General features: G+C 70.6%; 35 protein-coding genes and 1 pseudogene. 23 read left to right on the forward strand and 13 right to left on the reverse strand.

Features of this window, described 5'->3' with window-relative positions; genetic code table 11:
* Nucleotides 1-164, forward strand: a pseudogene (locus G3I60_RS46045) (MerR family transcriptional regulator); the annotation flags it as partial.
* Nucleotides 165-452: 288 nt separating this feature from the next.
* Here G3I60_RS46045 and G3I60_RS38280 read toward each other — a convergent pair.
* Nucleotides 453-1982, reverse strand: coding sequence for a UDP-N-acetylglucosamine 1-carboxyvinyltransferase (locus G3I60_RS38280; protein WP_164297972.1), 1530 nt, complete (start codon nt 1980-1982; stop codon nt 453-455).
* Between the two features lie 440 nt (nt 1983-2422).
* Between G3I60_RS38280 and acnA the strand changes: the two genes are divergently transcribed.
* From acnA to G3I60_RS38305, 5 genes are all read left to right on the forward strand, one after another.
* Nucleotides 2423-5134 (forward strand): aconitate hydratase AcnA, encoded by a 2712-nt coding sequence (gene acnA / locus G3I60_RS38285; protein ID WP_138354262.1) that lies wholly within the window; start codon nt 2423-2425, stop codon nt 5132-5134.
* A gap of 453 nt (nt 5135-5587) precedes the next feature.
* Complete coding sequence (gene ngcE / locus G3I60_RS38290; protein WP_164297968.1) at nt 5588-7006, forward strand: N-acetylglucosamine/diacetylchitobiose ABC transporter substrate-binding protein; 1419 nt, start codon at nt 5588-5590, stop codon at nt 7004-7006.
* A gap of 43 nt (nt 7007-7049) precedes the next feature.
* Nucleotides 7050-7979, forward strand: coding sequence for a carbohydrate ABC transporter permease (locus G3I60_RS38295; RefSeq protein WP_138354264.1), 930 nt, complete (start codon nt 7050-7052; stop codon nt 7977-7979).
* Between the two features lie 10 nt (nt 7980-7989).
* A complete protein-coding gene (locus tag G3I60_RS38300; protein WP_138354265.1) occupies nt 7990-8904 on the forward strand; it encodes a carbohydrate ABC transporter permease in 915 nt (304 codons plus the stop codon).
* Nucleotides 8905-8940: 36 nt separating this feature from the next.
* Nucleotides 8941-9765 (forward strand): aldo/keto reductase, encoded by an 825-nt coding sequence (locus G3I60_RS38305; RefSeq protein ID WP_164297966.1) that lies wholly within the window; start codon nt 8941-8943, stop codon nt 9763-9765.
* Between the two features lie 5 nt (nt 9766-9770).
* Here G3I60_RS38305 and G3I60_RS38310 read toward each other — a convergent pair whose 3' ends face one another.
* Genes G3I60_RS38310 through G3I60_RS38330 form a run of 5 tightly spaced genes read right to left on the reverse strand, consistent with a single transcriptional unit; the run spans nt 9771 to nt 14318 of the window.
* Nucleotides 9771-10769, reverse strand: coding sequence for a Gfo/Idh/MocA family protein (locus G3I60_RS38310; RefSeq protein ID WP_164297964.1), 999 nt, complete (start codon nt 10767-10769; stop codon nt 9771-9773).
* 40 nt (nt 10770-10809) lie between these two features.
* A complete protein-coding gene (locus G3I60_RS38315; RefSeq protein WP_164297962.1) occupies nt 10810-12096 on the reverse strand; it encodes an NDP-hexose 2,3-dehydratase family protein in 1287 nt (428 codons plus the stop codon).
* On the reverse strand, nt 12093-12629 hold the full coding sequence (locus G3I60_RS38320; RefSeq protein ID WP_164297960.1) for a hypothetical protein: 537 nt from the start codon (nt 12627-12629) through the stop codon (nt 12093-12095). The genes G3I60_RS38315 and G3I60_RS38320 overlap by 4 nt, the downstream gene beginning before the upstream one ends.
* A gap of 2 nt (nt 12630-12631) precedes the next feature.
* A complete protein-coding gene (locus G3I60_RS38325) occupies nt 12632-14035 on the reverse strand; it encodes a fatty acid--CoA ligase family protein (RefSeq protein ID WP_164297958.1) in 1404 nt (467 codons plus the stop codon).
* A gap of 31 nt (nt 14036-14066) precedes the next feature.
* Entirely contained in the window at nt 14067-14318 is a 252-nt protein-coding gene (locus G3I60_RS38330) for an acyl carrier protein (RefSeq protein WP_138354271.1), read from the reverse strand.
* 302 nt (nt 14319-14620) lie between these two features.
* On the opposite strand from G3I60_RS38330, the gene G3I60_RS38335 reads away from it, so the two are divergent.
* From G3I60_RS38335 to G3I60_RS38400, 14 genes are all read left to right on the forward strand, one after another.
* On the forward strand, nt 14621-15820 hold the full coding sequence (locus G3I60_RS38335; RefSeq protein ID WP_164297956.1) for a nicotinate-nucleotide--dimethylbenzimidazole phosphoribosyltransferase: 1200 nt from the start codon (nt 14621-14623) through the stop codon (nt 15818-15820).
* The gene (locus G3I60_RS38340) at nt 15817-16452 is read left to right on the forward strand and encodes an HAD family hydrolase (protein ID WP_164297954.1); all 636 of its coding nucleotides are present in this window, start codon (nt 15817-15819) and stop codon (nt 16450-16452) included. Before G3I60_RS38335 ends, G3I60_RS38340 begins: the two co-directional genes overlap by 4 nt.
* Entirely contained in the window at nt 16449-18152 is a 1704-nt protein-coding gene (locus tag G3I60_RS38345) for a condensation domain-containing protein (RefSeq protein ID WP_164297952.1), read from the forward strand. Before G3I60_RS38340 ends, G3I60_RS38345 begins: the two co-directional genes overlap by 4 nt.
* Nucleotides 18091-19194 (forward strand): glycosyltransferase family A protein, encoded by a 1104-nt coding sequence (locus tag G3I60_RS38350; protein WP_275405998.1) that lies wholly within the window; start codon nt 18091-18093, stop codon nt 19192-19194. Before G3I60_RS38345 ends, G3I60_RS38350 begins: the two co-directional genes overlap by 62 nt.
* Nucleotides 19195-19378: 184 nt before the next feature.
* Nucleotides 19379-20593, forward strand: a complete 1215-nt coding sequence (locus G3I60_RS38355; RefSeq protein WP_343241819.1) for an ROK family transcriptional regulator — start codon at nt 19379-19381, stop codon at nt 20591-20593.
* Between the two features lie 150 nt (nt 20594-20743).
* The gene (locus tag G3I60_RS38360; RefSeq protein ID WP_164297976.1) at nt 20744-21814 is read left to right on the forward strand and encodes a sugar ABC transporter substrate-binding protein; all 1071 of its coding nucleotides are present in this window, start codon (nt 20744-20746) and stop codon (nt 21812-21814) included.
* Nucleotides 21815-22027: 213 nt separating this feature from the next.
* Nucleotides 22028-22816, forward strand: a complete 789-nt coding sequence (locus G3I60_RS38365; RefSeq protein WP_164297946.1) for an ATP-binding cassette domain-containing protein — start codon at nt 22028-22030, stop codon at nt 22814-22816.
* Nucleotides 22813-24105, forward strand: coding sequence for a sugar ABC transporter permease (locus G3I60_RS38370; RefSeq protein ID WP_138354278.1), 1293 nt, complete (start codon nt 22813-22815; stop codon nt 24103-24105). The genes G3I60_RS38365 and G3I60_RS38370 overlap by 4 nt, the downstream gene beginning before the upstream one ends.
* A gap of 217 nt (nt 24106-24322) precedes the next feature.
* Nucleotides 24323-26251, forward strand: a complete 1929-nt coding sequence (gene dxs, locus G3I60_RS38375; protein WP_138354279.1) for a 1-deoxy-D-xylulose-5-phosphate synthase — start codon at nt 24323-24325, stop codon at nt 26249-26251.
* Between the two features lie 252 nt (nt 26252-26503).
* Nucleotides 26504-27946 carry an amino acid permease gene (locus G3I60_RS38380; RefSeq protein ID WP_203674904.1) on the forward strand — a complete coding sequence of 481 codons (1443 nt, stop codon included), beginning with the start codon at nt 26504-26506 and terminating at the stop codon, nt 27944-27946.
* 156 nt (nt 27947-28102) lie between these two features.
* Nucleotides 28103-29503 (forward strand): glycosyltransferase family 39 protein, encoded by a 1401-nt coding sequence (locus G3I60_RS38385; protein WP_343241820.1) that lies wholly within the window; start codon nt 28103-28105, stop codon nt 29501-29503.
* Between the two features lie 103 nt (nt 29504-29606).
* On the forward strand, nt 29607-30413 hold the full coding sequence (locus G3I60_RS38390) for a thioredoxin domain-containing protein (RefSeq protein WP_164297942.1): 807 nt from the start codon (nt 29607-29609) through the stop codon (nt 30411-30413).
* A 150-nt stretch (nt 30414-30563) separates the two neighbouring features.
* Nucleotides 30564-31862, forward strand: a complete 1299-nt coding sequence (locus tag G3I60_RS38395; RefSeq protein ID WP_164297940.1) for a peptidoglycan-binding protein — start codon at nt 30564-30566, stop codon at nt 31860-31862.
* A complete protein-coding gene (locus G3I60_RS38400; RefSeq protein WP_164297938.1) occupies nt 31859-32857 on the forward strand; it encodes an SPFH domain-containing protein in 999 nt (332 codons plus the stop codon). Before G3I60_RS38395 ends, G3I60_RS38400 begins: the two co-directional genes overlap by 4 nt.
* Nucleotides 32858-32917: 60 nt before the next feature.
* Here the strand turns inward: G3I60_RS38400 and G3I60_RS38405 are convergent, their stop codons facing one another.
* The 5 genes from G3I60_RS38405 to G3I60_RS38425 all read right to left on the reverse strand — a co-directional run bounded on the left by G3I60_RS38405 (nt 32918) and on the right by G3I60_RS38425 (nt 39297).
* Complete coding sequence (locus G3I60_RS38405; protein ID WP_138354284.1) at nt 32918-35044, reverse strand: 3-hydroxyacyl-CoA dehydrogenase NAD-binding domain-containing protein; 2127 nt, start codon at nt 35042-35044, stop codon at nt 32918-32920.
* Nucleotides 35041-36261, reverse strand: a complete 1221-nt coding sequence (locus G3I60_RS38410) for an acetyl-CoA C-acyltransferase (RefSeq protein ID WP_138354285.1) — start codon at nt 36259-36261, stop codon at nt 35041-35043. Before G3I60_RS38410 ends, G3I60_RS38405 begins: the two co-directional genes overlap by 4 nt.
* Nucleotides 36262-36436: 175 nt before the next feature.
* Nucleotides 36437-37699, reverse strand: a complete 1263-nt coding sequence (locus tag G3I60_RS38415) for a ribonuclease D (protein ID WP_164297937.1) — start codon at nt 37697-37699, stop codon at nt 36437-36439.
* Between the two features lie 86 nt (nt 37700-37785).
* Nucleotides 37786-38451 (reverse strand): response regulator transcription factor, encoded by a 666-nt coding sequence (locus G3I60_RS38420; RefSeq protein ID WP_138354287.1) that lies wholly within the window; start codon nt 38449-38451, stop codon nt 37786-37788.
* Between the two features lie 219 nt (nt 38452-38670).
* A complete protein-coding gene (locus tag G3I60_RS38425; RefSeq protein WP_164297935.1) occupies nt 38671-39297 on the reverse strand; it encodes a DUF3000 domain-containing protein in 627 nt (208 codons plus the stop codon).
* 81 nt (nt 39298-39378) lie between these two features.
* Here G3I60_RS38425 and hemE point away from each other — a divergent pair, with 81 nt between their 5' ends.
* Nucleotides 39379-40431, forward strand: a complete 1053-nt coding sequence (hemE, locus tag G3I60_RS38430; RefSeq protein WP_138354348.1) for a uroporphyrinogen decarboxylase — start codon at nt 39379-39381, stop codon at nt 40429-40431.
* 9 nt (nt 40432-40440) lie between these two features.
* Here hemE and G3I60_RS38435 read toward each other — a convergent pair whose 3' ends face one another.
* Nucleotides 40441-41409: a DUF4349 domain-containing protein gene (locus tag G3I60_RS38435; protein ID WP_164297933.1), complete on the reverse strand. Its 969-nt coding sequence runs from the start codon at nt 41407-41409 to the stop codon at nt 40441-40443.
* Nucleotides 41410-41559: 150 nt separating this feature from the next.
* Here G3I60_RS38435 and hemG point away from each other — a divergent pair, with 150 nt between their 5' ends.
* Together hemG and hemQ are read left to right on the forward strand one after the other, a co-directional pair.
* Complete coding sequence (gene hemG / locus G3I60_RS38440; RefSeq protein ID WP_164608337.1) at nt 41560-43002, forward strand: protoporphyrinogen oxidase; 1443 nt, start codon at nt 41560-41562, stop codon at nt 43000-43002.
* Nucleotides 43003-43006: 4 nt separating this feature from the next.
* Entirely contained in the window at nt 43007-43741 is a 735-nt protein-coding gene (gene hemQ, locus G3I60_RS38445; RefSeq protein WP_164297929.1) for a hydrogen peroxide-dependent heme synthase, read from the forward strand.
* Between the two features lie 8 nt (nt 43742-43749).
* On the opposite strand, the gene G3I60_RS38450 is transcribed toward hemQ, so the two are convergent.
* Nucleotides 43750-45216 carry an alpha/beta hydrolase gene (locus G3I60_RS38450; protein ID WP_343242001.1) on the reverse strand — a complete coding sequence of 489 codons (1467 nt, stop codon included), beginning with the start codon at nt 45214-45216 and terminating at the stop codon, nt 43750-43752.
* Nucleotides 45217-45227 lie beyond the last annotated feature (11 nt).

Raw genomic sequence — 45227 nt, forward strand, 5'->3', positions numbered from 1 at the left:
GTTACTCCCGCTATCAGCTGCGGATCGCTGTCCGGGTGCGTGAGCTCGTCGACCAGGGCACCGCGATCGAGGACGCGTGCCGCATCGTCGCGCTGCAGGACCAGCTCGAAGAAGCCCTCGCACTCAACGAACAGCTCCGCACCCACACCCACTCCGCCGCCTGAGAACGGCCCCGCGTACGGCAGGACTTTGACCGGATGCCCTAGCCGCGGGGGAAGCAGTCTTGACCACGCTGTGCACTGTGAGCGCCGGTTGCAGCCGGCCGGCCGCAACATTCCCGGCCACGAACTCTGGGGCCTGGTCGAAGCGACCGGCAGAAGAACTGGGCCTGGCCAGCAGCCCGTAGGAGCCCGGCCCACGCCCAAAGTCCCGGAGAAGTCCCACGGGTGCCGCCGCACCCCTTGCTGATCTGTGTTCGCGCAGCTCAGAAGGGGTGCGGCGGCACCCGCCGGTCAGATGTCGCGGAACGTCTCGATCTGCGCGCCGATCGTGTTGAGCCGCTCGGCCAGGTCCTCGTAGCCGCGGTTGATGACATAGACGTTGCGCAGTACGGAGGTGCCCTCGGCGGCCATCATCGCGAGCAGGATGACGACGGCGGGGCGCAGCGCGGGCGGGCACATCATCTCGGCGGCGCGCCAGCGGGTCGGACCCTCGACGAGGACGCGGTGCGGGTCGAGCAGTTTGACGCCGGCGCCCAGCCGGGTGAGCTCGGTGAGGTAGATCGCGCGGTTGTCGTACACCCAGTCGTGGATGAGCGTGGAGCCCTGGGCGGTCGCGGCGATGGCGGCGAAGAAGGGGACGTTGTCGATATTGAGGCCGGGGAACGGCATCGGGTGGATCTTGTCGATGGGCGCGCGGAGCTTGGACGGGCGCACGGTGAGGTCGATGAGGCGGGTCCGGCCGTTGTCGGCCTTGTACTCCTCGGTGCGCTCGTGGTCCAGCCCCATCTCCTCCAGGACGGCCAGTTCGATCTCCAGGAACTCGATCGGCACCCGGCGGATCGTCAGCTCCGACTCGGTGACCACGGCGGCGGCCAGCAGGCTCATCGCCTCGACCGGGTCCTCGGAGGGCGCGTAGTCCACATCGCGGTCGATGTCGGTGACGCCGTGCACGGTCAGGGTGGTGGTGCCGACGCCGTCGACCCGTACCCCGAGCTGCTCCAGGAAGAAGCAGAGGTCCTGGACCATGTAGTTCGAGCTGGCGTTGCGGATCACGGTGATGCCGTTGTTACGGGCGGCGGCCAGCAGCGCGTTCTCGGTGACGGTGTCGCCGCGTTCGGTCAGCACGATGGGCCGGCTGGGGGAGATCGCCCGCTCGACGACCGCGTGATAGGTGCCGTCGGTGGCGGTCACGTCGAGGCCGAAGTGGCGCAGCGCGTTCATGTGCGGCTGCACCGTACGGGTGCCGAGGTCGCAGCCGCCGGCGTACGGGATCCGGAAACGGTCGGTGCGGTGCAGCAGCGGGCCGAGGAACATGATCACGCTGCGGGTGCGCCGGGCCGCCTCGGTGTCCATCGCGTCGAGGTCCAGCTCGGCCGGCGGCACGATCTCCAGATCATTGCCGTCGTTGATCCAGCGGGTGCGGACGCCGATGCTGTTCAGCACCTCCAGGATCCGGTAGACCTCCTCGATCCTGGCGACCCGGCGCAGCGTGGTGCGCCCGGAGTTCAGCAGGGAGGCGCACAGCAGCGCGACGCACGCGTTCTTGCTGGTCTTCACGTCGATCGCGCCGGACAGCCGCCGGCCGCCGACGACCCGCAGGTGCATGGGCCCCGCGTAGCCGAGCGACACGATCTCGCTGTCCAGCGCCTCGCCGATTCTGGCGATCATCTCCAGGCTGATGTTCTGGTTGCCGCGCTCGATGCGGTTGACCGCGCTCTGGCTGGTGCCCAGCGCCTCCGCGAGCTGGGACTGGGTCCAGCCACGGTGCTGGCGGGCGTCACGGATGAGCTTGCCGATACGGGCGAGGTAGTCATCGATCATGTGGCAAACGGTATCTCACACATGAGATGGGGGCCGTGTGGCGAAAGGCAGGTGCGGCGTGTGGATCGTCGCGAACGGGGTAGACGTGGCGCGGTGGCCCTCGATCCAGCAACGTTACACAAGGTCACTATCTCGGATATGAGATTAATGCGCCTGATCGTGTGAAGGATTGCTCCAGATGGAGGAGTAGGTTCCGGGTGATGGCGCCGGGCGCGGGACAGCGCCACAGGGGTGCCGGGGCATGACCCCGCACCGGTGATGTACTAGAGTTATCTCGACATCGAGATATCTGCCGAGGCGTACCACGCCGCAGTCACCGAGCCGCTAGGTAAGGCATACCTAACTTAGCGCTCACCTTAGCGGATCGGCATGGAGTCGTGTCGGTCGTGTCGGCAGGATTGCGGTGGTACGCGCGAATTACATGCATGAAGGAGACTGTCGTGTCGGCGAACAGCTTCGACGCCCGCAGCACGCTGCAGGTGGGCGACGAGTCGTACGAGATCTTCAAGCTGGACAAGGTCGAGGGCTCCGCCCGCCTTCCCTACAGCTTGAAGGTCCTGCTGGAGAACCTGCTCCGCACCGAGGACGGCGCGAACATCACCGCCGACCACATCCGGGCCATCGGCAACTGGGACTCGAGCGCCCAGCCCAGCCAGGAGATCCAGTTCACGCCGGCCCGCGTGATCATGCAGGACTTCACCGGCGTGCCCTGCGTGGTGGACCTCGCCACCATGCGTGAGGCCGTCAAGGAGCTCGGCGGCGACCCGTCCCGCATCAACCCGCTGGCCCCGGCCGAGCTGGTCATCGACCACTCCGTGATCGCCGACAAGTTCGGTACGCCGGAGGCGTTCGCGCAGAACGTGGAGCTGGAGTACGGCCGGAACCGGGAGCGCTACCAGTTCCTGCGCTGGGGCCAGACCGCGTTCGACGAGTTCAAGGTCGTCCCGCCGGGCACCGGCATCGTTCACCAGGTGAACATCGAGCACCTGGCCCGTACCGTCATGGTCCGCAACGGCCAGGCGTACCCCGATACCCTCGTCGGCACCGACTCGCACACCACCATGGTCAACGGTCTGGGTGTGCTGGGCTGGGGCGTCGGTGGCATCGAGGCCGAGGCCGCGATGCTCGGCCAGCCGGTGTCGATGCTCATCCCGCGCGTCGTCGGCTTCAAGCTGACCGGCGAGCTGCCGGCCGGCACCACTGCCACCGACCTGGTGCTGACGATCACCGAGATGCTGCGCAAGCACGGCGTCGTCGGCAAGTTCGTCGAGTTCTACGGTGAGGGCGTCGCCGCCACCTCGCTCGCCAACCGCGCCACCATCGGCAACATGTCGCCGGAGTTCGGCTCCACCGCCGCGATCTTCCCGATCGATGACGAGACCCTGAAGTACCTGCGGCTCACCGGCCGCGACGCTCAGCAGGTCGCGCTCGTCGAGGCCTACGCCAAGGCGCAGGGCCTGTGGCTGGACCCGGCCGCCGAGCCGGACTTCTCGGAGAAGCTGCAGCTCGACCTCTCCACGGTGGTCCCCTCCATCGCCGGCCCGAAGCGCCCGCAGGACCGCATCGTCCTCGCGAACGCCTCGCAGCAGTTCGCCCGGGACGTACGCAACTACGTCGAGGACGACGACGAGGCCGGCAAGGAGTCCTTCCCGGCCTCCGACTCCCCGGCCTCGACGAACGGCGTTCCGAGCCGTCCGACCCTGGTCACCCTCGCGGACGGTACGTCCTTCGAGATCGACCACGGCGCCGTCACCGTCGCCGCGATCACCTCCTGCACCAACACCTCGAACCCCTACGTCATGGTCGCCGCCGCGCTCGTGGCCAAGAAGGCGGTCGAGAAGGGCCTGACCCGCAAGCCGTGGGTCAAGACCACCCTCGCCCCGGGCTCGAAGGTCGTCACGGACTACTTCGACAAGGCCGGCCTCACCCCGTACCTCGACAAGATGGGCTTCAACCTCGTCGGGTACGGCTGCACCACCTGCATCGGGAACTCCGGTCCGCTGGACGAGGAGATCTCGAAGGCGATCAACGAGCACGACCTGGCCGTCACCTCGGTGCTCTCGGGCAACCGCAACTTCGAGGGCCGGATCAACCCCGACGTCAAGATGAACTACCTGGCGTCGCCGCCGCTGGTCGTCGCGTACGCCATCGCGGGCTCCATGAAGGTGGACATCACCAAGGACGCCATCGGCACCGACACCGAGGGCAAGCCGGTCTTCCTGCAGGACATCTGGCCGACCGAGGCCGAGGTCAACGACGTCGTGGCGAACGCCATCGGCGAGGACATGTTCAACAAGTCCTACCGGGACGTCTTCGCGGGTGACGCGCAGTGGCAGGCGCTGCCGATCCCGACCGGCAACACGTTCGAGTGGGACAGCGAGTCCACCTACGTCCGCAAGCCCCCGTACTTCGACGGCATGACGATGGAGACCACCCCGGTCACCGATGTCACCGGCGCCCGGGTGCTGGCCCGGCTGGGCGACTCGGTCACCACCGACCACATCTCCCCGGCCGGTGCGATCAAGGCCGACACCCCGGCCGGCAAGTACCTGACCGAGCACAAGGTCGAGCGCCGTGACTTCAACAGCTACGGCTCGCGCCGCGGCAACCACGAAGTCATGATCCGCGGCACCTTCGCCAACATCCGGCTGCGCAACCAGATCGCCCCGGGGACCGAGGGCGGCTTCACCCGCGACTTCACCGTCGAGGGCGGCCCGGTGTCGTTCATCTACGACGCCTCGCAGAACTACCAGGCCGCCGGCATCCCGCTGGTCATCCTGGCGGGCAAGGAGTACGGCTCGGGCTCGTCCCGCGACTGGGCCGCCAAGGGCACCGCGCTGCTCGGCGTCAAGGCCGTCATCGCCGAGTCCTACGAGCGCATCCACCGCTCGAACCTGATCGGCATGGGCGTCCTGCCGCTGCAGTACCCGGAGGGCGTCACGGCGGCCTCCCTGGGTCTCACCGGCGAGGAGACCTTCTCCTTCACCGGCGTGACCGCGCTGAACGACGGCGGGATCCCGGAGACGGTGAAGGTGACGGCCGGCGACGTGGAATTCGACGCCAAGCTGCGCATCGACACCCCCGGCGAGGCGGACTACTACCGCAACGGCGGCATCCTGCAGTACGTACTGCGCTCGCTGATCACCAAGTAGGCCCGGCCCGACACGGGCCAGGACGGCCCGCCACGGCCGTCCGGACGGACCGCATCCCTCACCCGGGGGTGCGGTCCGTCCGCATTTGTCCTTCAAGAACTGAACGCATGAGGGTGATCAATGGTAGATAAGTGAAGGCAAATGCCTACTGTTCGAGGTGGTTCCAGTAACGGAGTCTGCCCCTCCGCGTTTCGGCCAGGTCTCAACTCGGGAAAGCTTCACGGCCAAACGGGCTTTCGATCTTGCCCTCTCAACGAGAAGTGGACTATACCTGTCGCGTCCAGGGAAGCCCGCGAACGCGGGCCGGGCGGGGGGATCGACGGGCCGAAAACGCCCGCTCGTGGCAGGACCACCCCTCCGGTGGATGGCAGCATCACTGAAGCTTCATCTGTTCGCGGGCGCCGGCGGATTCCGCTGCACCGCATGAGTCCTGTAGAGGGCGAGGACTTGAGCATGGGATCCGAACTGAACCGCCGGGATCTGGTCAAGCGCGCGATGGCCGTTGGCCTGGTCGCCGTACCGTCGGCATCTTTCCTCACCGCGTGTGCCTCCGACAGCGGTGACAAGACCGACAAGCCCAAGGAAACGGGCACGGTGTCCGCCAAGAACCCGCTCGGTGTCAAGGAGGGCGCGCCTCTCGAGGCGTTCATCTTCAAGGGCGGCTTCGGCGACGACTACGTCAAGAACGCCGAGACGGCTTACAACACCACGTACAAGACGACGGTCAAGCACACGGGTACCCAGGCCCTGGGACCGAAGCTGCAGCCGCGCTTCGCCGGCGGCAGCCCGCCGGACGTCATGGACAACTCGGGTGCCGACAACCTGGACACGGCGGCGCTCGCCAAGCAGGGCAAGCTCGTCGACCTCACCCCGCTGCTCGACGCCGCGTCCTTCGACGACCCGGCCAAGAAGGTCCGCGACACCCTGATCGCCGGCACCATCGAGCAGGGCCAGTACGGCGGCAAGGAGGTGTACGCGCTCAACTACGCGTTCACCGTCTACGGCACCTGGTACTCCAACAAGCTCTTCCAGGCGAAGGGCTGGACGTACCCGCAGACCTTCACGGAGCAGCTGGCGCTCTGCGAGAAGATCAAGGCCGCGGGCATCGCGCCGTACACGTACCCGGGTAAGTACCCGTACTACGTGCACTTCGACATCTTCGCCCAGATCGCCAAGGCCGGCGGCGTCGAGGGCATCAACGCCATCGACAACCTGGAGCCGAAGGCGTTCCAGACCGACGCGGTCAAGGGTGTCATCGCGTACTACGAGGAGCTGGCCGCCAAGGGCTACATCCTCCAGGGTTCCGAGGGCAAGACCCACATCCAGGCGCAGACCGACTGGACGAAGGGCAAGGCCGCCTTCATCCCGAACGGTTCCTGGGTGGAGAACGAGGCAGCGCCCACCATGCCGAAGGACTTCGACCTGGCGGTCGGCGCGATCCAGGGCGGCGCCAGCGACAAGCTCCCGTTCGGTGCCATCCGCGCCGCGGCCGGCGAGCCCTTCATCGTCGCCAAGGACGGCAAGAACCCGGCCGGCGGCATGGAACTGCTCCGCATCATGCTGAGCAAGGCCCAGGCCAAGGCGTTCACCGAGTCCCTGAAGTCCCTGACCGCCGTCGCGGGCGCCGAGGAGGGCCTGACCCTCACCCCGGGTCTCGCCTCCGCGAGCAAGGGCCTCAAGGCCGCCGCCGCCAACGTGGTGAACCCGCGTCTCGGCGACTGGTACAAGAAGCTGAACGAAGAGACCATCGGAAACCTCACGCTCGACCTGCTCTCCGGCAAGATCAAGGCCGCGGAGTGGATCACCAAGGCGCAGGCGGCCTCGGACGCGACCGCGAAGGACTCCTCCGTCCCGAAGTTCAAGCACGCCTGACGCTGCTTCACTTGTACTGACTGAGACGAGAGCGACCGGCGACATGCGACATGGCAAGTACCGGTTCATCATCGGCTTTCTGGCAATCCCCTTGGCGTTGTACGGGGTCCTCGTGATCTCGCCCTTCGTCCAGGACTTCCAGATCTCGATGACGGACTGGAGCGGAATCTCATCCGACAAGAAATTCATCGGGCTCGACAACTACCAGAAGCTCATTCACAACGACCTCTTCTGGAAGTCGTTGTCGCACAACATCATCATGCTGCTGGTGGTGCCGCTGGTGACTCTGTCGCTCGGTCTGTTCTTCGCCTTCATGCTCAACGTCGGAGGCCGCCGCAGAGGAAGTGCTGCGGGGGTCTCCGGCGTGCGGGGATCGTCCATCTACAAGGTGGTCTTCTTCTTCCCGCAGGTGCTGTCCGTCACGATCATCGCTGTGCTCTGGCAGCAGATCTACAACCCGGACAACAAGGAAGGCCTGCTCAACGCCCTGCTGGGGAACCTGGGCCTGGCCTCCCTCCAGCACGCGTGGCTGGGCGACAAGTCCACCGCACTGGCCTGCATCATGGTCGTCATGATCTGGGCGAACGTCGGCTTCTACGTCGTGCTGTTCTCCGCCGGGATGGCCTCCATCCCGACCGAGATCTACGAGGCGGCGCGGCTGGACGGCGCCGAGCGCGGCACGACGTTCTTCCGGATCACCCTGCCGCTGCTGCGGGACACGGTTGCCACCGGCTGGGTGTACATGGGCATCATGGCCATGGACGGATTCGCGTTCGTGCAGCTGATGTCGGTGAACAACGGCGGGCCCGACGAATCGACCGACGTGCTGCCCCTGCTGCTGTACAAGACGGCTTTCCGGGACAACAGCCAGTTCGGTTACGCGGCCTCGATGGGTGTCGCGATGCTGATCGTGACGCTGATCTTCGCCGTTCTCAGCATGCGGCTGTCGCGCCGCGACCGTATCGAGTTCTAGGGGTGGCGCGATGACGACGAACGCAGTTTCTGTGGAGAATCAGAAGTCGGCGGCCCCGACCGCCAAAAAGACCACCAAACGCAACTGGCGGCGCAGTGAGGGAGGCGTGCTCAACGTCTTCTCCCACGGCTTCCTCCTGGTGTGGGCGCTCATGGTCGGGGTGCCGATGCTCTGGGTGCTCTGGAGTTCGCTCAAGACCTCGGGCGACATCGTGGGCAGCCCCTGGTCGCTCCCGACGCACCTGCACTTCGACAACTGGACCCGGGCCTGGAACAAGGCCAACATCGGCCAGTACTTCATCAACACGGCGATCGTGGTCGGCTTCTCGACCACCGGCACGATGATCCTGGGCTCGATGGCCGCCTACGTCCTGGCGCGCTTCGAGTTCTTCGGGAACCGGTTCATCTACTACCTCTTCGTCGGGGGCATGGCCTTCCCCGTCGTGATGGTGCTGGTCCCGCTCTTCTTCGTCACGAAGAACCTGGGCCTGTTGAACACGTTCCCCGGACTGATCCTGGTCTACATCGCGTACTCGCTGCCCTTCACCGTGTTCTTCATGACGTCGTTCTTCCGGACGCTGCCGACCTCGATCGCGGAGGCGGCACTGGTCGACGGGTCCTCGCACACGAGGACCTTCTTCCAGATCATGCTGCCGATGTCGAAGCCGGGCCTCATCAGCATCGGTGTCTTCAACATCCTGGGCCAGTGGAATCAGTACCTGCTGCCGATCGTCCTCAACCAGGGCGACTCCAAGAACTACCTGCTGACGCAGGGGCTGGCGGACCTGGCGACGCAGCAGGGGTACGCGGGCGACTGGGCGGCGCTCTTCGCCGGCCTCGCCATCGCGATGCTCCCGGTGCTCGCCGTCTACATCGTCTTCCAGAAGCAGATCCAGGCCGGCCTCACCGCCGGTGCGATCAAGTAGTCGGGCACGGGTAGCCGCGGTACGGACGGGGGCGGCGTGAGCGCTCTGCCGCGCGTCACCCTCAACACCGGCACTGCGATGCCACAGCTCGGTCTGGGCGTCGGTCATCTGACCGACGCCCAGGCCGCTGTCGCGGTGTCGACGGCACTGGAGTGCGGCTACCGCGGTATCGACACCGCCGCGGTGTACGCCAACGAGCGCGGCACCGGCCGGGCGCTCGCCGCCTCGGGGCTGCCCCGCGCGGACCTCTTCGTCACCACCAAGCTGTGGAACGCCGACCAGGGCCACGACCGGACGCTGCGCGCCTTCGACGCCTCACTGACCGCGCTCGGCCTGGAGTACGTCGACCTCTACCTGATCCACTGGCCCCAGCCGGACCGCGAGCTGTACCCGGAGAGCTGGCGGGCGCTGGAACGGATCCACGCCGAAGGGCGCGCCCGCGCCATCGGTGTCTCCAACTTCTGTATCCCGCACCTCGAACGGCTGGTGGCCGGATCCGGCATCGTCCCGGCCGTCAACCAGATCGAACTGCACCCCTGGTACCAGCGGCCCGCCCTGCGGGCCCACCACCGCGCGCGGGGCATCGCCACCGAGGCGTACAGCCCACTGGGCCAGGGCGACGTGCTCACGCTGCCGGTGCTCACCGGCATCGCGGGGCGGTACGGGGTGACCGCCGCCCAGGTCGTCCTGCGGTGGAATCTGCAGCTCGGCCACATCGCGATCCCCCGCTCGGCCGACCCGGCCAGGATCCGGCGGAACGCGGACCTGCTCGGCTTCGCCCTGGACGACGCGGACCTGGCGGCTATCGCCGGCCTGGACGCGGGGCGCCGCCTGGGTCCCGATCTGAACGGCGTCGGGTAACGGTTCTAGACCGTTGCGTGGTGCGCCCGGTCCCTGATCTGCTCCAGCAGCGCCGCCTGGCCCACCAGCGACTCCCCGTACGCGTCGAAGGGCGCGCCCGTCAGCACCCGGTGGGCGAACGCCCGGGCTCCGTTGGCGTACTGGTCGTCGGCCGGCAGAACCAGATCCTCCACCGAGTCCTGCCGCTCCCAGCGCACCGAGGGCAGCAGATCGGGGGGCGGGGTGAAGGCCCGGTCCACGCTGATCCGGCCCTCGGAGCCCCACAGGGCATAGGTGGTGCGGTAGGAGGAGTCGAAGCCGAAGGAGAGCTCCGCCGAGACACCCGAGGGCGTGTGGAACAGGGCGCTGCCGCCCACGTCCACGCCCGTGCGCCCGTCGATCCGCAGGTGGGAGCCGGCCAGGGTGAGATCCGGGCCGAGGAAGTACGTTGCCGCGCGGACGGTGTAGGCGCCCACGTCCAGCAGGGCGCCGCCGCCGAGCTCAGGGCTGTTGCGGATGTCGCCGGCGGGGCGCGGCGGGACGCCGAAGGCGGCGCTGAAGACCCGCGGCGCACCGATCGCGCCGGCGTCGATCCGCTCGCGCACGGCCGGGTGCTGGGAGTGGTGGAGGAAGAGGAAGTTCTCCATCAGCCACAGACCGTGGTCCCGCGCCGCGGCCACCAGTTCCCCGGCCTCCTCGGCCCCCGTCGTCAGGGACTTCTCGGCCAGTACGTGCTTGCCGGCGTCCAGCGCCCGCATCGCCCACCGGTGGTGCAGGCCGGTCGGCAGGACCACGTACACGGCGTCGACGTCCTCCCGCTCCAGCAGCGCCTCGTACCCGGTGACGGGCTCGCCGCCGAACCGGTCCGCGAAGCGTGCCGCCTTCGCGGGGTCACGGCTGGCCAGTGCCGTGATCCGGAGCTCCGGGACGGTGGCGATCGCGGGCAGCATCTTGCGCCAGGCGAAGTCGGCGCAGCCCAGCACCCCGAGCCGCAGGACGCCGGAGGCCGGTTCGGGCTCGCTCATCGGGGTTCCCCTTCACACCTTTACCGGTGCGCGTCGCCGGTCACAGGCTTCGCGCGCAGGCGAGCAGGGTGCGCGCCTCCACGTTCAGATAATGGCCGTGACCCACCAGTTCCATCAGCTGGGACACGGTCGTCCAGCAGAAGTCCTCCGGCACCCGGACCGGCACCTCGTCCCCGACCTCGATCAGCCGGTAGCGGGTCCTGGCGTGGTAAAAACGGCCGCCCTCCTCGGACAGCACCGTGTCGAAGCGCACCTGGTCCTTCGAGGCCCCGTTCACCACGTCGAGGAACGGCGGCGCTCCGCCCGGGCCGCCGGCCGCCGCGTCGGGGAGCTGCACGGTGGGCGCGATCTCGACCCGGTCCAGCAGCCCCGGCTCGTGCCCGGCGCGCGCGAGCAGATGCGGTACGCCGTCGATCCGGCGGACGAGGAACGCGGCGAGTCCCAGGCCGCGGGGGGCGAGCAGCGGCTGCGTCCAGCCGGGCACCTCCCGGTTCCCCGCCTGCACCCGTACCGCGATGACGTCGAAACGGTCCCCGTCCTCGTCCGCTATCCGCCGCGCGGACCGGGTCCAGCCCGGCACACCGGCCAGCGGCACCAGCCGCGCGGACCAGTCGCAGCGGGTCTTGGCCTCGGTGAACCAGCTGAGGACGTGGCTCATGGAGTGGTGCGCCCCGGGAGAACCGGGGCCCGGTGGGAAGGGCAGTGAGGCGATCACCGAGCGGCTGTCCATGTTGACGAGGTCGTCGATCCGCAGCATCCGCCGCAGGTCGTCCCAGGCGATCCACTGGTGGTCCTCGTGCGGCGGAACGTCCTCGGTCACCCGCACCACCATGTTGCGGTTGCGCTTCTGCCAGAACCAGGTGCCCTGCTCGGACTGCAGGGTGTCCACCAGGACCTGCCCGCGGCCGGGGCCGCGGAAGTGGTCGAGGTAGCGGGTCGGCTGGCCGCCGTGCACCCGGGTGTAGTTGCTGCGGGTGGCCTGCACGGTGGGGGAGAGCTGCAGGGTGTTGATGTTGCCGGGTTCCATCTTCGCCTGCATCAGACAGTGCGGGACCCCGTCGAAGTCCTTCACGAGGATGCCGAGGACGCCGAACTCCGGCTGGTGGATCACCGGCTGGGTCCAGGTCCCGCGGCCGTCCCCGTCGGTCACCCGCAGCCCTTCCACCGAGAAGAACTTCCCGCTCCCGTGGACCAGGTTCCCGGTCGGCTCGTCGAAGGACCAGCCCTCCATCTCGTCGAACGGGATCCGGGTGACGTCGAACCAGCCCGCCCTGGCGCGCTTGGCCCACCACTCCTGGAACGGTTCGGGAACCCCCTCCCAGCTCATCGCCCGGGCACCGGGACGAAGTACGGGCTGAACGTCTCGTGCAGGTGGATGCGGCTGCCGTCGGAGCAGTTGATGATGTACTCCTTGAACGCGCAGGGCGTACCGGCCCCGCCCGGGGGCCAGCTCGCCAGCCCGTTGTCGAGGATGACGCGGTGCTGCATGGAGTTGCGGGCGCGCAGTTCACGGCCCAGCGGCGTGGAGTCCTGGGTGTCCGCGAGCCACGGCACGGCCGCCCCGTCGAAGGCGACACGGTTGCTGCTGACGACCTCCCCGGCGGGGGTGAGCAGCGCGGACCTGCGGAGCACCGGCTTCGCGTGCGACGACAGCCCCAGCTCGTCGCGGATCCGGCGGTCCAGGGAGCCGGCGTCCACCGGAAGCTGGGAGTCGACGCGGACGGTGAGCCGGCAGGCGATCAGCGACTCCAGCAGGATCGTGGTCGATCCCTCGCTCTCCAGCAGCATGCGGGTCTGCGGGGGCAGTTCCATGAACGTGTCGCGTGAGGTGCGGTGGATACCGGGAGCGGAGTTCTCCATGGCTAGCTCGGTTCCGGGCCCTTGAGCGGCTTGCCCATCGCCGACCGGGGGATCTCGTCCAGGAAGCTGACCCGCCGCGGCATCTGGTGCGGGGCCAGCCGGGACTGGCACCACGCGAGCAGCTCCGCGACGGTGAGGCCGGAGCTGGTGACGATGCGGGCGGCCGGCACCTGGCCGCGTACGTCGTCGGGGGCCGCGACGACCTGGACGTCGGTCACCGCCGGGTGCCGGGCCAGTACCCGTTCGATCTCCGCCGGGCTGACCTTCTTGCCCGCGACGTTGATGATGTTCTTCAGCCGGCCGTTGATCCGGATGCCGCCGTCCTCGATGCGGGCCAGATCGCCGGTGCGGTACCAGTCGCCGTCGAAGTCGAGCGGGAGCAGCCCGTCGGTGCCGGTGTAGCCGGCCGCCAACGCGTCGGTCCGCAGCTGCAGTTCACCGCCGCCGGACACGCCGTCCACCGGGACCAGCCGGGGGACGACGCCGGGGAACGGTGTGCCGACCTCGCCCGGCAACTGCTCCCCGGTGCTGAGCGCCGCGGAGAGCGCCCCGGTTTCCGAGGACCCGTACGCGTTGTAGAGGGCGAAGTCGTACCGCCCGGTGATGGCGCCGGCCGCCGCCGGGGGCAGCGGGGCGCCCGAGGAGACCGCCATCCGCAGCTCCCCGAAGTCCAGCGGTGCGGCGGTACCCGCCAGCAGCTGGAACTGGAACGGCAGCCCGACCAGCGTCCGCGCCCCGTGTTCGCGCACCGCGCGGGCCAGTTGGGACGGTATGGACCGCGAGGGGACGTGCCGGATCGGGGTGCCGTGCAGCAGGGGCGCGGCGATGCCGTAGGCGAAGCCGTAGCAGTGGAAGGCAAGGGTGCTGACGACGCCCGGCAGGCCCTGCGCGTATCCCATGAACGCCGCGATCCGGTGCGCGTCCGTGAGGACGGTGGCGGCCGGCCGGACGACGCCGGTGGGCGTTCCGGTGGATCCCGAGGTGAGGAAGATCTGGGAGCGGGCCGGGATGCCGGCCAGGCTGTGGGTGGCGGCCCGGGTGTGCGTCCACAGCTCGACGCCGCCGTCGGTGGTCCGCACGGCGGGCGGTTCCGACGGCTCCGGGAGCGTCGCGCTGTCCCGGACGACGAGCCCGCCGAAGTCGGTGGGCGCGCCGGGATCGCTGTGGAGGACGGTCAGTTGGGCCAGGTCCGCGGCGAGGGTGACGACCGCGCGGACGGCCGCGTCGGCGACGTCCACCACCACCGGTAGTCCCGTGGCGGGGTGCCGCCCGAGGTGTCCGGCGAAGACTTCCGCCGAGGTGATCAACTCACGGTAGGTCCATGCCCGCTTGCCGGAGATGAGGGCGACGTCGTCGCTCCGTCCCGCCCCGTCCCGAACTGCCGCGAAGAATCCGGCGTCCGCCACTGCTCCTCCTGGATATCCGGTCAAGAGCCGGTCAGCGGTGGGTGAGGACGAAGTCGGCCATCCTGCCGACCGACTGGAAGTTCTCCACGTCCAGGTCCTCGTCCGGGATGGTGATGTCGAACTCCGACTCCAGCCACACCAGCGTCTCCAGGATTCCCAGGGAGTCGAATCCGGCGAACTGCCGCAGATCGTCCGTCTCCTGGAGCGCGGCACCGCGCGCTTCCGGCAGGGTTTCCGCGAGGCGGCCGACGAGCGCCGCCACGACTGTCTCCCGAGAAATCATCGTCCCTCTCCCACGCCATGGCAGGATCGCCCCGTACTCAGCCGGTAAGTTGTCTAGACCGGTTGAGGGCGCGAGCCTAACAGCGGGCCCAGTGGGGGCGAAAGGGCTTTCCTTGAAGAGCGCTTGGGCTTCCGGGGAGGAGCGCTTGGACTTTTGACGCGGTCCCCGAACGGCCTCCCGGACGGCTCCCGAGCGCCGGGGATCACTTCGTGACATCGGCAAAACCGCCGCGTACTGTGTGGCCCGGCTGCGGCCGGGGCCGGGGGAGCGGCCGTGGTGAACGCTTCGACGGGGGAGGGCTGGTGGAGGTTTCGAGGGCGGCGGACCGGAGCGGGCACGAGGCCGGCGGCGGTGCCGCCGAGCGTGCCGGAGTACGGCCGGAGGAACGGGTGGGCGTGCTGACCGACGCGGTCGGCGCGTTCGACCGGCGGACCGCGCGGCTGGCGCGACTGGTCGCCGCGACAGGATCCAGACCGGCCGGCAGTCTCGGCCGCCTCGACGAGATCGGCTGGCAGGTCGCGGGCATCCTGCGGACGCACCGCGTCCGGCCGCTGCCGGTCGTGGTCTCGGTGCTGGCGGGCGACCACGGGGTGGCCGAGCACGGAGTCTCCGCGCACCGGCCGGAGGCCACCGCCCGGCTCTTCGCGGAGATCGTCGCGGGACAGGCACCCGTCTGCGCGCTCGCCGCCCGGGTGGGCGGCCGGGTGGAGGCCGCGGACCTGGGGCTGCGCACCGACACCGGGGACCACCGCTACAAGATCGGATACGGCACGGCGGACATCACCCGCGCCGACGCGATGACCTTCGGACAGGCGCTGGACGCGATCGAGGCCGGCGCCCGGTTCGCCCACGAGGTCTTCCCCGCCGGGAGCATGGCCGCCTGCGGTGAGATCGGCGTCGGCAACACGACGTCGGCCGCGGCGCTGGCCGCCCGGCTGCTCGGGGCCGACCCGCGGGACCTCGCGGGCAGGGGCTCCGGCGTCGGCGAGGAGACCGTCCGGCTCAAGACGCGGCTGGTGGAACAGGCGCTGGAGCGCACGTCCGGGCCCGACGGCGATCCGGTCCACGGAGGGGATCCGGTCCGGCAGCTCGCCGCGCTCGGCGGTTACGAGCTGTGCGGCAACGTCGGCGTGATCCTGGCCGCCGCCGCCCGCGGCTGCCTGGTGGTGCTCGACGGCTGTATGACGGCGGTGTCCGCGCTCATCGCCTGCCGGCTGTGCCCGCAGGTCCGCGAGTACCTGGTGGCCTCCCATGTCTCCACCGAACCCGCCCACCGGATGCTGCTGGACGAGATGGGGCTGAAGCCGGTGCTCGACCTGGAGATGCGGCTCGGCATGGGATCGGGCGCCGCGCTCGCGGCCGGCCCGGTCAACGCGCTGCTCGCGGTGACCGAACTGGCCGCCGCATCCGGCCCTCCACCTGCGGCTTCTCCTCCATCGACCGAGCAGTCCCGCAACGCGACGGCGCAGTCCCCCGACCCTTCAGGAAGCGAACGCATATGACGGTGCGGGGCGTCATCCTCGATCTCGACGGAACGCTGGTGGAGTCCCGGGGCGTGCATGTGCGCTGTCTGCGCGCGGCGTGCCAGGACCTCGGGCTGCCGCGGCCGAGCGCGGCCCTCATCGCGACCCGGTCGGCCGCGACCGATCGGGCGACGCTCGTCCGGCTGGTCGGTGAGCCGCTCGCCGAGCGGGCGATGGCGGCCTACAACGCGCACTTCCCGCTCGCGCTCGCGGAGGCACCCGCCCCGCCCCGGCCGGGCGCCGCCGAGGCGATCGAGGAGCTGACCGCGCTGGGCCTCGCCCTCGGAGTGTGCACCGGCCGTTCCCGGGCCGCCGCGGCCCTGCTGCTCACCGCCGCGGGCCTCGACATCCCGCTGCTGGTCGCCCGCGAGGACGTCGACGAGCCCAAGCCGGCCCCGGAGGGTCTGCGCCGGGCCCGGGGACTGCTGGGACTCTCCGCGGCCGAGGTGGTCTTCGCCGGGGACACCGCGCACGACGTCCGGCAGGGGGAGGCGGCGGGCATCACCACCTATCTGGTGGGGGGCGCCCCGGGCGCCGCACTGGCGTCGCTCGCCGGACTGCCCGCCCTGCTGACCGCCTCTCTCCTGCCGGCCGCCGGGAGCGAAGGGTGACCGACACGCGGACGGCTCAGCTGGACCTCGCGGGACTGCGCTCCGCCCAGGCACCCCTGACGTGGGGGCAACGGGTGATCTACGAGGCGGTGCGGAGCAGGACCGAGGCGCACGCCTACGACTACAACATCAAGTACTTCGTGGAGCTGGACGGCACCTTCGCCACCGAGGACGTGCTGGCCGCCCTGCGGCAGGTGGTGGCCGCGTACGAGAGCCTGCGCACCGTCTACCTCCCGGGAACGGACGCTGAGCCGCCCCGGCAGTCGGTCCAGGGGGAGGGGCGGCTGCCCGTCCGGATCGAACCCATGGCGGCCGGCGCCGATCCCGAGGCCGAGACCGTCCGGCTGCACACCCGGATGGCGGAGTCCGGCTTCGACCTCTCACACGAATGGGGGATCCGGGTCACGCTGCTGCTGGCGCCCGGGGGAGCGCCGCTCCGCGTCCTTCTCTATCTCTCCCATGTGGCGCTGGACGGCTGGGCGCTGCGGATCCTGGAACAGGATCTGCGGGACCGGCTGGCGGGCCGGCCCGCCGCCGATGCGGCCGGGCCGCGGCACACCCAGCCGCTGGATCTGGCGGAGCAGGAGCAGTCCGAGCGGGGCCGGGCGATGAACCGCCGGTCGGGCGCCTATGTGCGCAAGGTCCTCGACGGCGCCCCGCAGTCGATGTTCGCGGGGGCGTCGGGCGATCCCGGGGCCGCGCACGGCGAGCTGCGCTCCGCCCCGATGGACGCCGCCGCCCGGACGATCGCCCTGCGCTGCCAGGTGAGCACGGCGACCGTGCACCTCGCGGCGTTCGCGGCGCTCCTCGCGCGCCGCAACGGCACCACCCGCTGCGCGCTGAAGACGATCTTCGCCAACCGGGTCGGCGCGGACCGGCAGGGCATGGTCGCCCCGCTCGCCTCCGATGTCGTGCTCTGCCCCGATGTCTCCGGGCCCGCGTTCGACGACGTCGTCCGCGCCACCCACAAGGACACGCTGCGCGGGTACGCCAGGGCCCAGTACGACCCGGCGGATCTCGACGGGCTGATCGCGGCGGCGGGCCAGGCCCGGGGGCAGCGGCTGGACCTGTCCGTCCTGCACAACGACACCACTCTGCTGTTCGGCGAGCCGGAACAGCGGACCCGGACACCGGAGGACACGGCGGAGGAGGGTGCGGACGACCGGTCCTTCTCCTGGGCGGCGCCGTTCGCCCTGCCCGCCCTGAAGCTCTACTACAACGTGAGCTCCGAGCCGGAGGGCCCGCGCACCGTGCACCGACTGGTCGCGGACACCGCGTACCTGCCCCGGGACGACGTCCGTGGGCTGCTCCTGGACATGGAGACGCTGCTGACCGAGTCCGCCCGCCACCCCGGGGCACCGATGGCGGAGCCGCCGGACGGCTTTCTGGTCCGGCCACTGGCCCGGGGCGACGACTGGCTGCTGACCGACGCCTCCTGGGCCGATCTCGGTGCCATGCGCCGGGCCCTGCTCGGCCTGGAAGCGGTGGCCGACGCCGAACTGCTCGTCGACCGGGACGCCGCCGGGGTGCCCCGGGTGACGGCGCGGGTGGTCCCGCCCGCAAGGGGCGACGGCGGCCGGCCCGTCACCGTCGCGGAGGTGCGGCGCGCGTACGAAGCGGCGCTCTCCGTCCTGCCCGATGTCGTTCTCCCGCACTATTACCTTGTCGAAAGGCCCCAGTTCCGTGTCGCGTCCCACTGACCGACCGACGGTCGGCGTCATCGTCCCCGCCATGAACTCCTCGGACTTCATCGACCAGGCCCTGGGGTCGGTGGCCATGCAGACCCGGCCCGTCGACCAGATCGTCGTCGTGGACGACTGCTCCGACGACGACACCGTGCGGCGCGTGGAGCGCTGGAGCGAGGTGCTGCCGCTGACACTGGTCCGCAACACCCGCCGCCTCGGTGTCTGGGGTGCCCGGGGGACCGGGATCGAGCGGCTCGGCACCGACCTGGTGTGCCAGCTCGACGGCGACGACGCCTTCCTTCCGCACCACGTCGAGGCGATGTGCGACGCCTACGAGGCCAGCCCGGGGCTGATCAGCCCCCGCCCGCTGACCTGGACCGGCACCGGGCCGTTCGTCCCCGGCACGTACACCAAGGGCCGGCTGCCGCTCCCCGGCGATCAGCTCGTCCAGCTGCTCGCGCAGAACTACGTCGTGGTCGGCGCGCTGTACAGCCGGGCGCTGTACGACAAGGTCGGCGGCTTCCGGAAGATCGCCTACGGCGAGGAGTGGGACCTGTGGCTGCGGCTGGTCGCCGCGGGCGCGGTCGTCAGCAAGCCGGCGGACCCTTCGTACGTCTACCGCGTCCGTGCCTCCAGCTACGCGGGCGGCTTCGCGCGGAACACGGCGGAGACCGAGGTGCTCGGCCGCTTCCTGGCCGAGACCCGGGACCCGCGGCTGCGCCGGGCGGTCAAGATCGCCCTGCTCCAGCGGACCGGCACGGACGGGCTGCCGGAGGCGCACGATCCGCTCGCGGCGCCCGGGGTGGACGCGGCGGTGCTCGCCCGGGCGGGCATCGGGCGCGATCACCTTGTGTACGTGCGGCGGGATCCGGATCTCGGCTGGGTGCTCGCCGGCCGGGACGAATCGACGGGCGGTCCTGCGACGGCGGTGATCGCGGACGACGGCCGGCTCGTGCTGCGGATGACCGGTGGGGAGAACGACTACGAGGTCACCTTCGTCGAGGACGAGCTGCTGCGCCGCGACACGTCTTCCCTCCGTGACGTCCTGAGGCGCTGAGAGGGTACGGGCGACCTATGACGCATCGGGCTTTCCGTCGCAGAATGGTCTCAGCCCTTGACGGGACATGACCCTAAAGGCTCAGCTTAGGGTTCACATGTTGTAGACGACGGGGTCTCACTGGTGCGGCCTCGTCCGTTCGGGCGGCGGTTTGTACCGCCTGCCGAGGCAGGAGTGGATGGTCGTGGAGACTCCGGGATCGCAGTCATCGCTGCACCGGGCCAACCTAGAGCGTGTGGTCCGCGCCGTACGGCTGGCAGGCTCGCTCACCCAGGCGGAGATCGCCCGGAGTACCGGGCTGTCCGCCGCCACGGTCTCCAATATCGTCCGGGAGCTGCGGGACAACGGAACGGTGCAGGTCACGCCTACCTCCTCCGGAGGAAGACGGGCCCGCAGCGTTGCGCTGTCCGGCGATGTCGGCATCGTCGTGGGCGTCGACTTCGGACACTCGCACCTGCGGGTGGCGGTGGGGAACCTGGCGCACCAGGTGCTGGCCGAGCAGTCCGAGCCGATCGACGTGGACGCCTCCGCGTCGCAGGGCTTCGACCGGGCCGAGCAGCTGGTCGCCCAGCTGATCGAGTCGACCGGCATAGGCGTGGACAAGGTGCTCGGGGTCGGCCTCGGTGTCCCCGGCCCCATAGACGTGGAGTCCGGAGCCATCGGATCGACCGCGATCCTGCCCGGCTGGAGCGGCATCAACCCACGTCAGGAGCTGTCCGACCGACTCGGCATGCCCGTGAAGGTGGACAACGACGCCAACCTGGGCGCGCTGGGCGAACTGGTCTGGGGCGGCGGCCGCGGGGTACGGGACCTGGCCTACATCAAGGTCGCCAGCGGCGTCGGCGCGGGCCTGGTGATAGACGGCCGCATCTACCGCGGCCCGGGCGGCACGGCGGGCGAGATAGGGCACATCACGCTGGACGAGTCGGGCCCGGTGTGCCGCTGCGGCAACCGCGGCTGCCTGGAGACCTTCACCGCCGCGCGCTACACCCTGGAGCTGCTGCGCAGCAGCCACGGCGCCGATCTCACGGTGCCGCGGATGGTCCAGTACGCCCGGGAGGGCGATCCGGGCTGCCGCCGGGTGATCGCGGACGTGGGGCGGCACATCGGCATGGGCGTGGCCAGTCTCTGCAACCTCCTCAACCCCAGCAGGGTCGTCCTCGGGGGCGATCTCGCGGAGGCCGGCGAGCTGGTGCTGGCGCCGATCCGCGAGTCGGTGGCGCGCTACGCCATTCCGAGCGCGGCCCGGCAGCTGTCGATCGTCCCCGGCGGGCTCGGCGCACGCGCGGAAGTACTCGGAGCGCTCGCTCTGGTACTGAGCGAAATGGGTGATTCGACCCTTCTTGATGGAAATGCTCCGGCGGCGGTTCTGGCCCTTTCAGCGCAACGACCTGCATAACCCTGGGTTCACACAGCTAACGAAACGCGCCGTTGCCATCTCGTTAAGTGTTTACTTATTGACGGCATGGCAACGGCGGAGTTGACTCACGTGAACCTCGGCCGCAGCGTTGCGGCCTCGTCAGGGAGGCAACCCAAAATGAACGCAATGATGCGTCGTGCCGTAATTGGCTCGCTTGCGGTAACGATGGCCCTGTCCGTGGCCGCGTGCGGCAAGGCCGGAGACGACAAGTCCGACAGCAGCAAGGACAAGTCGATCGGCCTGCTCCTTCCGGAGAACGCGACGACGCGCTACGAGAAGTTCGACCGCCCGCTGATCGAAGCGAAGATCAAGTCGCTCTGCTCCGACTGCAAGATCGAGTACGCGAACGCCGCCGGTGACCCGGCCAAGCAGGCGCAGCAGGTCAGCAGCATGATCACCAAGGGCGTCAAGGTCCTGATCCTCGACCCGCAGGACGCGGTCGGCATCAAGGCCTCGGTCCAGGCGGCCGTGGACAAGGGCATCAAGGTCGTGGCGTACGACCGCTTCGCCCAGGGCCCCGTCTCCGCCTACGTCTCCTACGACAACGAGAAGGTCGGCGAGCTGCAGGGCCAGGCCCTCCTCGACGCCATGGGCGCCAAGGCCACCCCGACTGCCAACGTTGTCATGATCAACGGTGACGACGCCGACCCGAACGCCGCGCAGTTCAAGGCCGGTGCCCACAAGGCGCTCGACGGCAAGGTCAAGATCGCGTACGAGCAGAGCGGTCTGTGGAAGGACACCGTCGCCAACCAGAAGGTCACGGCGGCCATCACCCAGCTCGGCGCCAAGAACATCGCCGGTGTCTACTCCGCCAACGACGGCATGGCCGGCGGTATCGCCACCGCCCTCAAGGGCGCGGGCATCAACGTCCCGCTGACCGGTCAGGACGCCGAGCTCGCCGGTGTCCAGCGGATCCTCGCGGACCAGCAGACCAGCACCGTCTACAAGGCCTTCAAGCCCGAGGCCGACGCGACCGCCGAGATCGCGGTCAAGCTGCTCAACGGCGAGGACATCAAGTCCGTCGCGGACATCACGGCGACCAGCGGCTCCGGCACCACCGTGCCCGCGAAGCTGCTCCCCGCGGTGTCGGTGACCAAGGCCAACATCAAGGACACGGTCGTCAAGGACCAGCTCTACACCGTGGCCCAGATCTGCACCGCTGACTACGCCGCCGCCTGCAAGGCCGCCGGCATTCAGTAAAACCCCGGGGCTCACAAGGCCCCCGGTCCCGTAAAAGCCTGTCCGGCGCCCCGCCCCACCATCATCCCCGCTTCGGGGTGGGGCGCCGGACGGAAACGCTTACGGGTCACGGGACTTACCCCCACGTATTCACTTTGTAATCCTGTGCTTCTTGCACGTCCTTCCGCGCCTCTCCCAGGGCGCGGCATCCCCGCCGGTCAGGCGGCGAAGGAGATGATTCACGTGTCCGCTACGCCCGTGTTGGCGTTGCGCGGAGTCTCCAAGCGATTCGGTGCGGTGCAAGCCCTCACCGATGTCGAGCTGGAGGTCCATACCGGTCAGGTCGTCGCGCTGGTCGGTGACAACGGTGCCGGCAAGTCCACTCTGGTCAAGACGATCGCCGGTGTGCACCCGATCGACGAAGGCGTCATCGAGTGGGAGGGCACGCCGGTCAGCATCGACCGGCCGCACGACGCCCAGGGCCTCGGCATCGCCACCGTCTACCAGGACCTCGCGCTCTGCGACAACCTCGATGTCGTCGGCAATCTCTACCTCGGCCGCGAACTGCGCCGCGGGCTCGCGCTCGACGAGGTGACGATGGAGCAGCGCGCCCGCGAGCTGCTCGACACCCTGTCGATCCGCATCCCGAGCGTCCGCATCCCGATCGCGAGTCTGTCCGGTGGCCAGCGACAGGTCGTCGCCATCGCCCGCGCGCTGATCGGTGACCCGAAGGTCGTCATCCTCGACGAGCCCACCGCCGCCCTCGGCGTGGAGCAGACCGCCCAGGTCCTCGACCTGGTCGAGCGGCTGCGCGAGCGTGGCCTCGCCGTCATCCTCATCAGCCACAACATGGCCGATGTGCGCGCCGTGGCGGACACGGTGTCCGTCCTGCGGCTCGGCAAGAACAACGGTGCCTTCCCGGTGAAGGACACCAGTCCCGAAGAGATCATCGCGGCGATCACCGGAGCCACGGAGAACGCCGTGACCCGTCGTCAGGCGCGCAACACGGAGGCGGCAAAGTGAGCGACCTGTCCAAGACGGTGAAGGACACGCCCCCGGCCGAAGACCCCACCGCGGCGGCGATCCCCGTCGTCGACCCGCGACTGCTGGTCCGCGAAGAGGGACTCAAGGGCTATCTGACCGAGTTCAAGCGCAAGGTGCGCGGTGGTGAGCTCGGCTCGCTGCCCGTCGTCGTCGGTCTGATCATCATCTGGTCTGTGTTCCAGTCCCAGGACAGCCTGTTCCTGAGCGCCGGCAACATGCTCAACATCAGCTACTTCATGTCCGCCACCGGCATGATCGCCATCGGCCTGGTCTTCGTGCTGCTGCTCGGTGAGATCGACCTGTCGGTCGCCTCCGTCAGTGGTCTGTCGGCCGCCGTCTTCGCCATCCTGGCGACGACACACGGTGTGAATCCCTGGCTGGCCGTCTTCCTGACCCTCCTGACCGGTATCGCCATCGGCGCGCTGCACGGTTACTTCTTCGCCAAGATCGGTGTGCCGGCCTTCGTGGTCACCCTCGCCGGCAACCTCGGCTGGAACGGCCTGATGCTGTGGCTGCTGGGCGACACCGGCAGCCTCTCGATCCAGGACAAGGGCCCGCTGCACCTGCTCGGGCAGCGCTCCTTCTTCATGAACCAGGACATCGCCGGCGCGTACCTGCTGGCGGGTCTCGGCACCGTCGCCCTGCTCGCCGGCTCGCTCATCGAGCAGCGCCGCCGCCGCCAGGCCGGGGTCCCGTACCGGCCGACCGGCGAGATCGCCGTACGTGTCGGTGCGCTGGCCGTGGTCTCCTTCGTCGCCGCGTACGTGCTGAACCAGGCGGCGGGTGTGCCCAACGCCCTGGTGATCTTCCTCGTGGCGCTCGTGCTCACCGACTTCGTCCTGCGGCGCACCTCGTACGGCCGCAAGATCTTCGCCGTCGGTGGCAGCATCGAGGCCGCCCGCCGTGCCGGTATCAACGTGGCCCTGATCCGTATCTCGGTGTTCGCCATCTCCGGCGGCTTCGCGGCGGCCGGCGGTCTGTTCCTCGCCGCGCAGACCTACACCGCGACGCTCGCCGCCGGTAGCGGCAACCTCCTGATGCTGGCCATCGCGGCCGCGGTCATCGGTGGCACCAGCCTCTTCGGCGGTCGCGGCAACACCTGGTCCGCCCTGCTCGGCATGCTCGTCATCCAGTCCATCCAGACCGGCCTCGACCTGCTGAACATGAACACCTCGCTGCAGTACATGATCACCGGCGCCGTTCTGCTCGCCGCCGTGGTCATCGACTCGGTGTCGCGCAAGACGCAGAAGGCCTCCGGCCGCGCGTAACGCTCCATCGCACACACCTCCGCATGTCGGTGGTGTGGCGGCACCGGCCCGGTGCGGGGATGATCATCCCTGCACCGGGCATTCGTGTTGCCGGGTGGTCCGCGGGTGCGCTGCGGGTGGGTCGCGGGTGACAAACGTCGCACGGGGCGCTCCACGGTGCCGCACGGGGAACATTAGACTCGACGGATCGACCAGTTCGACTGCATAGGAGGCACGGGTGGCGCTGCTGACCCGTATCAAGGGACCGCGCGACCTCGACCGGCTCAGCCAGGAGCAGCTGGTGGAGCTGGCGGGCGAGATCCGTACCTTCCTCGTCGACGCGGTCTCCAAGACCGGCGGACACCTGGGCCCCAACCTCGGTGTGGTGGAGCTGACCATCGCCCTGCACCGGGTCTTCGACTCGCCCCGGGACAAGGTGCTCTTCGACACAGGGCACCAGTCCTATGTGCACAAGCTGCTCACCGGACGGCAGGACTTCACCCGGCTCAAGAGCAAGGGCGGCCTCTCCGGCTACCCCTCGCGCGCCGAGTCCGAGCACGACGTCATCGAGAACAGCCACGCCTCGACGGTCCTCGGCTGGGCCGACGGCCTCGCCAAGGCCAACGAGGTGCTCGGCAAGCAGGACCACGTGGTGGCCGTCATCGGTGACGGCGCGCTGACCGGCGGTATGGCCTGGGAGGCGCTGAACAACATCGCCGCCGCCCGGGACCGGCCGCTCGTCATCGTCGTCAACGACAACGAGCGCAGCTACGCCCCGACGATCGGCGGGCTCGCCGACCACCTGGCGACGCTGCGCACCACCGACGGCTACGAGCGCTTCCTGTCCCGCACCAAGGACCTGCTGGAGCGCACCCCGCTCATCGGACAGCCGCTCTACGAGACGCTGCACGGCGCCAAGAAGGGCCTCAAGGACTTCATCGCCCCGCAGGGCATGTTCGAGGACCTGGGCCTGAAGTACGTCGGCCCGATCGACGGCCATGACGTGGACGCGCTGGAGTCGGCGCTGCAGCGCGCCAAGCGCTTCGGCGGCCCCGTCATCGTGCACTGCCTCACCGAGAAGGGCCGCGGCTACCGCCCGGCCGAGCAGGACGAGGCGGACCGCTTCCACGGCATCGGCCCCATCCACCCGGACACCGGCCTGCCGATCGCCGCCTCCGGCGCCGACTGGACCTCGGTCTTCGGCGAGGAGATGGTCAAGCTCGGCAGGGAGCGCGAGGACATCGTCGCGATCACCGCCGCGATGCTGCAGCCGGTCGGCCTGGACAAGTTCGCGAAGGTCTTCCCGAACCGGGTCTACGACGTCGGCATCGCCGAGCAGCACGCCGCCGTCTCGGCCGCGGGCCTGGCCACCGGCGGCCTGCACCCGGTCTTCGCCGTGTACGCGACGTTCCTGAACCGCGCCTTCGACCAGGTGCTGATGGATGTGGCGCTGCACAAGTGCGGTGTCACCTTCGTGCTGGACCGGGCCGGTGTCACCGGCACCGACGGCGCCTCGCACAACGGCATGTGGGACATGTCGATCCTCCAGGTCGTACCCGGTCTGCGGATCGCCGCGCCGCGCGACGCCGACCAGGTCCGCGCCCAGCTGCGCGAGGCCGTCGAGGTCGACGACGCGCCCACCGTCGTCCGGTACTCCAAGGGCGCGGTCGGCCCGGCGGTCAAGGCCGTCGGCCGGGTCGGCGGCATGGACGTGCTCCGGAAGGTGCCCGAGGGCGAGCGCCCCGACGTCCTGCTGGTCTCGGTCGGCGCCCTCGCCCCGATGTGCCTGGAGATCGCCGATCTGCTCGACGCCCAGGGCATCACCACCACCGTCGTCGACCCGCGCTGGGTCAAGCCGGTGGACGCGGCGCTGCCCGGGCTCGCGGCCGGCCACCGCGTCGTGGTCACCGTCGAGGACAACTGCCGGGCCGGCGGTGTCGGCTCGGCGATCTCGCAGGCGCTGCGCGACGCGGACGTGGACGTACCGCTGCGCGACTTCGGCATCCCGGCGGAGTTCCTGGACCACGCCTCCCGCAAGGAGGTCATGGCCGAGATCGGGCTGACCGCGCCCGACATCGCACGCCAGGTCACCGGTCTGGTCGCGACGATCGACGGCCGGTACGGCGAGAGCGTCGGATCGGCCGAGCCGGCGGCGGTCAGCGACTGAGCCCGTTCCGCGGAGCTGTCGAGTGAGGGGGTCCACCCATCCGGGTGGACCCCCTCACCCATTGGCGTAGGCATAGGCGCGCCTATTCGGGTGAAGCGAACCTTGGGAGTGGAGTAGCGACTGCCGACGCCCCCCAACCTGTCGGCAGGACGAACAGGAGGCGCGCCGGTGAGTACGAGTACGCAGGACAACCCGCCGACGTCGGGCAGGAATCCGGACGGGCTCTTCCGGACCAAGTCCGTCGAGCAGTCCATGCAGGACACCGAGGAGCCGGAGCACCAGCTCAAGAGGTCGCTGTCGGCCCTGGACCTCACGGTCTTCGGCGTCGGTGTCATCATCGGCACCGGCATCTTCGTCCTCACCGGCACGGTGGCGAAGAACAACGCCGGGCCCGCTGTCGCCCTCGCCTTCGTCGCGGCCGGTGTGGTGTGCGGGCTCGCGGCCATCTGCTACGCCGAACTGGCCTCCACGGTCCCGGTCGCCGGGTCCGCGTACACGTTCTCCTTCGCCACCCTCGGCGAGCTCCCGGCGTGGATCATCGGCTGGGACCTGGTGCTGGAGTTCGCGCTCGGTACGGCGGTGGTCGCGGTCGGCTGGTCCGGCTATGTGCGGTCGCTGCTGGACAACGCGGGCTGGCATCTGCCGCAGGCGCTGTCCGGCACCAGTGACACGGACGGGTTCGGCTTCGACCTGCTGGCGTTCCTGCTGGTGCTGCTGCTGACCGGGGTGCTCGTCCTCGGCATGAAGCTCTCCGCGCGGGTCACCTCGGTCGTCGTCGCGATCAAGCTGGCCGTGGTGCTGCTGGTCATCATCGCCGGCGCGTTCTTCATCAGGAGCGAGAACTACAAGCCCTTCATCCCGCCGGCGACGGGTTCCACCAAGGCATCCGGTCTCGACTCACCGCTCATCCAGGTGCTGTTCGGATACGCGCCGACGAGCTTCGGCGTCCAGGGCATCTTCACCGCCGCGGCCGTCGTCTTCTTCGCCTTCATCGGCTTCGACATCGTGGCGACCGCGGCCGAGGAGACCAAGAACCCGCAGCGGGACATGCCGCGCGGCATCCTCGGCTCGCTCTTCATCTGCACGGCGCTGTACGTCGCCGTGTCGGTCGTCGTCACCGGTATGCAGAAGTACACCGAACTGTCGGTGGACGCGCCGCTCGCCGACGCCTTCAAGGCGACCGGGCACCCGTGGTTCGCGGGCGTCATCAGTTTCGGGGCCGCGGTCGGCCTCACCACGGTCTGCATGATCCTGCTGCTCGGCCAGACCCGGGTGTTCTTCGCGATGAGCCGCGACGGGCTCATCCCCCGGTTCTTCTCCCGGGTCCACCCGCAGTTCCGCACGCCGTACCGCTCGACGATCCTGCTGGGCGTGCTGATCGCCGTCATCGCGGGCTTCACCAGCATCTCGGAGCTGGCGGCGCTGGTGAACATCGGCACGCTCTTCGCCTTCGTCCTCGTCGCGGTCGGCGTCATCATCCTGCGCCGCACCCGGCCCGACCTGCCGCGTTCCTTCCGTACCCCGTGGGTGCCCGTGCTGCCGATCGCCTCGGTGGCCGCCTCGCTGTGGCTGATGCTGAATCTGCCGAGCGAGACCTGGCTGCGGTTCGGGATCTGGATGGTGATCGGTGTCGTCGTCTACTTCCTGTACGGACGCAGCCACAGCCGTATGAACCGCGCCAACAAGGGCGCCTGACGGACCGGTACGTTGTCAGGCGTGCCATCGGCCCCGAAGATCACGAGCGGCGCCCCCGCCGGACTCCCCGCCCCGAGTGAGGAGGACGGCGGGGGCGCCCGCCGTCGGGCCCGGTGGCTGCGGCCGCCGGACCGCTACTGGCTGCGGCTGGCGGCGGTGCTCACCGTGCTCGCCACCCTCGTCCGCGCTCCGTCGTTCCTGCGCCCGGTCTGGAACCCCGACGAGGGCTACCTCGCCGTGCAGGCCCGGATGCTCGCGCACGGCGGAGTGCTCTACGACACCGTCGTGGACCGCAAGCCGCCGCTGCTGCCCTGGCTCTACGAGGGGCTGTTCGCGGTCTTCGGCGACGCCTCGCTGTGGCCGCTGCGCGCCGCCGCCGTCGTGGCGCAGCTCGGCACCGCCCTGCTGCTCGCGTCCGTCGCCCGCCGCCGCTGGGGGAACCGGGCGGGCGCCGCCGCGGGCGCCGGGTATCTGCTGCTCTCCATCGGCCTGGCCCCCGAGGACACCCAGGCCGCCTCGTTCGGTGTGTTCATGCTGCCGTGGACCGTACTGGCCTTCTGGGCGGCCGACCGCCGCCGCTGGGCGCTGGCGGGCCTGGCCGTCGCGGGGGCGGCGCTGACCAAGCAGACCGGCGGCGCGGCGCTGCTGCCGGTGCTGTGGATGCTGTGGAGCGCCCGGCGCGCGCCGGAGCCGCCCGGCGGGGTCGCCGTGCTGCGGCTGGTCGCCGGCTGCGCCCTGCCGGTGGCGGGCGTCGCCGTCTTCACCGGCCCGTCCCGGTTCCTGTTCTGGACGGTCACCGGCTCCGGGTCCTACGCCTCCGCTTCGGGCGCCTGGGGCGTGGCACTGGGGCGGGGCCTGGGGAACGCCGGGATACTGGCCGCCGCCGGGGCGGCCTTCGTCGTCCCCACGGTCCTCACGCTGGCCCGCCGGAGCGGCGTGGAACGGCTGCCCGCCGACCTCTGGGTCTGGCTGGGCGCCTCGGCGCTCGGAGCGGTCTTCGGCTTCCAGTTCTACGGCCACTACTTCCTGCAGCTGATCCCGCCGCTGGTGCTCATCGGGGTGGCCGCGCTGCGCGGGCTGCCGCGCTGGTGGCCCGCGGCCACCGCCTGGACGGTGCTCGCGAGCGCCGCATTCGCCGTCTGGGGCCTGACCGCGCCGCGGACCGAGCTGGACCACGCCGACGCCGTCGCCGCCGCCGTACGGGCCCGTACCGGCCCCGGGGACACCGTTCTGGTGTGGGGCATGCACCCCGAGCAGTACTGGCTCTCCGGCCGCGCCCCCGCGAGCCGCTATCTGACCGCCGGCTTCCTGACGAACTTCAGCGGCGGCCGCGGCGGCGCCCGGGTGGGGGAGGAGTACGCGGTCCCCGGCGCCTGGCGCACCTTCGGCGAGGAGGCGGCGCTGCGCCCGGCCGACCTGATCGTCGACGACTCGCGCGGAGCGCCGTACGGCCCGGCCCTGACGCCCAGCCTGCAGCGGATGCTGGACGCCGGATACCGCCCGGTGGACACCGTCGGAGGCGCGGTCCTCTACGCCCGGGCCCCGGCCCTCCGCTGACCCCTCCGCGGGGCCTCCGCCAGGGCCCCCGGACCGGTCCCGACACGTCCCGGTGGTATACAGGCGACGTAGCAGAGCACGCTGATCGAGGTGGCGGTATTTCATGACGGAGTCCAAGGGACTCAAGGACCGGAACGACACGGCGGACTCCGGGGCGGCGCCCCGTAAGAGTCTTCTGCAGCGCTGGCGGCCGTACGCCGCGGGCGTTGTGGTGCTCGTGGTGGTGTTCGGGGCGTCCGCGGCCATCGGCGCGCATGTGCGCGGCGCGAAGGCGGACAAGGTGAAGCCGCCCGCGAACGCGGCGGGCCCGGACGGCCAGGCGAAGCTGGCGGTGCCGGTCAAGCCGAGCGTCCCGGTGACGCTGACCGTCTACGAGGACCTGCGCAGCCCGCAGTCCAAGGCGTTCGCCGAGCAGTACGCGGACACCTTCACGAAGCTGCTGGCGACCGGGCAGGTGGAGATCCAGTACCGGCTGGTCACCCACACCGACTCCCAGCTGGGCGGCCACGGCTCCCGGGCCGCCGCCAACGCGGCCGCGTGCGCCCAGGACCAGGGGCGGTACACGCAGTTCGTGCAGCAGGTCTGGAACCGGCAGCCGGATCCGTCGGACGACGCGCTGAGCAGCCAGAAGCTGCTGAAGGAGCTGTCGGAGAAGGCCGGGAAGATCGACGAGGGCAAGTTCGTCCCGTGCATGAAGGGCAACGACCACGAAGGCTGGGTCGCGAAGTCCGAGTCCGACTTCGTGTCAGGCGCCTACGGTGAGGTGCCCGTTGTCCAGATCAACGGCGAGACGGTGCCCGACGTCCAGATGTCGCTGACGCCGGTCAAGCTGCGTTCGATGGTGGAGAAGGAGGCCAAGAAGGTGTCCGACGAGACCGTTCCGTCCGGGCAGCCGAGCCTCGCGAGCTGAGCCCCTTTCAGCACCCTTTCCGCACCTTTTTCCACCCCTCCGTGACCGGGCGCGCCATCACCTGGCCAAGACGTATCCGACATTTCGTCAACTTTCTGGCGAAATCGGGTATTGAAGGCATGTGACGCCCGATCACGGAGGAGTGTGCGCATGTCCATACCGTTGTTCGACGAGGTAGAACCGCTCTCCGGCTGTGTCTGCGAGGAATGCGCGCGACAGCGCCTCGCCGACTCGGTGACGCGGGACACCGGCACCGGCTGCAGCACCACCACGGCCACCCGTGTGATGGTCGTGGCGGCCGCCGCGGGCACGGCCATCAGCGGCGGAGCGGGTGCGGTCGCCGCGGCCACCGCACCGAGCGCCGCCACCGGTTCCATGCTCGGCCACGCCCTGCTCAGGGCGCCGGTCCCGGCTCCTGCCCCGCTGCATCTGACGCGGGACCAGATCCTGGACCGGGCACAGCGCTGGGTGGACGCCGAGGTGCCCTACAGCATGTCCGCGTACTGGTCGGACGGTTACCGCCAGGACTGCTCGGGCTTCATCTCCATGGCCTGGGGCCTCGGCACCAACGCATGGACCGGCAGCCTGCCGGACTACGCGAGACGGATCGACCGGGACGATCTGCTGCCCGGTGACATCCTGCTGTTCCACAACCAGGCGGCTCCGGAGAAGGGCTCGCACGCCGTCATCTTCGACGGCTGGGCCGACGCCGGGCACCACCTGTACACCGCGATCGAGCAGACCCAGCCGCACACCCGCGCCCAGACGACGCCGATGGCCTACTGGACCAACTCCGACAAGTACGTCGCCTACCGGTACAAGTACCTGGACTCCGGCACCGGCAGTCCGGGATCGGGCGGCACAGGGGCACCGGGGGCACCGGGGACACCGGGGAGCACCGGCACGACGGGGAGCAACGGCTATCCCGGCACCGCCGCCTTCGGACCCGGCGCGAACAACGCCAATGTCACCCGGCTGGGCACCATGCTCATGACCCGCGGTGCCAGGCCCTACTACATCGTCGGACCCGGCCCGCTCTGGGGCGACGCCGACCGCAGCGCCACCAGCGCCTTCCAGCGCGCCCAGGGCTGGACCGGCAGCGACGCCGACGGCCTGCCGGGACCCACCACCTGGGGATACCTGGTGGAGGGCACCGGTAAGAACATCGCCGCGGGCACCCCCACGACGCGGCCGGTCGGCGGCTCCACGGCACCCCGTTACCCGGGCGCCGCTTCCTTCCGCCCAGGACAGTCCAACGACCAAGTGCTGACCCTCGGACGGCGCCTCGTCGCCAAGGGCTTCGGCAAGAGCTACCGCGTGGGCCCCAGCCGTACCTGGGGCGAGGCCGACCGCCGCGCCGTCGAGGCGTTCCAGCGCGCCCAGGGCTGGTCCGGGCGCGACGCGGACGGCTATCCCGGACCGGAGACCTGGAGACGACTCTTCCTGTGACGACTCACGCACCCACGGCGGACGCGGCCCTGGCCGCCACCGCCGTCCTCCCCGCCGTCCTCCCCACCGCCGCCACCGTCACCGTTTCCGATCTCGTCGAGAGGCCCGGCCGCTGCCTGCCGGGCTGGACCGCGGCGCTCACCGCGCTGGCCGCGGCGGCCGCCGGCGGCTGGCTGCTGTGGCGGACGGGCACGCTGCCCGAGCGGCTCGCCGGCCACACCGTGCTGCCCGAGGCGCCGGCACCCCGGGACCTGACCGGTCTGTGGGGGGCGGTGCTGCTGCTCGGCGCGCTGACCGCGTTCGCCGCGGGCGGCCTCACCCGGGGCCGTCCCGGCAAGGTCTGGGTGCTCACCCGGCACGGCGCCTACCAGGGCAGCGTCCGGGAGACCGGACTGCTGTGGATCAGTCCGCTGCTCGGCCGCCGCCGGATGGACGTCAGCCTGCGGCACTGGCGCAGCCGCGCCATCGAGACGGTCGACGCGGACGGCACCCCGCTGCACGCCAGCGTCCTGATCGTCTGGCGGGTCCGGGACACCGCCCGGGCCGCCTTCGCCATCGACGACCACTCGCGCTACCTGCGCGAACAGGTGGAGTGCGCGGTCACCCGCGCCGTCTCCCGGCTGCCCGCGGACGACTTCCGCGGCTCCGGGCCCACCCTGCGGGACTCGGAACGCCTCGGCGACCAGCTCACCCGGCTGCTCGCCGCCGATATGCGCCCGGTCGGCGTCGAGGTCTTCTCGGCGCAGCCCGTACGCCTGGAGTACGCACCCGAGGTGGCCGCCGCGATGCGGCGTGCCCAGGTCACCGCGCTCGACGCCAGGCACCGCCGGGCGGTGCTCGACGACGTGCTCGCGGCGGTCGCCGAGACGGTGCGCGGTCTGACCGACCGCGGGCTGGTCCAGCTCGACGACTACGAGCGGAAGTCGCTGGTCAGGGACTTGACCGTGGCGTTCTACACGGCTCGTGGCCCGGCGGCCGAGGTGCCGAGGAAGTAGCCCCCGGCCGGGTCCTGACCAGCTGCGGTCAGGACCCGGCCGAGGGCGTCACTCACGGTGTTACGCCGGGACGCTCGCGATGCCCGGGGCGAGGAACGGCTTGCCGTTCACCCGCTGCGAGACACCCTCGCGGTCCAGGTACGGGGTGATCCCGCCCAGGTGGAAGGGCCAGCCGGCACCGGTGATCAGGCACAGGTCGATGTCCTGCGCCTCGGCGACGACACCCTCGTCGAGCATGAGGCCGATCTCCTGCGCCACGGCGTCCAGCACCCGGGCGCGGACCTGCTCCTCGGTGAGCACCGAGTCGCCCTGCACCAGCAGCGCGGCGACCTCGGGGTCCAGCTCCGGCTTGCCGGAGTCATAGACGTAGAAGCCGCGCTTGCCGGCCTTGACCACCGCGGCCAGGTTCTTCGAGACGGTGAACCGGTCGGGGAACGCCCGGTTGAGGGTCTCGGAGACATGCAGCCCGATGGCCGGGCCGACCAGCTCCAGGAGCACCAGCGGCGACATCGGCAGGCCGAGCGGGTCGATGCCCTTCTCGGCGACCTCGACCGGGGTGCCCTCGTCGATGATGTTCTGGATCTCACCCATGAAGCGGGTCAGGATCCGGTTCACCACGAACGCCGGGGCGTCCTTGCAGAGCACCGCGGTCTTCTTGAGCTTGCGTGCCACACCGAACGCGGTGGCCAGCGAAGCGTCGTCCGTCGACTCGCCGCGCACGATCTCCAGCAGCGGGAGGATCGCGACCGGGTTGAAGAAGTGGAAGCCGACGACCCGCTCGGGGTTCTTCAGCTTCGACGCCATCTCGGTGACGGACAGCGAGGAGGTGTTGGTGGCGAGGATCGCGTGCGCCGGGGCGACCGCCTCGACCTCCGCGAAGACCTGCTGCTTGACGCCCATCTCCTCGAACACGGCCTCGATGATGAAGTCCGCGTCACCGAAACCGGCGGCCTTGTCGAGCGAACCGGTCACCAGCGCCTTGAGGCGGTTGGCCTGGTCCTGCTTGATGCGGCGCTTGCCGAGCAGCTTGTCGATCTCGCCGTGGACGTAGCCCACGCCCTTGTCGATGCGCTCCTGGTCGATGTCGGTCAGCACGACCGGCACCTCCAGACGGCGGGCGAAGAGCAGCGCCAGCTGCGAGGCCATCAGGCCCGCGCCGACGACGCCGACCTTGGTGACCGGGCGGGCCAGGTTCTTGTCCGGCGCACCGGCCGGGCGCTTGGCGCGCTTCTGCACCAGGTTGAAGGCGTAGATGCCGCTGCGCAGCTCGCCGCCCATGATGAGGTCCGCGAGAGCGGTGTCCTCGGCGTCGAAGCCCGCCTGCAGGTCGCCGTCCTTGGCGTTGGCGATGATCTCCAGCGCGCGGTACGCGGCCGGGGCGGCGCCGTGCACCTTGGAGTCGGCGATGCCCCTGCCGCGCTCGACGGCCTGGTCCCAGGCCGTACCGCGGTCGATCTCGGGGCGGTCCACCACGATCTCGCCGCGCAGTACGGCGGCGGTCCACGCCAGCGACTGCTCCAGGAAGTCCGCACCCTCGAAGAGCGCGTCGGCGATGCCGAGCTCGAAGACCTGCCGGCCCTTGAGCTGACGGTTCTGGTTCAGCGAGTTCTCGATGACGACGGTCACCGCGCGGTCCGCGCCGATCAGGTTCGGCAGCAGGGTGCAGCCACCCCAGCCCGGAACGAGACCGAGGAAGACCTCGGGGAGCGAGAACGCCGGCAGCGCCGCGGAGACGGTGCGGTAGGCGCAGTGCAGGCCCACCTCGACACCGCCGCCCATCGCCGCGCCGTTGTAGTAGGCGAAGGTCGGGACGGCGAGGTGCGAGAGCCGCTTGAAGACCTCGTGGCCGCCCTTGCCGATGGCGAGCGCGTCCTCGTGCCGCTTCAGCAGCTCGACGCCCTTGAGGTCGGCGCCGACCGCGAAGATGAACGGCTTGCCGGTGACACCGATACCGGTGATGGTGCCCTCGGCGGCCTCGGCCTCGACCTGGTCGATCGCGGCGTCGAGGTTGGCCAGCGACTGCGGGCCGAAGGTGGTCGGCTTGGTGTGGTCCAGGCCGTTGTCCAGCGTGATGAGCGCGAAGCGTCCGGCGCCCGGGAGGTCGAGGTGGCGCACGTGCGCGCTCGTTACGACCTCGTCGGGGAACAGCTCGGCCGCACCCTTCAAAAGCTCGGCGGTGGATGTCACTTGCTGCCTCCGTCGAAGTGCGGGTTCTCCCAGATGACCGTTCCGCCCATGCCGAACCCGACGCACATGGTCGTCAGGCCGTAGCGGACGTGCGGCTGCTCCTCGAACTGGCGGGCCAGCTGCGTCATCAGCCGGACGCCGGAGGAGGCCAGCGGGTGGCCGAACGCGATCGCGCCGCCGTACTGGTTGACACGCGGGTCGTCGTCCGCGATGCCGAAGTGGTCGAGGAAGGCGAGCACCTGGACGGCGAACGCCTCGTTGGCCTCGAAGAGGCCGATGTCGTCGATCGTCAGACCGGCCTGCGCCAGCGCCTTCTCGGTCGCCGGGACCGGGCCGATGCCCATGACCTCGGGCTCGACACCCACGAAGGAGTACGAGACCAGACGCATCCGGACCGGCAGGCCCAGCTCGACGGCGACGTCCTCGGCGGCGAGCAGCGACGCGGTCGCGCCGTCGTTCAGGCCCGCCGCGTTACCCGCGGTGACCCGGCCGTGGGCGCGGAACGGCGTCTTGAGGCCGGCCAACTGCTCCAGGGTGGTGCCCGGGCGCATCGGCTCGTCCGCGGTCGCCAGACCCCAGCCGGTCTCGCCGGCCTCGGGGTTGCTGTTGCGCACGGAGACCGGCACCAGGTCCTGCTGGATCTTGCCGTTGGCGTACGCCTTGGCGGCCTTCTCCTGGCTGCGCACGGCGTACTCGTCGACGCGCTGCTTGGTGATGGCCGGGTAGCGGTCGTGCAGGTTCTCCGCGGTCATGCCCATGAAGAGGGCGGACTCGTCGACCAGCTTCTCCGAGACGAAGCGCGGGTTCGGGTCCACGCCCTCACCCATCGGGTGACGGCCCATGTGCTCGACACCGCCGGCCACGGCGACGTCGTACGCACCGAAGGCGATGCCGCCGGCGACCGCGGTCACCGCGGTCATCGCGCCGGCACACATGCGGTCGATCGAGTACCCGGGGACCGTGGTCGGCAGGCCGGCCAGGATGCCGGCGGTGCGGCCGAGGGTCAGACCCTGGTCGCCGATCTGCGTGGTGGCGGCGAGAGCCACCTCGTCGATCCGCTCGGCGGGCAGTTCCGGGTTGCGCCGCAGCAGCTCCCGGATGCACTTGATCACGAGATCGTCGGCACGGGTCTCGTGGTAAATGCCCTTCGGGCCCGCCTTGCCGAACGGGGTGCGGACGCCGTCGACAAAGACGACGTCCCTAGCGGTACGAGGCACGTTGGCTCTCCTCCAGATGCGGATTCGCTGCCACTGGGCGCGAGGCTGCGGCTACGACACCCATGCTACTAGCCAGTAACCAACGGGGACAGTCCCCCCGCCCGGAGCGGCGAACGTCACATACGACAAGGCCGTTCCCGGCCGGGTTCCGCGGGGGCGCCGACCCGGACGGGCCCTACGGCGCAGGGGCCTCCGGAGCCGCCGGGGGCTGGGCGGCGAGGGCCGCCGTGAGGATCGGCGCGGTCAGCCCGACCTGCCAGGCGCGCGCTCCGTGGCCGGTCAGCACCGCCGCGACCTCCTCGGTGGTGGCCTCGGCCGGCGGGTCCCAGCACAGCCGGCGCACGGTGTCCGGGGTGATCAGGTTCTCCTGCGGCAGGTTCAGCTCCTCGGCGAGCTTGCTCACCGCGGCCCGCGCGGCGGACAGCCGGGCAGCCGCCACCGGGTCCTTGTCCGCCCAGGCGCGCGGCGGCGGGGGACCGACGTAGGCCGGTCCCGGCTGCGGCAGCTCCCGCTCCGGCAGGGCGCGGGCCCGGTCGATCGCGGCCTGCCACTGGTCGAGCTGGCGGCGGCCCATCCGGTGCCCGAAACCGGGCAGTGTCGCGAGCACCGTCACGTTCGGCGGGCCCTCCAGGGCGGCCGTGACGATCGCGGCGTCGGTGAGGATGCGGCCCGGCGAGATGTCCCGCTCCTGGGCGGCCTGGTCGCGGGCCTGCCACAGCTCGCGCACCACGCCGATCTGCCGGCGGCGGCGGACCTTGTGCATGCCCGACGTACGCCGCCACGGGTCGACCCGGGGCGAGGGCGGCGGAGCGGTGGCGATGGCGGAGAACTCCTGCAGCGCCCAGTCCAGCTTGCCCTGTTCGCGCAGTTCCTCCTCGAGCGCGTCCCGCAGGTCGACCAGCAGCTCGACATCGAGCGCGGCGTACCGCAGCCAGGGCTCGGGGAGCGGGCGGGTCGACCAGTCGACGGCCGAGTGGCCCTTCTCCAGGGCGAACCCCAGGACGTTCTCGACCATGGCGCCGAGTCCGACCCGGGGGAAGCCCGCGAGCCGGCCGGCCAGCTCGGTGTCGAACAGGCTCTTGGGCCGCATACCGATCTCGTCGAGACACGGAAGGTCCTGGGTGGCGGCGTGCAGCACCCATTCGGTGTCGGTGAGGGCAGCGCCCAGGGTGGACAGGTCGGGGCAGCCGACCGGGTCGATCAGCGCGGTCCCGGCTCCCGTACGGCGCAGCTGGACCAGATAGGCCCGCTGTCCGTAGCGGTATCCGGACGCGCGCTCGGCATCCACGGCGACCGGACCGGAGCCCGCGGCGAATGCCGCGACGATGTCTGCGAGGGCCTCCGGGCTGGCGGTCACCGGCGGGATTCCCTCGCGCGGGTCCAGCAGCGGGACCGGCGCCGGGGCAGCCTCTGTTGCGGTCTCTCGGGCGTCGGTCACCCCCTAAGGGTATCCGTGTATCGCGAACGCCCGTCGACGGAACGTTCCGTCGACGGGCGCAGCGGTCATGCGGGGGTGTGGGAGGGCTAGTGGATGATGCCCGTACGCAGGGCGACAGCGACCATTCCGGCCCGGTCGCCGGTGCCGAGCTTGCGGGCGATACGGGCCAGGTGGCTCTTCACGGTGAGCGCGGACAGGCCCATCGAGACGCCGATCGCCTTGTTCGACTGGCCTTCGGCGACCAGTCGCAGCACCTCGACCTCACGGCCGGAGAGCTCGCGGTAGCCACCGGGGTGGCCGGGCGTGCCGGGCGGGCGGCGCTGCATACGGGCACCCGCCGAACCGACCGGCGCGGCGCCGGGACGGCCCGGCATGCCGCCGAGGTTGTTGCGGGTACCGGTGACGACGTATCCCTTGACGCCGCCCGCGAGTGCGTTGCGGACGGCGCCGATGTCATCGGCGGCGGAGAGCGCGAGGCCGTTCGGCCAGCCGGCCGCGCGGGTCTCGGCGAGAAGGGTCAGGCCGGAACCGTCGGGGAGGTGGACATCGGCTACGCAGATGTCGCGGGGGCTGCTGACCCGGGGCCGGGCCTCGGCGATCGACGAGGCTTCGATCACATCGCGCACACCGAGCGCCCACAGGTGCCGGGTGACGGTGGATCGGACGCGGGGGTCGGCGACGACGACCATGGCCGTCGGCTTGTTCGGACGGTAGGCGACCAGGCTCGTGGGCTGCTCGAGAAGAACTGACACCGGGCCTCCTGTGGCAAAGGGGGGACTGAGAGGGTCACAGTCTCCTTCGGCAGCAATTGCCCCGGCCTTTAGGGAATGATCACGATTTGTTGAGTAACAATTCCGACAAATCGGACGCTCACTCGAACAAGATCATGTTGAGCGGCGGGTGGGTGCGCGGCGGAACCGCGCCGGAATACCGGGAAAAAGGGCGGAAGTACGTGGATACCGGACGGGCAGTCAGCCGCGCCGCTTGGGCATCGGCACGACGCCGCCGGGCAGGTCCTGCGACTCATGGCCCTCGGTGGGCGGCAGCCCCGCGCACGCGCAGAGCAGATCGCACCAGGCCGCCAGGTGGTCCACGACGGCGGGGATCCCGTCCGGGCCCTCGGTCGGTGTCCAGGACGCCCGGATCTCGATCGCCGTCGCGTCGGGCCGCTCCGCGATCCCGCCGAAGTAGTGCGAGGAACTGCGCGAGACCGTGCCGCTCGGTTCGGTGTACTCCGCGCCGCGCGCCTCCAGGGCGCCGGTCAGCCAGGACCAGCTCACCTCGGGCAGCAGCGGGTCCACCGCCATCTCCGGCTCCAGATCGGCGCGCACCAGCGTGACCAGCCGGAACGTACCGTTCCAGGCCTCATGGCCGTCCGGTTCGTGGAGCAGGATGAGCCGGCCGTCGGCCAGCTCCTCGCCGTCCACCACGACCGCCGCCTCCAGCGCGTACGCGTACGACGCGAGACGCTTGGGCGGAGCTGTCGTATCGATCTCCACTTCGGGCCGTACCCGCGCGGAACTCAACGCGTCTACCGCGCGCTGGAAGGGGAGTGGTGCGCCGTCCCCGTCCGCAAGGTGCCCGTGAACCGCTGCCATGCCCGGAAGACTAGGCCGCCCGCGGCCTCCACGGGTGGAGCAACACCCGGGCGCGTGGGTCGCATCCCGGCGCGTGCGAAGATTCAACGCGTGAGTGCGCACCAGCAGACCGCTGCTTCCCCGTTCATCCGCGCCTGTCGGCGTCAGTCCGTGCCGCACACCCCGGTGTGGTTCATGCGGCAGGCCGGCCGATCGCTGCCCGAGTACCTCAAGCTCCGTGAGGGCACCGCCATGCTGGAGTCCTGCATGCGGCCCGACATGGTCACCGAGATCACGCTCCAGCCGGTGCGCCGCCACAAGGTCGACGCGGCCATCTACTTCAGTGACATCGTCGTCCCCCTCAAGGCCATCGGCCTCGATCTCGACATCAAGCCCGGCGTCGGTCCGGTCGTCGAGCAGCCGATCCGTACCCGCGCCGACCTCGGCCGGCTGCGCGCGCTCGAGCCGGACGACGTGAAGTACGTGACCGAGGCCATCGGGATGCTCACCGGAGAGCTGGGCGAGACCCCGCTCATCGGCTTCGCGGGCGCGCCCTTCACCCTCGCCAGCTACCTCGTCGAGGGCGGCCCGTCCCGCAACCACGAGCGCACCAAGGCGCTCATGTACGGCGACCCCGAACTGTGGGCCGATCTGCTGGACCGGCTCGCCGACATCACCGCCGCCTTCCTCAAGGTGCAGATCGAGGCCGGCGCCAGCGCCGTCCAGCTCTTCGACTCCTGGGTCGGCGCGCTCTCGCCCGAGGACTACCGGCGCTATGTGATGCCGTCCTCGGTGAAGGTCTTCGAGGCCGTCGCCGGCTACGGCGTACCGCGGATCCACTTCGGTGTCGGCACCGGCGAACTGCTCGGGCTGATGGGCGAGGCCGGCGCGGACGTCGTCGGGGTCGACTGGCGCGTTCCCCTCAACGAGGCGGCCCGCCGGGTCGGCCCCCACAAGGCGCTCCAGGGGAACCTCGACCCGGCGGTGCTCTTCGCCCCGACGTCCGCCGTCGAGACGAAGACCCGCGAGGTGCTCTACTCGGCGACCGATCTGCCCGGCCACATCTTCAACCTCGGCCATGGCGTCCTGCCCAGCACCGACCCCGACGCGCTCACCCGCCTCGTGGACTTCGTGCACCGCACCACCGAGGTCTGACGGGGCTCTCTACTCCCCGGTCACGGCCTCCGCCGTCACGTTCTCCCCGTCCGGCACCACGGCCGGCGGGGCGAGCCTGCGGCGGACGACGACGAAGACGAACCAGCCGGCGAGGCCCAGAGCGGCGAACGGCAGCGCCACCGAGAGCACGATCAGGATCCCGCGCAGCGTCACGTAGAAGGCGTGCCAGCCGGTGCCCAGCGCGTTCCCGACCGACTCCCAGAAACCGTCGTCCTTCTTCGGCGGCGGCGCGGAGGCGGGGTGTTCCGGCTCGGACAGCACCAGCGTGACGGTCGCCAGGTTCGTCCGCTCCTTCAACGACGCCTGCTGGGCCTGCAACGCTTCCAAATTGGCTTCCCTGGTGCTGAGTTCACCCTCAAGAGTGACCACGTCGCTGAGCTGCGTGGTCCGGCTCATCAGCTCCCGCACCCGCGCGAGGCTCGCCTGCTGCGAGCGGATGCGGCTCTCCACATCCACCACCTGGCTGGTGACGTCCTCGGTGCTGACCTTGCGTTCGATCAGCCTGCCGAGGCCGGCGAGATCGTTCAGCACCTTGTCGTAGGAGTCCGGCGGCACCCGCAGGGTGATGGTGGAGTGCTCCAGGCCCTGGCTGTCGCGGCTGGTGTTCTCGTCGCCCACGTAGCCGCCCGCGCCGGTGACCGTGGTCCGTGCCGACGCGAGTGCGGCGGCGACGCTGTCCTTCGCCTCGACGCTGAGCGTCGCGGTGCGGACCACGTAGTTCTGGGACGGCACGGGGGTCTTGGTGGTGGCGCCCTTCGCGGTGCCCGGCGCCGCGGACGGCGCGTCCACCGCACCCTTCGCGTCCGCCTGGTGCGGGGCCGCGGCGGCCTTGTCCGCGCTGTCGTCCTTCGCCGACGAGCCTGCGGCTCCGCACCCCGAGACGGTGAGCGTGGCTGTCAGCACGGCGGCGGCGAGGGCCGCGAAAGGTCTGCGGCGGATGGTGGTCGGCTGGCGCATCGAACTCCCCCAGAGATCGTTCACCGGCAGGAAACCGGTGATGGAACCGGTGTTGGCGATACGACGTGGAGAGGGCGGCCGGGGTTTCCGATCCCCGGTTCCGAAGCGGTCACGTTTAGAGCTCGTTCGGGAATCTGGGACAGTGGAGGCATGACCGACACACACCGCGGAACAGGGCATGTGATCGTCGTCGGCGGCGGCGTCTCCGGACTCGCCGCCGCCCACTTCCTGGCCGGAGGCGGCGCGCGGGTGACGGTGCTGGAGGGATCGGCCCGGCTCGGCGGAAAGCTGTACGCGGACGAGATCGCCGGCGTGCCCGTGGACCTGGGCGCCGAGTCGATGCTCGCGCGCCGGCCGGAAGCGGTCGCGCTGGCCCGCGAGGTGGGGCTCGGCGACCGGCTGGAGCCGCCCGCGATGTCGGGTGCCGCCGTGTGGACCCGGGGCCGGCTGCGGGCGCTGCCCCAGGGGCACGTCATGGGAGTCCCCGGCGATCTGGGCCCTCTCGCGGCCTCCGGCCTGCTGTCACCCGCGGGCCTGGCCAGGCTGCCGCTGGACCACGTACTGCCCCGGACGAAGATCGGCGAGGACGTCGCCGTGGGTGAGTACGTCGCCGCGCGGCTCGGCCACGAGGTCGTCGACCGGCTGGTGGAGCCGCTGCTCGGCGGCGTGTACGCGGGCAACGCCTACGAGATCTCGCTGCGCGCGGCCATGCCGCAGCTCTTCGAGGCGGCCCGGTCGGGACGCTCCCTCATCGAGGCCGTGCGCGGTGTCCAGCGGCGCGCCGCCAAGGCCGCCCCGGACGGACCGGTCTTCATGGGCATCCGCGGGGGCGTCGGTCAGCTGCCGGTCGCCGTCGCCGAGGCGTGCCGGGCCGCCGGCGTCACCATCGAGACCGGCGCGCCGGCCAGGGAGCTGCGGCGCACCGCGGGCGGCTGGCAGGTCACCGTCGGCGACCGGGTGCTCGTCGCGGACGCCGTCCTGATCGCCGCGCCCGCCCCGGCCGCCGCCCGGCTGCTGGCGGCCGAGTCACCCGTCGCCGCCGCGGAGCTGTCGGCGGTGGAGTACGCCAGCATGGCGCTGGTCACCATGGCGTTCCGGCGGCGCGACGTGCTGCGGATGCCGAAGGGCACCGGCTTCCTGGTGCCGCCGGTCGACGGAAAGACGATCAAGGCGTCCACCTTCTCCTCCCACAAGTGGGGATGGATCAACGAGGCCGGACCCGACACCTTCCTGCTGCGCACCTCCGTCGGCCGGCACGGCGACGAGGCGGACCTGGCCTGGGACGACACCGATCTCGTCCGCCTGTCGCGGCGCGACCTGGGCGAGGCCATCGGGCTGTCCGCGGCGCCCGTCGCGGCCCGTGTCACCCGCTGGGACGGCGGACTGCCGCAGTACCCGGTCGGTCATGTCGAGCGCGTCGCCAGGATCCGCGAGCAGGTCGGGAAGCTGCCGGGGCTCGCGGTCTGCGGCGCGGTGTACGACGGGGTCGGGATTCCGGCCTGTGTCGCCAGCGCCCGCAAGGCGGCCGACGAGGTACTGACCTCCCTGGCCACGACCCTGGCGACAGGCGGCGCGCGGGACACGGGAGAATGACGGCATGACTGACTCGACTGCTGCTCCCGACGCCCCGGACAGGACTCCGAACGCCGGCAAGAAGGCGAAGGATCTCAACGAGATCATCCGCTACACCCTCTGGTCCGTCTTCCGGCTGCGCGACGTGCTGCCCGAGGACCGCTCCGGATACGCCGACGAGGTGGAGGAGCTGTTCGCGCAGCTCGCCGCGAAGGACGTCACGGTACGCGGCACCTACGACGTGTCGGGGCTCCGGGCGGACGCCGACCTCATGATCTGGTGGCACGCGGAGACCGCGGAGGCGCTGCAGGAGGCCTACAACCTCTTCCGCCGCACCCGGCTCGGCCGCGCGATGGTCCCGGTCTGGTCGAACATGGCGCTGCACCGCCCCGCGGAGTTCAATAAGTCGCACGTCCCGGCGTTCATCGCCGACGAGACCGTGCGCAGGTACGTCAGCGTCTACCCGTTCGTGCGCTCCTACGACTGGTACCTGCTGCCCGACGAGGACCGCCGCCGGATGCTCGCCGACCACGGCAAGATGGCGCGCGGCTTCCCGGACGTGCGGGCCAACACCGTCCCGGCCTTCACACTCGGCGACTACGAGTGGATCCTCGCCTTCGAGGCGGACGAACTGCACCGCATCGTCGACCTGATGCGGCACCTCCGCGCATCCGAGGCACGGATGCACGTACGCGAGGAGGTGCCGTTCTACACCGGGCGGCGCAAGGAGATCGGCGAGCTGGTGGCCGGCCTGGCGTAAGGCCGGCGCTACGGCTTGGGCTCGGGATGCGGACCGCACGTCGGCGTGCGGTCCGTTCCCGTTTCACCGCGCAGGAGATACGCGTCGACGCGGTTGTTGACGCAGGTGTTGGAGCCGTACGCCACGCCGTGCGAGCCGGAGCGGCGCTCGGTGAGGAGCACGGAACGGGGCAGCCGGCGCTGGAGTTCCACGGCGCCCGCGTGCGGGGTCGCGGCGTCGCGCTCGGCGGAGACGAGGAGCACCGGCGGCAGTTCATGGCCGAACGTGCGCACCTCCAGGGGCTGCCGGTGCGGTCCCTTCCAGAAGGCGCACGGCAGGTTCATCCAGGCGTTGTCCCAGGTCTCGAAGGGGGCGGTGCGGGCCAGCGCGGTGTTGTCGCGGTCCCAGGTGAACCAGTCGCGCGGCCAGGGCGAGTCGGCGCACTCGACGGCCGTGTAGACCGCGTTGCCGTTCTCGTTCTCGACGGCCCTGGCGGGGTTGGGGGAGGCCTCGGTGATCAGCGGCTTCGGGTCGCCGTGGACATACGCGGACAGGGCTGCGGCCAGCTCCGGCCAGGTGTCGTCGTAGTACCCGGCGCCGAGGTAGGCGGCCTGCAGCTGGCCGGGGCCGACCACGCCGCCCGCCGGCCGCTCGGCCAGCTCGGCGCGTACCGCGTCGTAGGCCTCCTGCACCTGCGCCCGGTCGGTGCCCAGGTGGTACGCGGAGTCGTACTTGGCGACCCAGTCGCGCCAGTCGGCCCAGCGGATCTCGAAGGCGGCGTCCTGCTCCAGGTTGGCCTGGTACCAGATCTGGCGCGGGTCGGGATCGACGACGCTGTCGAAGACCATGCGGCGCACATGCCGGGGGAAGAGCGTCGCGTACACCGCGCCGAGGTACGTGCCGTAGGACGCGCCGTAGAAGTTGAGCTTGCGTTCGCCGAGCGCGGCGCGGATGACATCGAGGTCGCGGGCGCTGTTGAGCGAGGTGAGGTACGGCAGCAGATGCCCGGAGCGCCGCTCGCAGCCTTCGGCGTACGCCTTCGCGTCCGCGATCCGGGCCTGCTTGTCGCGCTCGCTCGTCGGCCGTGGGTCGCGGGTGGGGGCCTTGACGTAGTCCGCCGGGGCCTCGCAGGAGATGGGCGCGGACTGGCCGACCCCGCGCGGGTCGAAGCCCACGAAGTCGTAGGCGCGGGCGGCCTTGGCGTACTCCTTGACCTTCAGGACGCTGAACAGCGGGAAGTACAGCCCCGAGCCGCCGGGTCCGCCGGGGTTGTAGACCAGGGCACCCTGCCGCTCGCCGGCCGGCCCGGTGGCGGCGACCCGGCTGATGACCAGGTTGATCCGCTCGCCGTCCGGCCGGGCGTAGTCCAGCGGTACGGACACGGTGCCGCACCGGACCGAGGCGGGCAGCCGGGTCGCGCCGGCGCACCTGCCGAACGTCACCCCGGCCAGAGCGGCGCGCTCGGCGGCGACGGCCGCGCCGCGCGCCGCGGCCACCCGGTCGCCGT

This window comes from Streptomyces sp. SID13666, assembly GCF_010548325.1.
GTDB classification, from domain to species: Bacteria; Actinomycetota; Actinomycetes; order Streptomycetales; family Streptomycetaceae; genus Actinacidiphila; species Actinacidiphila fildesensis.

Coding starts and splice junctions, on each gene's coding strand:
- G3I60_RS38310 (WP_164297964.1), bottom strand. CDS start 10,769: ATGAGCGAGCCCGAACCGGCCTCCGGCGTCCTGCGGCTCGGGGTGCTG.
- G3I60_RS38365 (WP_164297946.1), top strand. CDS start 22,028: ATGATTCACGTGTCCGCTACGCCCGTGTTGGCGTTGCGCGGAGTCTCC.
- G3I60_RS38380 (WP_203674904.1), top strand. CDS start 26,504: ATGCAGGACACCGAGGAGCCGGAGCACCAGCTCAAGAGGTCGCTGTCG.
- G3I60_RS38280 (WP_164297972.1), bottom strand. CDS start 1,982: ATGATCGATGACTACCTCGCCCGTATCGGCAAGCTCATCCGTGACGCC.
- G3I60_RS38315 (WP_164297962.1), bottom strand. CDS start 12,096: ATGAGCTGGGAGGGGGTTCCCGAACCGTTCCAGGAGTGGTGGGCCAAG.
- G3I60_RS38300 (WP_138354265.1), top strand. CDS start 7,990: ATGACGACGAACGCAGTTTCTGTGGAGAATCAGAAGTCGGCGGCCCCG.
- G3I60_RS38360 (WP_164297976.1), top strand. CDS start 20,744: ATGCGTCGTGCCGTAATTGGCTCGCTTGCGGTAACGATGGCCCTGTCC.
- G3I60_RS38395 (WP_164297940.1), top strand. CDS start 30,564: ATGTCCATACCGTTGTTCGACGAGGTAGAACCGCTCTCCGGCTGTGTC.
- G3I60_RS38320 (WP_164297960.1), bottom strand. CDS start 12,629: ATGGAGAACTCCGCTCCCGGTATCCACCGCACCTCACGCGACACGTTC.
- hemG (WP_164608337.1), top strand. CDS start 41,560: ATGACCGACACACACCGCGGAACAGGGCATGTGATCGTCGTCGGCGGC.
- G3I60_RS38295 (WP_138354264.1), top strand. CDS start 7,050: ATGCGACATGGCAAGTACCGGTTCATCATCGGCTTTCTGGCAATCCCC.
- ngcE (WP_164297968.1), top strand. CDS start 5,588: ATGGGATCCGAACTGAACCGCCGGGATCTGGTCAAGCGCGCGATGGCC.
- G3I60_RS38350 (WP_275405998.1), top strand. CDS start 18,091: ATGTCGTTCTCCCGCACTATTACCTTGTCGAAAGGCCCCAGTTCCGTG.
- G3I60_RS38340 (WP_164297954.1), top strand. CDS start 15,817: ATGACGGTGCGGGGCGTCATCCTCGATCTCGACGGAACGCTGGTGGAG.
- hemQ (WP_164297929.1), top strand. CDS start 43,007: ATGACTGACTCGACTGCTGCTCCCGACGCCCCGGACAGGACTCCGAAC.
- G3I60_RS38330 (WP_138354271.1), bottom strand. CDS start 14,318: ATGATTTCTCGGGAGACAGTCGTGGCGGCGCTCGTCGGCCGCCTCGCG.
- G3I60_RS38435 (WP_164297933.1), bottom strand. CDS start 41,409: ATGCGCCAGCCGACCACCATCCGCCGCAGACCTTTCGCGGCCCTCGCC.
- G3I60_RS38425 (WP_164297935.1), bottom strand. CDS start 39,297: ATGGCAGCGGTTCACGGGCACCTTGCGGACGGGGACGGCGCACCACTC.
- G3I60_RS38390 (WP_164297942.1), top strand. CDS start 29,607: ATGACGGAGTCCAAGGGACTCAAGGACCGGAACGACACGGCGGACTCC.